The sequence below is a fragment of the Anaerovibrio sp. JC8 genome, assembly GCF_002100115.1.
GTDB lineage: Bacteria > Bacillota > Negativicutes > Selenomonadales > Selenomonadaceae > Anaerovibrio.
The window spans coordinates 115,343-169,838 of the sequence record NZ_ANBM01000008.1 but is presented as its reverse complement, the minus strand read 5'-3'; the positions used below and the strand labels follow the sequence as shown (position 1 = coordinate 169,838).

The window sequence follows — 54,496 nt, the reverse complement described above, 5'->3', positions numbered from 1 at the left end:
AGCTGTTTTTGAGATAGTTCTTTTTTTGTGTGTTTTTAGGTAATAAAAATAAACTGGACGTAAAAATATGACTTCTGTATAATATTGATTATGATAGTAATTATTAAAATCAACAAACAAGAGAGAAAGTCATGGTTAAGGAAAGATTTACAAAGGAAGTTGGCCGTAGCGGCTTTAGTATAGACAAGACAATGACACAGGAGGTGCGTTTTCTTCGTGAGGAGAAAAACGGTTCCAGAAGCTCCCTGTGTTATTATGAAATTTTGCCGGGTATAGATATTGTGTATAACAGCATTCGTTCTGGTTCTGGATCTGAGACACAGTATAAAAATGACGGGAAAAAGGTTATTGAGCTGAATTTCTGTCTTGAGGGCTGTTTTCAGTGTCAGGTGAATGGTAAAGCTTTTTCTTTGTCGGAAGGGGAAATTGAGGCTCATTTGTGGGGGATTCCCAAAAAGGATGCCCAATTTATTAATAATGAGTACAGAGGAGTATCTTTACTGATTGATCCGGAAGGAATTGGAAGGAAGCTTCATGAAATGTTTCCAAAGTTCAATAGCCATTTGAATACCCTGATGGAGGGCATTAAGCGGAATGATGGCATCATACGGATAAAGTCCAGCTCGGCAATTATAAGGGCTTTTCAGGAAATCTACAAGATTGACCCGGTAACGCAACAGTATTTTTTGCAGCTTAAAGTATTGGAGGTTTTGGGCTTGATACAGACTATGCCTATATCCTCCACGATTGAAAAGGTTTACTACAGCTATAAGGATATTGATAAGGTTAAGGCCATTCATCAAAGAGTGGCGGCAGAGCCTGAAAAGCATTATTCCCTGTCGGAATTGGCGACAGAATATAGTATTGGCAAAACCACGTTGCAGAAATGCTTTAAGGAAATCTACGGCAAGTCATATTATTCTTATTTTAAGCACCTTAGAATGAGACAGGCCCTAAATTATCTGGAGGAGGGAAAGCTAAGTATTGTGGAAATTGCCGGAAAGCTTGGCTACGGTAATCCCAGCAAGTTTGCGGCGGCCTTTCGCTCCGTTTATGGTGTGGCTCCCCGAGATTTTAAGATAATTAATCTTTAATGAACAAACGGGTCGTTAATGTTTTTTTGGAGCGGAAACAGACAATAAAAATGGGTACAATTATTTACAGCAGTATAAAGAGTATTGCATTAAAACCAATGAAAGTAAGGGGGACAAGTTAATGTTTCAGAAAACAGATTTTTGGATTGGTTTGGCAGTAGGTGCAGTTGCAGGTATTTTTGGCTATCGCTTCATGCAGGAGCGTGAGCAGCAGATGGCGGCTATGCAGCAGTCCATGGTTCCAGCTGGTCAGATACCTTTGGCTGAGCTTCAGCGTCAGAAGGAAGAGCTTGAGGACATGATTGCAGCTCAGGAAGCAGCTCAGGCTGAGTAATTCTGTGTTTAGGTGGAGGTTGCTTTGGAATATCTGGAGCAGCCTCCTTCTTGTTATTGGACAAAAACTCGTTTTGCTGTAGGAGATGAGCAGGATGGAGATACATAATATTAAGGATTATATAAAGAATACGCCGCTATCAATGCCGTTGGGCATTACAGCCCTTGGTACGGCTGCTTCGCTGTGGCTGGGCAACAAGCGTATACATGCCATGTGCGGTATGCTGTGGCTGGGAGTATCCGCTGTGCACACCTGGCAGCATTGCAGCAAGGTAAGACAAGATGCGGCGAAGGTGGTAGAAAAAATGGGTATAATGGATGTTTTAAATCTTCCGAAGAGTAAATTGGATTTGTTTGTGCGCACTGTGGAGGTATCCTCCTATATTCCGGGACGGGTACGCCTCTACAGCAAGGCACTAATCAACAACAAGGCAAAGTGTCAGCAGGTGCTGGATTATCTGCAGGGAATTAATGAATTGGATGATGTGAAGGTAAATGAGGTTACCGGTTCTATCCTGATTTTGTACACCCCTCAGATATTGCGCAGCAACAAGGAATTGATACGTGCGGAAGAATATATAAAAACCCACGTGAGGAGGTAATCAGATGTCATTTATGTCTGGGATTATGATGGGAGCTGCCATTGGGCGTAATATTCACGAAATAATTGGCGGCAAAAAGCGTTGGAAGGGGGGCGCAGATGGCAGAAGACTCAATGCTGGCAGATGTAAAAGCAATCAGGCCAGTGTGGAGAATTTTGCTTTGGTAAGTAAATTGCCCGGTCGGCGTCGCTATCGTATAGCATCTTTGATAAACAATTCAGCCTTGTCTGCAATGCTGGAAAAAAAGTTAAAGGAAGAAAAGCACATTTCCAGGGTGGAGGTCAATTCCCTCACTGGCAGTGTTTTGCTGATACACTCAATGGATGAGGGTGCTTTGGATTTATTGATGGAAAGGGTAAAAAATAGAATTATGCCTCAAAGCAGTTATTGTGGTTGCGGACAGGGCAATTGGGGGAGGAATCCTGTTTTGTATGCTGCCAACTGGCATAATACGGCAAATTCCATCAACAATCAGGTGCGAAGTCTGACTTACGGCTGGTTTGATTTACCTACACTTCTGTCGGTGTTCTTTTTAATTCGCGGTCTGCGGAAGATGCTGTTATATGGCCAGCGTCCTTCCGGGCCTACCATGGTCTGGTGGGCACTGCATATGATGAAAGGAAGGAAGCACTGATGGCTTTTTACTGTTATAGTACAAAATTAGGGGCCAGACTGTCCCAGCCGGACAGCAGAATGTTATGTGTGCGCCTAAGAGCCATGCGGGGAATAGTTTCTGCTGTCGTGGAGGGAACAGAACTAAAAATCTGGTACAGGGGCGTATTTCCGTCATTTCAGGTCAAGGCTCTTATAGACAATGTAATGGCATCCTACAAAAAGCAGGACGATGTGCAGGACATGGCGGATTATCGCAGGGAGGCTATTTTGTCTGTCAGCAGCTTTATTGCCATGCAGCTTTTAAAAAAGGCTTCTCCGGCGGCTTTTGCCAGTGTTAAGCTGCTGCGCAGCGCACTGATCCTCTACATTGCCCGCAATTTTATCAAGAATGGTGTCACCGGCCTGGTTCGGGATAACCGTCCCAATGCAGATACTTTGACAGCAACTGCTGTGGTGGCATCTGTACTGGCCGGCAAGCCGGAATCCAGTCTCAGCCTGCTGGCACTGTCCAATGGTGCCGAGATGCTGACCAGCTATGCGGCGGAAAAGGCCCGGGGGCATATTTCCGGTCTGTTAAATCTCAATCAACCTTATGTCTGGCTGGTGGATGATGGTGTGGAAAGAAAGGTCCCTGTAAAGGAAATCAAGGCGGGGGATATTATTGCTGCCCATACAGGAGAAAAGATCTGTATTGACGGCCAGGTGCTGTCGGGAACGGCCGCCATAAATCAGGCTTCCATTACCGGTGAGTCTGCTCCTGCCATGAAGAAAAAAGGCCTGCCGGTATATGCGGGCAGTGTGGTAGAGGCTGGCGAAGTCATTATAAAGGTAGAAAAGGTAGGAGATGATACCTCCCTTGCCCACGTTGTGCATTTGGTGGAAGAAGCCCAGACCCGCCGGGCCCCAGTGCAGAATTTTGCCGATACCATGGCAAATCTGCTGGTGCCGATTTCTTTCCTTGGTGCGGCCATAGTATACGGTGCCACCAGAGATTGGCAGAGGGTATTGAATCTTCTGTTTATTGATTTCTCCTGTGGTCTTAAGCTGTCCACAGCCACAGCCATTTCTGCAGCCATTGGTGCGGCTGCCAGAAAGGGTATACTTGTAAAGGGCGGTAACTACATTGAGGCTCTTGCAGAGACCGACACTGTGGTGCTGGACAAAACAGGTACCATTACTGTAGGTGTGCCTCAGGTTTCATCTATCCTTACAGCGGATAAGGTGGACGAAAAGGAATTGCTGCTGTTGGCTGCCTCGGCAGAGCACCATTCAGTGCATCCTTTGGCAGTGGCTATTCAAAAATACGTGAAGGACAAGGAATGGACCGTGCCACAGCACAAGTCATCCAAAACCATTGTGGCCCGTGGCATGACAGCCGTTGTTCCGGACTTTGAGGAATATACCGGCGGTGAGGTACTGGTAGGCAGTGCCAAGCTGATGCAGGAGCGAAAAGTGTCCGGCATGGAGCAGATAACCGTGGAGGATATTACCATGGGCTATATCTATGTGGCCCGTGATGGTGAGCTTTTGGGAGCCATTGGCATAAAAGATCCTATCCGTCCACTAATGAAAAAGACCTTGAATCAGATGCGCCGTTATGGTGTGGATGAGGTGGTAATGCTGACCGGTGATTCCAAGACTGTGGCCAGCGAGGTGGCAAGGGATATGGATATTGATGCCTATCACGCGGAAGTCTTGCCGGAGGATAAGGCCAACCATGTAATGAAGCTGAAGAAACGTGGAACCGTAATGATGGTGGGAGATGGCATAAATGATGCGCCTGCCTTGGCCTTTGCCCATGTAGGTGTTACCTTGGGGGGACGCCAGACAGATTTGGCTGCGGAATCCTCTGCGGTGACCATCCGTTCTGAGGACCCGACCAGATTGATTGAAGCACTGCAGCTGGGCAGAAAGACCATGGATTTGATTCACCAGAATTTTACCGCAACCATTATGGTAAATTCTGCGGCCATGCTTCTGGGTGCCCTGGGCGTTATAAACCCTTTGTGGTCGGCAGTCATTCATAATACAGCCACTCTGGCAGTGGTGTTAAACAGTGCCCGTATACTGGCACCGGAGAAAAAACGAATAGTTGCGTAATTAATCTTTGCTTCTTTACTATGTGTAAAAGATGGTGTATTCTATAAATAAGTATTAGCGGTAGATAGCAATCATTTTTTACTATAAAGGAGAGAGGCTTATGTCAACTTTAACAGATAGCTTGAAATCCATGGGATGCGGTATTGATGAGGCTATGGCCAGATTTTTGAATAATGAGGCATTCTATGAGAAGTGCTTTAAGAAATTTTTGGATGATACCGTATTTGAGGGCTTGGGGGCGGCTCTGTCCACTCAAAGCGTGGAAGATGGCTTCAGCATGGCTCACAATCTGAAGGGTGTAAGTGCCAATCTGGGTATTACTCCTATGTATGAAATTGTGGCAGCCCTGACCGAGGAACTGAGAGCCGGCAGTATGCCTGCCGATGCCATGGACAGATACCAGGAGATTTTAAAGATGCGTGATGATTTAAAGCGTCTGGTTTAATCGTAAAAAATATAAAAAGTTGTTGACATGAATGGTTATTTAGTGTAGTATATTCAGTGTTGACGCGTTAAGCGCCAACACGATCGGGGCATGGCTCAGTTTGGTAGAGCACCTGGCTTGGGACCAGGGGGTCGCAGGTTCGAATCCTGCTGCTCCGACCATTTTTATTTGCGACAGTAGCTCAGTTGGATAGAGCAACGGCCTTCTAAGCCGTGGGTCGGGGGTTCGAATCCCTCCTGTCGCACCATAGAGAAATAAAGGGCTAGAGAGATTTTAGAAAATCTTCTTTAGCCCTTATTTTTATGTCAGTTTGCATTTTTTGCCGCGAGGTTTTAACCACGGAAAAAGGCCTTTTCTCTATCCCACTGAGCAACCATCGCATCTGCTCCTGAATAATTATCCAAAAAAGAGGACAAAAAAGGGGCTGATTAGTTTGCATATTTTGACTTTGACTACAGGAACAATCAATCAGAGGAAAGACCGCCGATATGTGGGACAGTTTGTTATTACTTACGCCGACGGGTGCAAAGAGCGTAAGACCGTTACAGACATGAGCCGTAAAAAGTGCCTTGCCAAAATGAAGAAGTTAAAAGAGGAAATACTTTTACAGGCCACTGAACACAGCGAAGACAAGCCCGTTAAGGATATGAGGAAAAGCGGGGCTTATAAGGCTAGTTATATTTATTATTTATTGAATGATTGGATGGAAGAAAAGAAGCATATAGAGGGGCTTGAAGAACATACCCTATGGAGTCATGAGCAACGCATTAAACACGACCTTAAACCGTGGTTTGGGAATTTGAAAGCCAAAGAAATAACCACTCAGAACATAATACAGTTGTATGAGTATTTGAGCAAAGAGCGGAATTTATCCGCAGAAACTATTCATAAGATAGGAGCAGTTATCAATAACAGTTTCAAGAAATTATGTAGAGATGGTATAGTTGCAGTTAATCCTACTGAGCATATAAAACTACCTAAGATTGTTGTAGAGGAAAAGAAACCACTTACACAGGAAGAAATTAAGCTGTTACTAGACACCGCCAAGGAATATAACGAACGGCCAACAACACAGACCAAGAACATTTATATGTTCTTACGCCTTGCCATTGTAAGCGGGTGCAGACGTGGGGAGCTTTGCGGGCTACATTGGCAAGAGGTAGATTTTAAGAATAATACTATAAATATCAAGTATTCATTGGAGGAATCGGGAAGCGGTAAATGCAGGCTGAAAGCCCCAAAGACCGACAAACCACGGGTTATTGCTATTCCTGCTGACGTTATGCAGGAATTGAAAGAGTTTAAAAAGTATTCTTCAGGCAGTGTTGTTTTCCGTTCTAAGCTTGACCCTGACAAGCCACAAGCACCAAGCAATATTAGCAGAGCTTTTGAAAAAGTAAGACAGTTGGCCGATTTATCACACATTACAATACATTTATTGCGTCATACCCATCTGTCAATATTGGCACAGAATAACGTTGATATACGCACTATAGCTCAGAGAGCAGGCCACCACAACATACAGACTACCATGAGATATATTCACTCCAATTCTGAATTAGACCAACAGGCAGCCGCGTTATTTTCCAATCTCTAACCAACATATCTTTTTTTACCATTTTGGGGGCTTTTAGCCCCTTTTTCTTTGCCATCTTTTCCCCCCTTTGCTTATTTCCCAATGATTTAGTACCACCCCCAAACCCTCAAAAATAGCAAAAATCGACAAATACCCCTGTCAGCTCACTAGGCCCCGCTGGCGGGGTTTTTTGATGCTCTAATACAAATACCTTACTAACCACCATAGAACCTAACACGAAACAACTGGCGGGGCCGTCAATAGTGGTTTGAACGTTTTAAAATGGGGGAGAATGAGGAAATAATTTTGAATTTTCGCGGTATTTAGTTTACAGAACCGACAGGAAATCAATATACCAATACAGAGATTATTTTAAGGGGGTGCATATATGCACATTTTAGAAGTGCTCAAAAAAATGGATGAAATAACCACGGCAATTATCGACACGGAAAGCGAAGAAAAAAACATATTGTACAGCGACCAATTACAGGACATTTATCAGGATTTACAGGCCTTTTATCCGCAAATGGTGGCCAATGCTGCTGAATATAAGCTGATAAGCGATTTTTTGGCCTATGACCTGATAGACGTTGACGAAATCGACATAGATATATATATGTTTGGTGGCAGATTGTTAGAGCTCATCCTTGCTTTTGAGGGGGTGCAGTAGTGCAGGAATTGACAGAGCAGTTTTTTTCTTTGCTTGGAAAAGACATAACAACAGAACAATATTATTATATGGCCAAGCATAAAGACGGCGAAAAATTTGAACAACACAAGAGCAAGAGAATAAAGGATATATTACAGGCGAAAAGACGTCCAAAGAATGTATGGTTTGCCGTGAATGATTTCTATTACATTTACAAGACCATTCACACGCCATATAACACCGAATTTTCATATAGATGGTATGACCGCAAGGCCGATAATACAAGACGTTTTAACAGCTTCTATTGTGATATAGACTTTCACGACAACAACGGCCAACACCTACAGGCTAATGAATTGCAGACCAAGAAACAAGCTATATATACCAAGCTTATGAGTTTACCCCTTGCCCCGTCTGCCCTTGTTGAATCAAGGAATGGTTGGCATGTATATTATGTTATCTCTATCAATGACCGCGAGGGATTAAGCCTTGACGCTTGGAACAAGCAAGAGCAAGGCATACAGGCCTTTATGTTGGCCAACGTATCAGAGGATGTTGACACCAAAGCCAAGGATGCATCCCGCGTTCTGAGAGTGCCCGAAACAGTGCACAAGAAGGACGACTCAGAGCCGTTTTTGATTCAGGTTCGTTATGTTTCCAAGGCCTACACCATGCTAGAGCTGCAGGAAGCTTTTCCACCTGTTACACAGCCACAGGCCAAAGAAAAGAAGGAAAAGAAAAAGCCTGTTAAGGCTGAAAAGGTGGCTAATAGTAACGAGGTAATACGCAACATATACAGGCTGAATGATTCATACTTCTCATATATTACCCCCTTGAATATTTCCCTTGATTGGCCTGAAGCTATAGAAGCGTTGTGCAGTGTTGACCTTTTGGACTTCTTGCAGATTCAGGCCAATGTGGGAGAGGCTTTTTCTAGTATTCTCAGACAAGACAAGCATCCATCATGTAATATTGGTATCAAGGATAATACATATCTTTACCATGATTACGGCACGGGGCAAACGTTCAATATTCTACAGCTTGTTTCCTACGTTTCAGGCGTGCAATTTACTAAGGCCGTCAAGTGGCTTGCGAAGGTTTACGGCCTGCACATCAAGGACACTTTCCAAAGCTCCAAGACACCGATACAACCATTAATAGAGGCCAATATATCAGTTATCAAGCAAGTAGCAAGACAACAAGGGCTAGGCTATGTGGGTAAGCTTTTACCGCTCTATCAGGTTATTATGGAGATATGGAAGAAGCAGACACAGGAAAAGGGGTTTAATAATCCCTCAGATTGCAACATACAACTTAGTAGCAGATATTTGGCAGAGGTGACAGGCAAGCAACGCAAGGCCATCAAAAGACACCTGTACAGCTTGGAAGCCCTTGGAATTATTAAGGCCATAGAGAGCAAGTCTAATATGGAATTGTACGGCCATAAGGCCAATACATACGTTATACAGCCGTTACAAGTTGACCAATTAGCCAAGACAGCCAACGAATTATTAGAATTTGAACCACGGCCATTAACAGACATGACCGCGGAAAAATGTTTAATTTTCTTGTGTTCTCGTATAGGTTGGAATGTAGAAGAATTCAAGGCGGGTTGATTTTCCCGCCTTTTCTCTTTTCTTACAATCCTTTAGTTGGCTAAAGAAATGACCCCTATATCATATATTAATATATATTATTATTTTTTTCTTTTTCTTTGTTATCTATATCTATTTCTATAACTATAACTATAGATATATCAAGAAATAAAGAGATATAAAGGATAAGAGAAGAAAAGAGCCCCCGCCGGGCCGACAGGCAGAGGCGAAGGGGCACACAGAAAACAAGAGAAAAAGCTAGTATTTACAAGGGGTTGGGTGCAAAAAGTAAAAAGTAACTCAGAAAGTAATATTTTTACCGTTTGTTTTTATATATTGGGTAGAAAGTAAATATAATACTAGAAAGTAAATTTTCAAAAAGTAAAAAGTAAAAAGTAAGAGGTGCAAAAAAATAATGAAAAAAATCTGTAGTCTGTATAACCAATGGTATAACATACGAATCCGCCAAGGAAGCAGGCCAAGCCCTACATATTGACGCGGGAAACATAACAAAAGTCTGCAAGGGCAAACTTAAACAGGCAGGGGGCTTTATTTTCAAGTATGCAGAAAGTAACGGCCAAAAAGTAAAAAGTAACAATGTAGAAAGTAATTCAAAAAGTAACAACATTGAAAAAGTAAAAAGTAACAGCTTGGAAAATAATTTCCAACAAGTAAAAAGTAACAGTAATTCAGAAAGTAACACAAGACCCGCCACGATCCAGGCCCACCACCTTGAACAATTTCGCAACGTCCTGACCGCTCAGACCCTAGAAGCCCTGCAACATACCAACCTTACTGTTATTGACTTATTGGCTACAGACATACAGGCCTACCGCCAACGCGTTAAAGCAGAGTTGAAAAAATGGAAATATGGCAAGCAGGCAGAGGAAAACACCAAGCCTGCTGTTATTCAGGAAGAACCAACCAAGCAGGAAGCCCCGAATTGTTGGGCATCGTTGGAGATTGAAGAAGAACCAACACCAACCAAGCAGGAATCTCCGATTATTGCAGAGGCCAAACAACAAGACCCTGACGACGATTGGGAAAGGGCGTGGGATAATATGAAGCCTGAGGAATACTTGACCCCGCAACAGCTTGTGGAATGGCAGAAACAAGAAGCCAAGCGGGCAGAGGAAGCCACCAAGCCTGCTGTTATTGCAGAACCACAGGAACAAGGCCAAAAATACAACTTCCCTAAGATTGACCCCGCTACCTTATCAGAAGAAGAACGGGAATCAAGACGGCGGGCAGGCGTGCCATTAGACCACGATTTGCAGGATTATAACGACGGTTGGGATGATTAACAGCAAGAATACAAAAGTTATTTAAAAACATTAAAAATCAAACCCGCGACAACTGCGAAGCCACAAAAACAGCTAGAAGCCTTGATATATAAAGGCTTTTGGCGTGTTATAGGCCGTTTTTAAAATCCTGTAAACGCAGTAAAATGTCAACACCATTTTAAAAGTTTAAGTTTAAGTTTATGTATTCTTAATTAATATTAAAAAATATGGCCAAAAACCTAAAAAATATTTGACATGACAGGCCAAAAATGTTAATATATGTACAACAAATCAATCTATATTATATTAGCGAGGTGTAAAACAAATGGACGCAGGATGTATTAATATTACGAATTTATCAACTTATTGTGATATTCCTTTGCCAAAAATGAAGGAAATTCTCATAGCGGGTGGAGTGTATGAGAATGAGTGCTTTGGCCATTGGACACGAGAGAGAATCACAAAATGGAAAAAGGGGAAAAATTATCCAACTGTATATTGGATAAATTCTTTCCAATACGATTGGGAAAAATTGGAAAAAGATTTTAAAGCCGATTATATGCGGTATAAACAGGGCGTTGGCAGAAGCAGAAAAGCCAAGCGATTTTTCGAGCTTGCAGGCCATGAGATTATCCGAGAACAAGGAATTTAAAGGGGGTGAAAAATTGTATCTAACTATCACACAGATGGCAGAGGAATTGGACATACCACACAACAAACTGAAAGAAATCCTCATAGCGGGCGACATATATAAGAATGACGCGGGCTTTGGGGTGTTCAACCCTCAGAGATTCTACTATAATCTCGAACGCGTCAAGCAAGACTTGGCCGAAAACTATGAGGTATATACCAAGGCCGTGGGCAAGAGCCGAAAAACCAAACTGTTTTATATACGCAATTTTGGCCTGTAATTAAGGGGGCGACAACATGAACCTAGAACAAGCATTAGAAAGTATTCTCCAAGAGGAATTGGAAGAATCATACCAACGTATTCTAGCTAGACAGCAACAGCAAGAGAAGCAAGAAGAAACCAACCAAGGGCAAGACTAACACAGCTCTACAGCACGGCGGGATAAGAAAAACCAACACATTACAACTATTCACAACGTCACAATGTATCTAGCCACCAAGCCACCAAGCGTACTGCACGCAACACGGCACAAGGCAACAAAGCACGATACACCCGACACCAAGAACCACAATAACAGCAGGGAACATCCCGCCATGCTTAGATAGATTGACAATAGAATATAGAGAAAAAGAAAAAAGGATAGGCACAAAAATGTCTATCCTTATTTTTTTTGCCCTTTTTTTAGCCATTCACACCAAACGGCCAAAAAAGCAAATAGCAGCCATGTTTGCCCACGCTCAGAGGGGCCAGAATGGCCACCAGCGGCACAAAGCGGCTCCACGATAGTTTGTACGTTTATTTTGCTTGCGTCGAAAACATCATTTACCCAGCAAAAAGCATATTTTATTTATATTTATTAATTCGAATCAAACACGGCTTATAAAATGATGGTTAATCGAAAATTATACAAAATAATTTATTAGCTAATTTCCTATACCTTCTCAACCCTTGAAAATAAAGGCTTTCAGAGGGGGGTTATATTTCTTTGTCCAAACTCTATTTATTTTTTAGAAACGGCCAAGAGGCCAATAAAAAATAAATGGAGTTGAAACGAAATGACACTAGATATTAATGGAAAGCAGATATTAATTAGCGACTCGGATGCAGAAAGAGTATCACAGCATAGATGGCGCGAACATGGCAAGGGTTATCTCTATACCTACATGCGGATAGGCGGAAAAACCAAAAAAGTCTACTTGCATAGGTTCATTCTAGGAGTCCATGACAAGAGCGACGGCCTACAAGTAGACCATAAAAACCGAAACCCTAGAGATAACAGGCGCGAGAACCTCAGACTTGTATCACAGGCCGTCAATCTCAGAAACCTGTCCATAACAGCCCCAACGTCTACAGGGTTCAGAAATATATACAGAGCGGGGAAAAAGTATGTTGTGCAGGCACGGTGGAATGGAAAGACCAAGACTTTTGGACGGTTCGCGACAATCGCAGAGGCACTAGAAAAAAAGATAGAAATATGGGCTGAATTGTTCGGCCTAGATATTCGCGAGGACGTATACCGCGCCACAATGGAACAACACGGCCTAGACAAAGAGCTTCAAAGCTATGTGTTACAAGCCTTGCAGGGGGTGGCGTAAATGACAACAACACTTTTAATATTTTCTGCAATTCTTGTAATTATCTCCATATATCGGGGAGTACAGGCCAAAAAGGAAATACAGAGATTGAAGCAACAGAACAAGGCCATAGAACAACGCCTGAAATACTGCAAGCAAGTCATTAAAGCCCTTCATAATCGGGGGTGTAAGTAATGGCGAAACATAGCGGAATAAATAGTACAGGAAATTATTCAGCAGCCGGCTGCGTAAAAAAAGAAATACGAAGCACCTGTAATTATGACTATGAATATTCGCCCGATTCAATCATACGAGCAATAGAGCACAAGGCAGAAATAATAAGCAATCGCAACAACGGAAGCTTTCAGGCCTGCGAATTATTGCTTGATATAGAAATGTATGAGGCCATGTACCTGGATCGAGAGCAACGCGAACTAATCCGCCTGCGATATGTTGACGGCCTAGAGCTAGGGGAGATAGCAAAAAAGAAGCATTGTAATAGGTGCACAATAGCCCGACAGTTGGCAGGGATAAGAAAAGATATAACAGACGGCTTGGAGAGTGAAGAACTGTGACTTATAATCCATTCCAAAAAATCAAGAGTGCAGAGAATTATTCAGAGAAAGAAATATTGGAACTGTTGGAAAGTGCTAGTAATTCATATCTCTATGATTATCTGATAGACAGGCTGTATTTTTACAGGCCAAATAAAAAGAACAATACTGTAAAAGACTATTCCATACTTACAGCCCGCCAATATATGGACAGGCTAAAAAGAGAGAAAAAAATATCCGAAAAATGCACATGAGGCCTGATTCTAACGTATTAATATATGAGAGATAAAATAAAAAACAAAGGATAGACACAAGAGCGTCTATCCTTATTTCTTTTGGAGATATAAAACGATGTTGAAAGCGTGCAGTTATTGTGGGCGAATTCACAGAGCAGGCGAAGCGTGCCCAAACAAACCACAAAGAACATATAAGAAGAACAACAGCCAAGAATCACAATTCAGGAACACAGGCCGATGGAAACGGGCAAGGGAAGAAATAAAGAAAAGGGATAAATACTTGTGTAGATTATGCCTTGCCAACGGCCATATAACAACAAATAACTTGGAAGTACATCACATAATCAAGATACGACAAGACAGCACACAAGCACTAGAACCTAGTAATCTAATAACCTTGTGCACTGCTTGTCATAACCTTGTAGAGAACGAGCCAAAATACATTGAAACGTTGCAAGAGCTAACACAACAGCCTGTAAACATCCCCCCCACGGGTTAAAATAATGCGTTGGGCAAAAAAAGGAACACCGACAGCAACTAGTCAAAATCTTATTTATTCCCTTAATAAAACTTAAACATTGAGAGGTGAGAGCATGGCAAGACCCGCCAAACCAACCAAGACCACAAGGAAACACCTGACCAAGGCCGAAAAAGCCACAAGAGAAGCTATAGAAAATCTAATAACTGACGGCTTGCCTGACACTCCACCTGAAGAATTCTCACAGCAAAGACAGACCATATATAGCTTTATTGTGGAGATATTAAGGCCTACAGGCTTATTAAAATCAATAGACTATCAGACAATCAAACAGGCCTGTATCATAATAGACCGCCTGAATCAAGTCAACACACTCATAGACCAAGCAGGCCTAGACACCAAACTTCTAAGAACACAAGAACAACTAATAAAACAATATTGGAAGGTAACAGACCTCTTGTGCATGTCCCCACAAGCCCGCGCCAAGGTGGGCGCGATGGTGGCGAACCAAGAGGAACAAAAAGACCCATTGGCCGAAATACTAGAAGGGCTAGAAAATGAGGAATAACAAGGCCTATAAATACGCCTGTGACGTAGTGGCGGGTAAAATCCCCGCGCCTCGATATGTGAAAAAGCAGTGTAAAGAATTCATACATATAGCCAACGGCCAAGACCCAAAATACATGATAGACGGCCATAAGGTGGCAGTAATAGAAAAGCTATTAAAACTCTTGATAATGCCTAAAGGCCTGAAAGCAGGCCAAACGGTGTATAACTGCCTATTGGGTTTTCAGTGGCTTATGATTGTGGCCGTATTATGCACCGTCCACAGGGAGAACAAAAAGAAAAGACGCTATGAAACGGCGGTGCTAGAAATTGCTAGAAAAAATGGTAAAACGTTCTTGGTCGCTGTATTATTCTTGGTTCTATTCTTCATTGAACCGCGATTATCAAAGTTTTACAGCGTCGCACCTGACGGCCAATTATCGCGAGAGGTAAAGACCGCCATACAAGACATAATCTCAATGAGTCCCGCACTAAATGGCCTGTATCAAGGCAAACAGAAATTCAAGCTTCTCAGAGATAGTATAACCTGCAACCTGACTAACAATTCTTATTATCCCTTGAACTTTTCAACCTCGCGACTAGATGGAAAATTGCCCGCGGTATGGGTAGCGGATGAGGTGGGCGCACTAACAAGCCCGTACCCCTTGGACGCTATGCGAAGTGGCCAATTAACAATCCTCAACAAACTTGGATTCATAATCTCTACGAAATACCCGACGGCCTCAAACCCATTCGAAACGGAGCTAGATTACGCAAAAAAAATCTTGGACGGAACAATCAAAAATGACACGGTATTCGGGCTGTTATATGAACCTGACCGCACAAGATCCTGGGCCGATAATGACGACATACTCAGACATTCCAACCCATTAGCCCTAGAAATCCAAGAGGTTTGGGATGACCTAATAAAAAAGCGCAAAGAAGCGGTGGAAGTCCCTGCCCGCCGTGAAAATTTCTTATGTAAACACTGCAATATAATCGCACAAAACACAGCAGAGTCATATATAAACGTATCAAAGCTCCAAGCCTGTAGGACAGACACGCCAATAAACTGGGCAGGCCGTCAGGTATATGTGGGGCTAGACTTATCAATGAGTAACGATAACACGGCCGTGACCTTCCTGACCTATGACGAATATGGGAAACTGCTTATAAAACCTATGTGTTTTATCCCTGCTGACCGTATAGCGGAAAAGAACGCCTTGGAAAAGATAAATTATAACCAATTCATACAGGCGGGAAACTGCATCCCTTGTGGTGGCTCTGTAATAGACTATTCAACTGTTGAAGAATACATACTAGGCCTTGAAAAACAATACAATGTCAAAATAGCAGGCGTGGGCTATGACCGCTATAACGCCCTTTCCTCAGTTGTAAAGCTAGAAAAAGCAGGCCTTCAATGTGTGGAAATTCGCCAACATAGCAGTATATTACACGCTCCGACCAAGTTACTTAAAGAGTTAGTGGAGCAAGGAAAAATCATATATGAAACCAACCCATTGTATGAGATTAATTTCCAAAATTGCCGATGCCAATATGATTCAAATATGAATAGATATATAAACAAAAAGAAGTCAAACGGGAAAATAGATATGGTAATAGCGACACTAAACGCCCTATATCTCGCACAACAAAACGAAATAAACCAAGCCAGTCAAGATTGGGCAGTACAAACCTAAAAGGGGGTGAAAAATAATTGTTAAACCGATTAAAAAACCTATGGACAAAAGAACAACGCAACGAAGAAGCTCAGGCCTTGTCTGACGTATTATTAGGCCGTGCAAGCTCTGAAGCCATGACAAAGGAAAAGGCGTTAAATATTCCCGCTGTTTCTGCTTCTATTGAATTTATCGCGGGAACTGTTTCAGGCCTGCCCGTGAAACTCTATGAGAACCAAGGCGGGAACGTCCAAGAAGTAACAGACGATTACCGCCTGAAATTACTGAACCAAGAAACGGGCGACACTTTGGATTCTAGACAAATGAAAAAAGCCTTAATCACTGATATGTTGTTACTGGGGGAAAGTTACACCTATATCAAGCACGACAGAAACAACATAACAGGCCTATTCTACATAGAGCCTAGCTATGTAAGTATCTTGAAGGGTGTAGACCCGATAAAAAAGGCCGTCAAGATATACATAAACGGCCAAGAGTACCCTGATTATGAAATACTCAGAATAACCCGCAACACCGCGGATGGGGTAACAGGTCAAGGGATTATAGACACAAATCCATTGTTACTCATGGCCTGCTATAACGCCTTGAATTATGAAAACAAAAGCATAAGCACCGGGACAAAGCGGGGCTTCCTCAAATCCGCCTACAAGCTAGACAAGGCCAAGATGGACGCTCTAAAATCTGCATGGCGTAAGCTATATTCTAATGACGCAAATTCCTCAAATGTCATGGTCTTAAATGATGGGATTTCTTTCCAAGAGGCCTCTGTTAGCTCTGCCGAAAATCAGCTAAACGAAAACAAAAAAAGTAATAGTGAGCTGATATATCAACTCTTTGGCTTGTCTAGCTCATTATTCGATGGGAGCAAAGGAAGCAGAGATACCTATATAAACAGCATAAAGACGGGGGTTCTGCCTGTCGTGTCTGCCTTAGAAAATGCGCTGAATAAATTCCTGCTTCTTGAAAAAGAAAAAGGCCTGCTATTCTTCAAAGTGGACAGCTCAGAGATATTAAAAACTACACAGCAGGAACGCTATACAGCCTATAACCTAGCCTTGCAAGGCGGGTGGATGACACCTGACGAAGTGAGAAAAGCGGAAAACTTGCCTGCTATGGGCTTGGAATTCCTCAAAATGTCATTAGGTAATACCTTGTATTATCCGCAGACAAAGCAACTATACACCCCAAACACCAATACATTACAACACATTGAAGGGGGTGAAAAGTAAATGAAAGTAGAAATCAGAAACAATTCTGCCCGTATATGCGGGTATGTAAATGTAGTAGGCCGTGAATCCCGTGTACTGCATGACGCAACAGGCGAATTCGTGGAGATAGTAAAGCCTCACACATTCCAACACGCCTTGGAGAAAAATGAAATTGGCCTAATGTTCAACCACAAAAGACAGCTAGAACCAATAACAATGGAGCTACATGAAGACGCTATAGGCCTGTATGCAGATATTGTCTTAAATGATTCTGAGATTATCGAAAAGGCCAAGAACCAAGAACTACAGGGATGGTCGTTTGGGTTCTATAACCCCCGCGACGAATGGACAACCCGCCAAGAAGACGGGATGCGAATACGAAAAATCTCAGACTTAACCCTTGAAGAAATCTCTATCTTAGATTGTACACCCGCGTATATAGCTACCTCTATAGAGGTTCGCGACGGCCAAGAATCATTAAAAGAATACCGCCAAAGCCAAGAACCTGTAACAGTACAGGAACAAACAGAAAAGCCAACATTGGCAGATATAGCCGACAGCGTGGCGGATGCACCGCCTGACATGTCGGGCTTTCAAACCTTAAAAAAGAAATATGAATACTACAAAACCAAGACTGCTATTAACTAGCGGTCTTTTATTATGCAAAAAAATAACAAAAAAATATGGAGTGATAAGCAAATGAATATGAAACAGTTAATTGAACGTCGTAATGAATTGGTAGAGAACATGGACGGCCTTTTTTCCAAGGTAGAAACAGAAAAGCGTGCCATGAACGACGAAGAAAACAACACCTACAACGAGATTATGAAGGAAATTCAGGCCATTGACGAAACCTTGGCAAAGATTAAGGAAGCTATGTCCGTAAAGGAAAATAGCGAACCACAGGCAGTTGAAGCAGACGACGAAGCAGACAAAGAGGAAAGAGCCTTTGTTTCCTTTATTCGCACCAAGGAAGCACGCGACGCAATGAGCGCGGGCGACAACGGCGCAGTAATCCCTCAGAGCGTGGCTAACAGAATTATCGAAACAGTAAAGAACATTGCGCCTGTATATGAACTTGCAAGCAAGTTTTCCGCAAAGGGTAAGTTGGTTTTCCCTGTATATGACGAATCCGCGGACAAGGTAACAACTGCTTATGCAACTGAATTCACCGCGCTCAATAGCTCTAGTGGTAAATTCGTTTCCATTTCCCTTGGTGGCCACTTGGCAGGAAGCCTGACCAAGATTTCCAAGAGCTTGATTAATAACAGCGAATTCGACTTACTCAGTTATGTTGTGAACAAGATGTCCGAATCTATCGCCCGTTTCTTGGAGCATGAATTGCTTCTTGGCGAAGGCGGCGACGACAAAATGACAGGCGTACTCACTGACGAAAACACCCCTGTAGTAACAGCTGCTGCCGCAGCCGCTATTTCTGCGGATGACCTTGTAAAGGTACAGGTAGAAGTACCTCAGGTATATCAGAATGATGCAGTATGGGTAATGAACAAAAGCACCCTCTTGGCAGTAAGAACCTTGAAGGACGGGGAAAATAGATACCTCTTGAATGAAGACCTTACAGCTCCATTCGGATATTCTCTGCTTGGCCATCCTGTATACATTAGCGACAATATGCCATCTATTGAAGCAAAGGCAAAGCCTGTAATTTATGGCGACTTTTCAGGCCTCTATGTAAATGTAAGACCAAATGTAGAAGTACAAGTAATGCATGAAAAGTACGCGGATGAGCACGCCATCGGTGTAATCGGTTGGATTGAAGCAGATTCCCGTGTAGTAGAAAAGCAGAAACTTGCTGTTCTCAAGATGGCCTAAGAGGTGTTAAACCATGACTTATAGAGTATTAGTAAGTTATGGCGGTAAAGTCAACGCGACAGCGGGGCAGACAGTAGAATATACAAACAAAGCTATTGTAAATGACTTGTTGAACGCGGGCTATATTGAAGAAATCAAGGGGGCAGAAAAAAACACTGCCCCTAAATCCTCTACAGAAAAGCCAAGCACCGCCACAACTAAAGCACCAACCAAGAAAAGAGCAACCAAAAAAGAGGGCTGATGCATCATGAAGGTATCAGACATTGACATAACAACACTAAAGAATTATCTCAGAGTAGATAGCGACCAAGACGACACACTACTACAACATATCCTGCAAGCCTCTGTGGAATTCTGCCAAAGCTACACAGGCCTAGACCTTGCAGACCTAGACAACTACTCAGATATTCCCTTGGCTGTATTGGCCTTATGTGCAGATATGTATGAGAATAGAGAGTACATCACGGATAGAGCAACCACCACAAACCCTACAGTTATACAAATCTTACATTCTCATTGTAATAATTTTCTCTAGGGGGTGGCCACTAATGAAAATAGGAAAAATGCGCTACCGCGTAATAATCCAATATCCTAGCGACACCGTGGACGACTACGGAAACGCCTGCGACGGGTGGGAAAATCTCTGTACAGTATGGGCAGACATAACGCCATTAAATGGCCGTGAATACTTTCAGGCTATGCAAGCAACCTCAGAAACCACCTATAAAATCTATATTCGCTACATAGACGGTATATCCCCAAAAATGCGAGCCGTTCACAATAACCAAGTATATGAGATTCAGGCCGTGTTGGCAGACCAACGCAAGGGCTACACAACGCTCATGTGTAAAGGGGTGGAGTAATGGCGAAAAGTAAGAATATATCCTCAAAAGCCTTGGAAGCATTGGGAGAGAATATACAAAGCTCTGTTAAATCCACCCTGAAGGATTGTGGCGAAATGCTTGTAAATGAAGCCAAAAGCAGATGCCCAGTAGATACAGGTAGGCTCAGAGATAGTATTCACATGGAAGCCAAGGCAAAGGGAACAAAGATACAAGTAGTAGCAGATGCGACGGACAACGAGGGCAGGGCGTATGGCAAGATTGTTGAATTTTCGCCATTAATCAACAGGCCTTTTTTATACCCCGCGTTAGACGCGTTGCGCTCAGAGATAAAAGATAAATTGATTCAGGCCGTTCGTGATGGCCTTAAAGGGGGGTAACTCATGGAAACGATTGTAAAAGAAGTAGTAAAAAAACTAAAGAATGAAATAAATATTCCTGTGTTCCATCAGTTTAGCCCCAACAATAAAGTATATCCAAACATAATATACACAGTTGTTTCTGACGTTCCCGCCCTTCATGGCGACAACAAAGAACTATCAAGCAACATAACAATAAGAATTCATATCATAACTAAAGATGGCAATTATTACGCCATCAAAAAACAGATAAATAAAATCATGCTAGACCTTGGCTTTTCCCGCGGGCAGGCGGTAGAAGTAACAGACCAAGGATATAAGATAGCAACACTAGACTATAAAATCGGAGTGATAAATAATGACAACAACTAAGAGTGGCATCACAAATAGCCCATTCATAGGCCTCAGTAATTTTCACATCGCAAAGCTTGTCAGCGATCCAGGGGAAGGAAACGCAACCTATGAAGAAGTAATTTCTATTCCACATATTCGCGAAGTTGATATTAAACCAACCACCGCCAACGCTACATTATATGCTGATGACATGGCCATCGATACCGCAACAGCAACTAGTGAGTATGAACTTACATTCAACGTCGCAAGCTTACCATTGGAATATAAAGCCTTATTGCTTGGCCATAGCTTGGAAAATGGCGTAATGACCGCAAATAAAGAAGATTCCGCCCCTTATTTCTGTGTTATGTTCGAGTGCACCAAAAGAAATGGCAAGAAACGTTTCTGCAAATTTCTCAAGGTTCAATTCCAAGAGCCAGAGGAAAAACCACAGACCAAGGCAGAAAATATCTCCTATAATACGCCAACCCTGTCAGCAAAAGCTATCTACAGAACCGCCGACGGCGTAAGCTACAGACAGGCCGATGAGGAAGCGGGCTATGTGGAAGAAACAGCCAACGAATGGTATACAACAGTATGAGGATAAAAGAAAATGGAAAAACCGTCATTGATAATTGATGGTGCAAAGATAGAGCCTGCCAAGCCAAAAATGAAGGTTTGGCGGGCTTTTCTTGCAAGCACCGAAACAAATCTAGAAGAAACAAGCTTGGAAACATTCTTGGAGAAGCAAATAGAACTAATCATTATTGGCTTTGGCCGTCCTGACGTGGTGAATAAAGAATCTATAGACGAAAATATAGAAATAGCCGATATAGTCCCAACTGTAAAGGCCTTGTTTCAATGGATACAGGCCGAAACATTCTCCAAACTTGCAGACCTACCAAAAAACGACTGAGCGGGGAAGGGGACAACCTGACCCCGTATGAAAATCTACTAAGTTACTATGAAAGACTACAAGAGGCATACGGATGGACAATCGCGGAAATCGACGCGACGGAAATAGAACCACTACTTGTACAACTTATCATACAGAGCAAAAAACAAAGCAAAAACAATCAAAAAAGTATAGAAGACATAATGGGGTGATTAGATGGCCAAAGGGCAAGAGATAGATAAACTATATTTATCATTAGGCCTGAATATTGATGACTTAAAACTTGGATTCAATACGGCCAACAAGACCGTACAACAGGCCATAACACGCCTAAACAGTGACGCAAAAAAAATAAAACTACAGACAGATATAGACCTGAGCAAGCTTCAGGGCGTTGGCTCTGAATTGGACAAAATCAGGGTAAAATATGAGGCAATAAACAAGCAGTTAGACATACAACGCCAAAAGGAAAGTATTCTAAACGCTCAGTATAAACATTCATTGAATACACATGGTGCAGACTCAGCAGTAACACAACGCGCTCAAATGGCCTTGTTAAATCAACAAAAAACTGTGGCGGGCATGGAAGCAGAGATGCGAAAGCTTGGTAACGCCCTAAACACACTGCCAAGCAAGAGCAACAAGGCCTTTTCTGCAATTACCAAAGGTGCAAGCCAAGCACGCCAAGGCATCGGAAAACTAACTGAGGGCTATACACTGTTAAACGCCAAGTTAGCGGCATTTTTGGCCGTAGCGGGCAGTGGTGCAGGCCTGTTGAACATAACCAAAGATTCGATGATGGCAGGCAATAACCTGTATAAATTACAGCAGAGATTAAACGTCAGCACACAAGAAGCAAGCCAATTAAACAGGGTTTTTTCATTGGCGGGAACTTCCATTAATTCATTAACACCATTTATCACGAGGATAGATAAACAATTAGAAACAGCAGGCCAAAATGGAAACAACACCACAAAAGCCTTGGAACGCTTTGGAATTTCATTAACAAACCAACATGGCCAACTACTGCCTATAAATCAGCAACTAGAGCAACTAGCCAAGGGCTACAAATCAGCAAGCGAAGCGGGCGAAGTAGAGGCCTTTACTGCTGAAATCCTTGGGGCTAGAGGTTCCGCTCTTATCCCTGTATTAGAGGAATATAACGAGCTGATGGCCGTTTCAGGCAGTATAAAAACTACAGGCCTATTAAATCCGCAAGAAGCCCATGAAACATATTTAGAATGGCAACGGATGCAGGCCGAATTATCACAACTAGAAATGGCCTTTGGTGCGGCCTTGCTACCCGTGGCCAAAGAAATGATGCCCGAACTAACTGAGGGCTTTACGAACTTGGTGGAGCTCATAGCAGAAAACAAAGACAATATAAAGACCCTTGGCGAAATAATGATACAAGCCATGAAGGGAGCGGGCGAAGCCGTTTCAATGGTAGCTGATGGCCTAGACATGATTGGCATAAATGCACGCACCGCGGGCGATTATCTCAAAGACGTAAAGGCCGAATTCGACGCGGGTTATGGCGCGTTACTCATGGGCCCCGGCATGTCTTCCCCTGCAACAGGCTTTTTATTATCTCAAAGGCTCAGGCTGCTTGATGACGTCAAAGACCAACGCAAACTAAACGACGAAACCCAAAGAGCAAAGCAAGCGGAAAAGGAATATTATGCAGAAATAGACAGACGCACGCAAGAGCGAAAGAAGCAAATAGACCAAGAAAGCAGAGCACAAAGGGCACAAGCAGAGCAAACCAAACAGCAGGCAGAGGCCTTGGAAGCACTGCATGAAAGCCTTTATTCTCTTAATCATACTGACCTAGAAACACAGCTCCACAACGTGGATAAAAGCATGAAGCAGTGGAAAGAAAAGGGCGTTTCTGAAGCAGAGATAACCAAGGCAACAGAACAGCAAAAAGCGGAAATTATAAAGAAATTCAACCAAGAAGTGGCTCAAAACATTGATTCTGTATGGAAATCTGCATACCAAAACCGATTGGAACAAATAGAACGGGAAAAGGAAGCTTGGAAGCAGAAAGGCCTAGAAGAAGTAAAAGCCACCAAGTGGGCAGAGGAACAAAAAAGACAGCTCCAACAAGAAACAGCCCTGAGTATGTTCAAAGAAAATTATAAATATTTGAAACTATACAGGACTGCGATGGCAGGCGGTGGAAGTCAAGAGCAAAAGCAGGCTAACGCCATGAATGCGGTATTAACACAGCTAAGAAAAGACGCTGACCTACCAAGCGACGCTTGGACTACACCGCAAGAGATTGCGGGCTTTCAACAGCTAATGAAAAGTGCACGGGAAAACATAATACCTATATACAACGGGGAGCCACAAGGCTATATATACAAGGGGACTCAGGCTGTACCGATGTTCCCACCTGATTATAACGAATCGGTGAGCAAGCTTGGAAACAACAGCCCTGCACCTGTAATGAACAAAACACAAGAGGATATAAATTATAATTTATACGTCCATGTGGACGGCTTGCAGGATGTCAGCAACGAAGTAGCACAAAGCGCTGCCAAGAAAATTCTTGACGTTCTGCCTAACGATTCAAATATAAATATGAGTTATGGGGGTTGATAGATTATGAAAATAAAAATTGGAAATGCACAAAGCCTAACCACCCCCGACAGCTTCAAGCTACAAACCGACGACAGACAACAAATCATAGCAACAGACGGCGGGAATATTATCCAAGATTATGGCCATATAGCTTCAGGGGACAGGATAACAATAAATGCAACATTCCATAAAAGCGAATTCCTGAAAGTGTGGGACTATTTCCAAACCCGTCAACTTGTGGAATTCCAAGACCCCGCGGGCATTACATGGCCTGATATGCGAGTCCGTGTGTTGTCTTATGGCTATAAATCGAGGTTCGAAAATTACATAAATTGTGAATTAGAGTTATGGAGGATATGACAAAATGATAAATCTATATACAAATAACCCAACAATCGGAAAGTCTGACGGTACTTTGGTTTCACAAGACCACACCCAAACAAGCCCTTTATCTGTAACCCTGAAAACAGGACAGCAAAAAGCCGTGAAAATCGCGGTACGTTGTGACCAAGGATTCACCGCCGTAGAGGGTGCAGAGATTTCACTAGCCTATTGGGACGGCCAAGAATATCAGGCAACAGGCGGTAATATCGCTAAATGGTATCTAGCCTTAGATGACAACTACACCGACAGCGACGACGCATTAAATAAAGGTACATGGGAACATACAGCCAACATAACCAACGCAATAACAGACAAGAATACAATTCTTTGGGCTAAGTACGATGGCCAAGACGACACCACACCGATGAACGACGACAAAACGGCTATATGTATCAAGGCAACTGTTGAAGCTGTGTAATGGGGTGTAGAGTATGAAATATATGAATACAAGTTACATGCTTTTCGACATGGCATCAAATATGAAATCATTGACAAAAACTTTAAACAGTATCAAATATCCTTGTTTTGGTGGTGGGGACGCAAAAATAAATCTAAACGCCGAAAATACAAAATTGTATGTTGCTTTCGAGGTGCAGTATGACTATAACACTTTATATTTAGACGGCTATCCAATGCAAATATTTATGGACGACGGCGGTTACGGAATAGTGAAACCGTCAACAGTACAATTCTACTTAAAACCTAGCGGAAATTATATGACATTAAACATAAATGGAAAAGAAATATATAAAACTCCTCGAACAACAGAAAATACATGGTATAGAGTATACCTAGTTGTAGACTCAGTAGCGGGCATAGTAGACTTATACTTAAACGGTGACAAAATATATTCTTACACAAGCTATGTAAAAACAGGCGTTAAGGCTACAGGCGTTAGGCTCGTGTTACAAAAATATAATAGTTATTATGTCACTATGAAAAATCTTATCATATCAGATGAATATTTCCCGCCGAACGAGGAAATAGTTGAGCTGCCCGCAACAGTAACAGCCGATGGGTGGACTTATGATTCTAGCAGTAATAAGTATTCAACAGAGCAAGAAAACAGCACACTAACAGTAACGCCTGACATGACCGTACTTGATGGCTATAAGGTAACTGCTTGTAACGTGGGAGCGGGTTCAACGGTATTAGGTGACACCATAAAAAATATAAAATGTGACGTGGGTACATATAGCAATACAAAGGAAATCCCCTCAACAGGCATAGGTATGTATTTTGATAATTTACCAACAAATATTAGCAATATAACAATAACGGCTAAAAAATAAGGGGGTGTAATAAATGGCTGAAAGCTCAATAAGCACCCCCCGAATACTAACAACGACCATTCCTAAAAATTCTGCTGTAAGTACACCCCGAATATTAACCACTGCGATTATTAAAAAATCAAGTATTAGCACGCCTAGAATATTATGTACTGTTGTACCGTCAACAAATAAGGCCTATTACTATGACACCTCTGTAAAGACCACTAAAGATATAACACAAAATCATGACACCGCCGTAAGGGTTCGACAGGATATATCACAAAATCATGATACAAACTTAAAGGCCACAGCAGACCTAGTAAAATATCTCGATACCTATACAATAACTAAGACCGACATATCAATATATTGTGACGTCGCCTTAGAGCTACAGGCCAAGGATTTACAGGCCTATTTTTATGACACGGCCTTAAAAATCAATGAGATTGTACAACATAGCTATGATACGGCAATAAATACCAAGGCAGACATATCAAGATATTATGATACCGCAATAGCTACAAAAGCAGACATATCAAGGTATTATGATACGGTATTAAACATCGTTGAACGCCAAGAAATAACCTATTACTGTGACACACGCATAAAGACCGATAAGCTAATAACCACCCATAGCGACACGGCCGTAAGCATCCCACATAATACAACCATACAACCTGACAACACGCCAACAAACCCATTTGAACCTTCACCACAGGCGGAAAAATCGGGCGTTGTGTCTATATCTATAAACCTAAATGAATTGTCATTATCTGACTCTTTCTCTATGGAAACGACACAGAATATCAATGTATTAGACACTATAAGCGGTAAAATTCTTGATTTCCCGTACATGTACAAAGTATCGGAAACACAGCAACAAGAAGCAGTAACAACTGCCAAGGGTATGTATGATGTGGACGAAATTCTTTATAAGTCAATAAATTATGCAGCCGGAAATCAAACCCACACACTACAAGAACACGCACAATATATAGCAGGGGCGTTGGGAAAAAGCCTTGTTTTCTGCTGTGACAATTTCACACACTCAGGCAAGTGGACAGGCGACGGACAGACATATAATTCTATTATTTCTTCATTGTTTGGGTGGTCTGCTTCCATTCCTCATAGAGCAATAAATGTATTCTTACGAGCAAAAGATAACAGCCTTAATGTGATACAAAGAGGCCAAGAAAACAAGGTAACAGACATTTCCAAAACAGCATATACAAGGCCTGTAATAAATCGCACTCTTGAAAGAACAATGATAAATTATTCTAGCTCCACAAGTAATGGCCATGACCAAGGATGGGGGCTATATATTGAACCGCTTCCATTTTGGGGAAGTCTTACTTTTGGAGATTCTGTATGTAGTTATGAATCAGGCTACTTACGAAGTGAACAAAACCAAGACGGGACAACAAGTTATGATTATGTCGGGGATGGGTTCGGAGAAGCAAAGTATTTATCCCGCAAAACTATCCAACATTCTGACGGCTCTGTAACAGTGACAACTTACAATTACGAGCACGCCAAGAGCGGAGTCCTTGTACTTGGCTCAGAAACAGAAACAACGACGGACAAGGACGGCAACGAAACAGTTAGAAAAACTATACACGCTCCACTTGGCGCGGGCTTCTATGGAACATCAGTATATATTGACGGGGAATTCCAAGGTAGTAGCATTAGCACGGGTAGCCCAGCTTGCACCGCTTCACGGTATCTAACAAGCCAAGAGTCCTTAACCCTTGGCGGGGCTAACTATGGGGATTCAGATGGAAACCCTCTTGGAAAAGGTAACGTACTAAAAGAAACTTTGGACTTGCCAACAACAGACGAAGACACCATAAAAGCGTACCTGAATCAAATCAAATGGCTGAACCGTAGAATAAAAGAAACTGTTTCCCTAGACATATACAACTTTAATCATATTCTTGATTTTTCTGAGCGTATCAAATTCAAAAACAACACATATTATCTGCAAAGCAATCAAATAACACAAACCACAAAAGAGCTAAAGCAAAGTATAACAATCGTGAGGTGGCTGTAATGTATCAGACAACAATACAAAGTATAAACGGAAATACCGCCACAGACTCACAGGGGAAAGTGTTATATATTGCGGGAAATAGCCATATAACAACAGGCCAACAGGTATGGACAGATGGAACAATCATATACGGGAACACATACGGCGGGGGTAATTCGTTTATCCCCGTTCCTTTATGTGGTGAGATTCTTTGGTTGATTCCTAATGATTCAATATGGTATACAGACACCCGACTAAACAAGCCTTTCAAAAAGCTGTGTGATACCAACGCACAATATATTACTTGTGGCAATAAGTCACAATTCTATATTAATCAAGGGAACTGGATTAGCGGACAAAATAAAGATATAATACAAACCCCGCAGAATTGGCATATTAAGGACGCTTGTTTTATTGACGATACAAGTCTTTTCGAGGTTGGGCATACATGCAAAAATCTCTATTATCCGCAAGGATTAAGGAAAAAAAGCGAGTCATATAGAATGGGCTATTATGCAGTGTGTACGGCTGTATTAGATGACTTTTCCGAAACCGTAAAAAAATATTATTCTAACGGCGTTAATCATGAAATGTACCGTTTTTACTATGAAGGGTTTGAAAAGGCACAAAATCAAGGCGGTATATATGTAAAAAAAGACGGCGACAATATAGACAATATAAACCTTGATAGCTATATAGACAAAGTAAACCAAAAAGCCTTAACGGCTGTAAACTCATTAAATGGGTTCGACCATGAACACATTCAGGACATAGCTAAAATAAATAACATGAGCTGTCATCCCGACGGCTCATATCAGATTGATTTTTGGGTTGGCTCATTCCATACCGTTTTTATTAATTCTTGGAATTCTTTTAATTATAAATTCTGCAACATGGTTAGCGTAATATCAGAAGCCCGTTATATTGTCACCAACGAAAAAGAAAAAATCATATACAGTAACACAAGAGCAAAAGTAATTAAAACGCCTATGCCTAACTGTAACCATACACCAACCGAGGAAGAAAAGCCCGCTAACCAAGAGGATGGCTATGTAACATTTTCGTATGGGAACGGACTTTTTAAGGGCGTTGATTGTTATATGAATAGTCCTGCAATAAGGGACAGTAAAACGCCGATTTGGGTAACGATTGCAGACCCCGAATTAAAATTAATGACCTATACATACGGAAACCCAACAAGTACAAAAGTACGAAATTTTACATATAAGTCAAAACATGATTATAAGTCTAATTGGTGGGCATGTGTAAATTCTCAAAAGATAATGGATAAACTACTAACTGAGGAACATTGGATATATAACGTCATTCTTGTTCCTTGGCCTGTACCCCCCGAAAACCAAGACGACGGGCAAGACACCCGACCACTACAAAATATAAAAGGGGCTTTTTGGCAACAATTAGAGGATTACTACGGGAAAGAGCAAGCAGAGGCAATACTAGACAACATCATAGTTGATGCCGTTCTTGAAGAAACGTGCTGTAGTAGTTACGAATGGAAATTAGATGACACAACGGCCACTTATTCTGCTGAAAATCAATATTATTTCAAAACGGCAATCGAAGGGTGTACGTTTACTGACAGCAGATATATTACAGACGCCTATAAAATCAAAAAAGGGTGTTGGCTTTTTTCCACGTTGCAGACTCTTGGAAATATTGAAAATGAGTTTTATAGAATTGAATTAATCTACTGGGACGGGAAAAATAAAAAAACACTGCAGTCAATGCTTGTTGACGAATATCAAGGAAGGAATACAAGAATAAAAAACATGAAGGACTTGAAAAAAATAAAACAGTTGGCAGGTGTTGAAGAATGAATAACCTTTTAAAATTACAATCAAAAGTAAATGAAATCATAAAAGAAGCCAACAAGAAGCCTGTAAACGTTGGGGCGTTGCGGGGTGTAATGGTTGGCCGTGATTCAGTAATGGTAAATGGAAATATATATACCGCCATAGCAGGCACACAAGCAAATACAATTATTGGGGCTTGCGTGTGGGTACAGCTTGCAAGCAATTCAACAGCCGTCATTATTGGAGCGTGATATGGAAATGGAGATAATACAGTATTTTTTGAGCCCTCTTATCCTTCTATTAATGGGGAAGTGGCTAGAAACAAAGATAGACAGCTACCGACAAAAGCAAGAAGCAGAAAAAGCAATACAAGAGCAAGCAGAAAAAGAGCTACAGCAAACCATAGAGCTATTAAAAACAGGAACTACCTGTATATTAAGGGACAGAATTCTTCAATCATGTAACTATTTCAACCAACAAGGCCATATAACCCCATTAGCGTTGGAGAATATTACACGGATGCATGAGGCCTATAAATCATTAGGCGGTAATGGTTTATGTGACAGGGTTTTCTCAGACTTAGAGCAACTGGAAGTGGATTGAATGAAATACATAAAGGAATACTTGAAAATTGATTTAGTTATAGCTATAGGCCTAGTTATAGCATTATGGGGGTGTATCTATTTAGGCCTACAGCAAGAAATAATAATAGCTATAGTGAGCGGATTAATTGGCTATATGAGTAACAGCAACAAAGGGGATTTTACAAAATGAGTAAATACTTTTCAGATTATGAGATAGAATGTCACGGCGTTGGATGCTGTGATGGCGGGGCTTATAAGGTAAACCCATTACTACTAGAGAAGCTTGACCAACTGCGAGAAATGATAGGCGGGCCGGTCTATATAAGTTGTGCCTATAGATGCCCTGAACATAACGCAGAGGTAGGGGGTGTTCCAAACAGCCAACATGTGCTTGGCAACGCGGCGGATGTGCAGACCCCTGATTACCAATTCTGCCACACACCTGAACAACTCAAATGGTACTGTGAGCAAATTGGCTTTGATGGGGTAGGCCTCTATGAGTGGGGCTGTCATGTGGATGTAAGGGACAACGGCAACAGCCCGAACTATTATCAGTGGTAAATAGAAATTTTGGTATGTATCTTAGCGGGTACATACCTTTTTTTCTTTGCCCTCAAAAATTCGACGCTCTGAAATGCGTTCTAAGCGTTTTTAAATGGCCTATGAAGGTATTTGTATTCGGGATAGCATAAAACCTCATACACGCCAACTGGAGAGCAACCAGCGGTAATTGCCAGAAATGGGGGCTAAAACATTAAAAAAATACCTTTAAAACTGTTGACAGTTTATCACGTTTGGAGAGGGTGGATTTTAACGAGTGTTGACAAGTTACTGAGAATAGGGGGATTTAAAGGCTTTTTGGGGGGATGTTATCCTGTATTGTATACTCATACAACGCGCATAAAGAAAAGCATCATTTAGTCAAATTTTGACATTATGGGTAAAAAAATATGCCGTGAGTTTGCATTTTTCGCCGCAAAAAGTTTGCATTTTGTGCCGCGAGTGTGCTATATTGAGTATAGATTGAACAGATGCTTTTTAGCCCGTGATGATAGATGCCACAAGGCTTTGGCGATGGCAAACAACTATTCGATTATAGTTGAAAATCTCGCCTTCTAAGCCGTGGGTCGGGGGTTCGAATCCCTCCTGTCGCACCATTTGAAATTAACCTCAAAATCTCGTAAATGGGATTTTGAGGTTTTTTTATGTCTTTTTTTGAAAAAAAATAAAAAATTAAAGGATTTTAGCTACAAAGGTAGAATTCCTCAGTAAACACATAAAGTAAGAAAGAGGGGGTTTTTATGAGCTTTTTCTACAATTTAAAAATGATGTACAAGATATTAACCCTTGTGGTAATTGCGGCCATTGGAATGGCCCTCATTGGTTACCGTGGTTATTCTACTATCTCCGAATCCAAGGAGTCATTGGAGATTATTTATCAGAAAAACATGCAGCAGCTGTATTGTATCGGTGAGATAAAATACATGCTGCGCGATATGCAGTCAAGAGGTGCTCTTTCCCTGTCCGCCAAGGATCAGAAGCGTATTGATGACCTTAGAAATGACCAGAAGGAAATAAGGGAAAACTTCGAGTCCAATTGGAAGCTGTATGAGCAGGCTACTGCTGGCACCGAGGCCGAGAAGGCCAATGCAGCTATTCTGGAAAAGTGGAATGTTTTTGGCACAGCCATTGATAGGGTAGTTGCTTTGGCAGAGGCCAACAATAAGGACGAGGGTGCAACATACCTCAGCAAAAATGCCGGTGATGCCACCAAGGCATTGAGACTCCTGCTGGAGGATCAACAGAAGCAGGCTCAGGAAAATTCCCATGCCCTGTTTGAGAAGATGGAAAGCGATGCGGCTTCAGCCAGCAGAATGATGATACTGTTTTCTGTTATGGCTTTAATTGCATTGTTTGGTGTTTCAGCTCTCATTATTCGGGCTATTACCGGTCCATTGGACAAAATGGTGGAAACCTGTCGTCGCATGGGCGATGGCGATTTTAGAATTACTCCTCGCAGCATAACCACCACAGATGAAATTGGTGAGCTGGCAGATACCGTCAGTGTTATGAGAGAAAATCTTAACAACCTTATGCGTCAGGCCAATGGCAGTGCCCAGCAGATTGCGGCAGCCGGTGAGGAATTGACCGCCAGTGCCCAGCAGTCAGCCCAGGCCTCCACTCAGGTGGCTCAGTCCGTTACTGATGCAGCCGGTGCCGTACAGATACAGCAGGGTGCTATTGAATCCAGTACCCAGGCCGTAGGACATATTAATGAATCGGTTTCTGCTATTGATGCCCAGTCCAATAACGTGGCTACCCGTGCTGAAGCGGCAGCAAAATCCGCTTCTCAGGGTCTTAAATCCATTGATGAAACCATCCAGCAGATTCGTAACGGTGCTGTTGGTGTTCAGGATTCCGCAGAAATTGTGGACAGACTTGGCGAAAGCTCACAGGAAATTGGTACTATCGTGGAAACCATCTCCGGCATAGCAGAGCAGACCAACCTGCTGGCGCTCAATGCAGCTATTGAGGCTGCCCGTGCCGGTGAGCATGGCCGTGGCTTTGCCGTAGTAGCAGAAGAGGTTCGTAAGCTGGCAGAGCAGTCCGGTGAGGCAGCTCAGAAGATTACTCAGCTTATTACTGGTATTCAGCAGGAAACCCAGCAGGCGGTTTCTGCTATGCAGAAGGGCCGGGCTACTGTAGATGCCGGTGCTGAGTCCGTGGCCAATCTGAGACAGAACTTTATCGAGATCGAGTCCCTGGTAAATGAAGTAACTCAGGAAGTAACCAACATGAGTCAGGCAGTTCATTCTGCTACTTCCGATACAGAGAATATTACTACCCAGGTGGCCAATATCGACACCCAGGGCCGTGCAGTTTCCGATGAAATGCAGACCGTTTCGGCAGCAACTGAGGAACAGTCCGCTTCCGCCAGTGAAATTGCTTCCGCCAGTGAGTCCCTGTCCAAGCTGGCAGAGGAATTGCAGAACTCCCTGCGTAAGTTTAAGTTTTAATTCATAAAGGATTCACAATAACGTGATATAGCAAAGGATGATGCCAGAGTGGTGTTTTTGCACCGCCCTGGCATTTATCCATCATTATCAAAGGGGAAAAAGATTTAGGAGGATAGCTATGGATTTGGATTATCATTATGCCACAATTTATGTGTTGTCCCGCTGGGCGAAGTTTGGTAGCGGCAATTCCAATATTATTGCTACCAGTTCCCAGTTTGTGGACGACAATTTTGACCAGAATCCTTTTTCCGATGCCGAGGAAAAGGAAAACATTGCCAATGGGGTACGGGTGCGTTATTCCTGTCAGAATGTCTGGGGGAATATGACCGGCAAGGGAAACTGCGAGGTGTGGATACCATTCCATTTTTTGCCGGGTCTGCAGGGAGAGAACAATGATGAAAAGCTGGTTTGCAAGAAAAACAGTGAACTGGCCAATAAGCTGGCGGACCGCCTGCTGGCTACCACCCTGGACAATTCGGATTTTGGCTTCCGGCTGGGGATAGGATTGCATGTTTATGCCGATACTTGGGCCCATCAGGAATTTGCCGGTCTGAATGCAGCTCTTAACAAGGTACAGAGTCTGCTGTTTGCCAACCAGGGCTCGCTTATTGAAAAGGCTGTGGGTGAGCTGATAGGTGCCAATACGGCATTAAACAAGCTGGTGGAAATGGTGAACCCGTTGGGACATGTGGCGGCGGTTCATTGTCCTGATATGCCGTTTTTGTGGTGGCGCAGCAGCGATCATTTCAAGGAGGGGCGGAAGAATTGGGATGAGTTCCTTGACGCCTCGGAAAAGATTTTCCGCATTTTGCAGTCTGTCAGCTGTGAGCCGGTTACAGGCTTATCGGAGCGGCAGCAGGAGTTATTATTGGAATGCTTCAAGGGGATTCAGTCTGACGATATTGATGTGCGGTATCAGGAGTGGATGAAGCGGATTCACAGCAATTTCTTCGAGATAGAGGACTTCAATGACGAGGATGCTGAAGTGGAATACAGTGCCGGAACGATTATCAATGATTTGAATTTCCGAACCCAGTTCTATGAAGAGCTCAATGACCATTTTGATTGGGTACGTCAGGAGCTGCTGGCAGCCGGTATCAATGTATTGCAGGAAGATGCCATTTATTAAGGTGGATTATCGGTTACATTAAGGAGTATATGGAATGAGAGTATCAATAGGCAGCTCAATATGTAAGCTACTGGTGGGTGTGCTGCTGGTGACCCTGGTCAGCATGTCCTGTGGGGAAATTTCTTCGGCCGGTGCCAAGGGTGGAAAATATGAGCCATCTCCAGATTGGGTGCAGCAGCTTCCTGAGGCCTACACCAGTCAGCAACTGTTTGTGGTAGCCGGTGTTGAGGGGACCACGGCCTGGATTTCTATGCATGAAAAGAACAAGCAGGGCCAATGGCATCAGATTATGACCACCCCGGGCTTTATCGGGAAACAAGGACTGGGAAAGACAAGGGAGGGGGACGGCATGACCCCTGTGGGGACCTTTTATTTTAATGCGGCCTTTGGAATTGCACCGGATCCGGGCTGCGCCATTCCTTATCAACAGGTGGACGAAAATTGCTATTGGTCCGGGGATGAGCGTCCGGGCATGAAATATAATCAGATGGTGGACATCCGGCAAATGCCCGGCTTAAATACGGAAGCCAGTGAGCATATTGTGGACTATAAAACCCACTATGTTTATTGCCTGAACATAAGCTATAACGAGAAGGCAGTTCCGGGTGAGGGCTCGGCCATATTCCTGCATTGCTTCGGCCCCAACAAGCCATATACTGGTGGCTGCGTAGCCATTCCAGCGGAAAAAATGAAGTTTGTCATGACACACGTCCGTCCAGACTGCGTGGTTATTATCAACAGCCTGGAAAAACTGGGCGGCAGTTTATAAAAAAAGAGGATTTGCTGATGGTTAAGGATATAAATAAGGATATAGAAATACTGAAGAAAAAGGCTAAGCCGGCCACCAAGGATGACATAGCCGGGGTGGCACAGGATTTGGCTGATACCCTGCAGGCCTATAGAATGACCTGTATCGGCATGGCGGCCAATATGATAGGGGTGCCAAAGGCGGTAATTGCCATAAGCCTGGATGCGGAGGACGGAGCGGGCAGCCTGCCGGGGGCTGGTCCTGCTGATGTGCTGGTAATGCTGAATCCAAAGTACGAAAAGCTTTCCGGCAAGACCTACACAGTGGAAGAGGGCTGCTTATCTTTGGAAGATAAGCATGAAGTAAAACGCAGTGAGTGGGTAGAGGTCAGCTACCGTGATATGCGTTGGCAGAAAAAGCGTCAGAAATTCACGGGACTGCTGGCAGAAATCGTCCAGCATGAAATGGACCATCTGGAAGGGAAAATAGTATAATATGTTTCAGTAGTATATTAAAAAGCAAGTAGAGGGTTTTATGCAAGGAGGATACTATGGAATTTAAGCAAGTTATCAAGGACCGGTATTCATGCAAAAAGTATTCTGACCGTCAGGTGGAAAAGGAGAAAATCACAGCTATTCTTGAGGCGGGGAGATTGGCACCAACTGCCAAAAATCTTCAGGAGCAGCACATTTATGTAGTGCAGTCTGCGGAGCTGCTGGCCAAGATTGATGAGGCAACACCATGCCGCTATGGTGCACCTACAGTGCTAGTGGTGGCCTTTGACAAAAATAATGTATTTACCTATCCTGGAGATAAGAGGAATTCAGGGGTTGAGGATGCAACCATTGTGGCAACCCACATGATTTTGGCTGCTGCCGATGAGGGCGTGGACAGCTGCTGGCTCAATTATTTTGATCCTGAGGTTGTGGCGAAAAAAATTAGGCTTGCCGGAAAATGAAGAAGTATTGATGCTGATGGATCTGGGCTATGCCGCAGAAGGGGCCGGTCCTTTGCCGAACCATGCAAGCCGCAAGGATTTGTCGGAAACCGTAAGTTATCTGTAATGATATAGTTTTTTGTGTGCCAGAGTGGTGTATCAACCGCTCTGGCCTTTTTAATATGGGTATGGCAGGAATAAAAAAGGATATTCTCCCCATAATAAAGAAATAAACAATTAAAAGATAGAATACCAATGGGTCAGAGGGAGTGATATTATGACCGGAAAAGAGAAAAAGAAGCTGGCGGAGCTGTCCAAGAACACGAAGCTCCTTTATCAGACTCTGAGCGCTAATATAAAGGGTCAGGATGAGGCCATTCATTATTTTGTGCAGGGGGTGTTCAAGGGGGAGTTTATTCCGGAAACCTCCAGCCAGGCCCTGAACAATATCTTTCTCCTGTCGGGACCACCGGGCAGCGGCAAGTCACGGCTGGCCTATATTACGGCAGATGTTTTGAAGCGGGAGATTTTGGAGGTCAATCTGGATGTAAATGCGGCAGAAACCTTTGCGGAGGATTTGGTGAATACGGTCAGCGGCAACAAGGAGGCTGGCCGGATTTCCCGTTTTGTGGAGGAAAATCCAAGGGGCATTCTGCTGTTAAAAAATATTGAAAAGGCCAGCCCAAAGGTGGTTTCAGCCATCAGCCAGATTATTGAAACCGGCCGGGTGGTGGACAAGACCAGAAACAAGGAAATATCCTATGGGGATAATCTGATTATTTTTACTACCCATGTGGGGGCGGAACTGTATTTAAATGACGCCCTTGGTTCCATGCTGCCAAAATCGGTTATTTTGGGTTCCTTTGCCAAAGAGCTGGAGGAGTCAGATTTTCCATTATTGTTCTTTTATGAATATTTTAATAATGAAAGCATTATTTTCTTTAAGGATTTAGCGGTAAATCATTTGCTGGAGCTCATGGAGCAGGGCTTCTGGGACTTTGCTGGGGAAGTGAAGAAGGAATACGGCTACGATATGGATCTTGACCCGGATATGCTGAATTTGTGCCTATTTAATCAGTGCGACATGATAGATGCCAATTCGGTGCTGCCCTTAAGCCGGGCCTTTTTAAAAAATGAGTTTTATGAGCTGAGCCGTCATCTGGATCCGAAGGCCCTGACCAAAATCCAGAAGATTAATTTTTCCGTGGAACGGCCGGAGCCGGACAGTCCAATGGCTACTCTTTTTAGCTACAAGGAAAAGCCTCAGGTGCTGCTGGTGGCGGACCAGAAGAAATATCAGTGCTTAACAGAAAATGACTACATAGATTATATTTTTGTTCAGAATCTTGATGAGGCAGTGAAGGTATTGTCCGAGGCCTATCTGTCCTTTGTGGTGGTGGACCTCATGGAAGGCGTGGAGGACCGGGGCTTCAACGTGCTGAGTCTTGATGATGAGGTGTCTGTGGGCCTTGGGGTCTTTGAAATTATTCGGGAAAATTTGCCAACCTTGCCGGTTTATCTCATTAAACACGACAATATCACCCTGGCGGACTACTTTACCTTTAGGCAAAAGGGGGCTCGGGGAACCGTCGATTTGTCCATTGACAGTGAGGGTGCTCAGGCGGAAATGCTGCTCATTGCCCGGGATATTCTTATTCAGAAGACCTATGATGCCCTGCAAAAAGAGGATTTGATTGTAAAATACAATACGGCCCAGCGGTTGTCGGAGGATGGCAAGACCGCCGAGGTTATTTTCTACGATTTTGAGTTTGAAAACTTGAAGGGGCCGGACCCGGTGGACGAGTATCTGGAGGAATACAAGGAACCGCGGTACTTTGATGATATTGTGGGCGGCACCAGTGCCAAGGAGGATTTGAAATACTTAAAGGAATATCTGGTCAATCCGGAGGCCTTTGTCATGAAGTATCACAGTGTGCCGGGGGGCGTGCTGCTTTTTGGTTCTGCTGATGCGGGAAAGGTATCCTTGACCCGGGCCTTGGCTACGGAATCCGAGGCCAATCTTTTGATGATAACCCCATCCCGCCTGGCGGATTTGACTCCTGAGGGGGCCTGCGAGCTTATAAAGGATTTGTTTGAAAAGGCTGTTCGGGAAGCTCCGTCCATTATTCTTATTGAGAAGTTTGACCTGCTCATAAAGGCCTGTGGCCTTGGGGCGGTCAGAACTATTATTAACGGAATAAAGGATATCAAGAGCTGCGGTTCTCCGGTGCTGTTTGTGGGCACCATGAACTGGACTCATTCCACGGTATCTGACGAAAATTCGGATCTTGACCCGGAGCTGCTGCATCTGCTGGAGCACAAGATTTATGTGAAGCTGCCGGACCGGGATGAGCGTATTGCGGGCATCAAGAAGGCCTTGGAAAATAAGGGGATAACCACCATTCCGGATTCTATCATTAATAATATAGCGGATCGGGTATTTGGCCACAGTATTGCGGATATTAATGATTTTATTGCCCTGGCCACCCGTATGGCCCTGAAGCAGCAAAAAGAGGTGGACAGCGATATTCTGTCGGATGCTCTGGATGAGCTGACCTTTGGTCAAAAGCACGAGTGGGAGGAAATCAATTATTTTGCCACAGCAGTCCATGAGGCGGGCCATGCGTATTTATTGTGGCTAACCGGAGAGCAGTCATCCTTTGTAACTATCGTTGGCCGTGAGGAATACGGTGGCTATACCAAGCCAAAGGTTAATGAAAAAATCAGCAAAAACTATAATCGTCAATGGTATATAGACAAAATTCGGGTAAGCCTGGCAGGCCGGGCGGCGGAGGTGGTTTTCTTCGGCGAGAAGGAGGGCATCAATGCCGGTATCAGCGGGGATTTGGAAAATGCCACGGTTCATGCTGTGCTTATGGTCAACAATCTGGGCATGGGCAGAAAGCTTCGGGCCTATATTCCGCTGGAAACCCTGTCAGTAAGTCCGGCGGCGGTGGCGGTTTATGAGGAAGCCAACGAGATTATTCAACAGGAGTACGAAAATACCCTAAAAATCATCAAGGGGGGCAAGAAGGCCATCAAGGCTTTGGCGGACAAGCTGGTGGAGAAGTATCAGCTGACAGGGCCGGAAATCGATGAAATTTTTGCCAGATTCAAGAAAAGCAAGATAGCAGAATAAGGGCCGATTTACACTATACAGTAAGGTTATGGCTAATATATTGATAATGTCCACTCCAGATAGTATAATCTTATATGTTGAGGACACCGGCTGACCCATGGGCGGTTAGATATTGGAGCCGGGTTCTACAGAAAGGTGTTGAATATGTCAGAAAAAGAAAAATACTTCCAGATAAGACGGGAAGCAATGTGGACTGGTATTACCTTATTGGTATTAATCGTCTTTTGGCTGTTTGCCGGCTTTGGCCTGGCCGGGGTGGATGTGAAGCTCTTTGGCCTGCCATTGTGGGCGGTGACCGGAACCTTCGGGGTGTGGATTTTTGCCATGGTATTGGTGAAGCTCCTGACCTCACTGGTATTTAAGGACATTGACCTGGAAACGGATGCTAACCCTTCCGGAGAGGAGGGACAGCCATGAATGGTGATTTTAGTCAGCTGCTGCCACTTTTGGGCTATATGGTGTTCATGATTGGCATCAGTGTGTTTATCCGATATCAGCAGCAAAATGCCGGTTTGATGAACAATTTCGTCAAGACCTATTTCATTGGCAACCGTGATTTGGGCGGCTTTGTATTGGCCATGACTACGGTGGCAACCTATAGCTCCGTAAGCTCCTTTGTTGGTGGCCCCGGTGTGGCCTGGAATGTGGGCTTTGGCTGGGTATATATGGCCGTAGTTCAGGTTACGGCAGTATTTCTTGTGCTGGGTATTTTTGGCAAGCGGGTGGCCCTGCTGGCCAGCAAGTTTAATGCGGTGACAGTGGTGGATATTATCCGTCATCGTTACAAGTCGGATTTATTGGCAGAGATTTCTGCCTTTATCATAGTTTTATTTTTCTGTGCCACTATGGTGGCACAGTTTGTGGGTGGTGCCAAGCTCTTTGAGGCAGTTACGGGCTACAGCTATGTAACGGGGCTGGTGCTCTTTGGTGCCATGGTTGTTGTATATACCACCATCGGCGGCTTTCGGGCGGTAGCCATCACGGATACCTGCTGTGCCGTGATGATGATGATCGGCATCGTTATGCTGGTATATTATGTATTGCAGGTTGGCGGGGGCTATGACAGCATTGTGGCCCATCTGGAAACCAACCGTCCTGATATGCTGGAGCCGCTGTCCGGCGGCAAGATGCCTTATGGTCTGTATTTGACCCAGTGGATTTTGGTAGGTATCTGTACCATTGCATTGCCTCAGTCTGTGGTTCGTGGCTTGGCCTTTAAGAACAACAAGAGTCTGGTTCGGGCCATGCTTATCGGTACCTTTGTGGTAGGCTTTATGAATATCGGCATCAATTTTACCGGTATTTTGGGGCAGGGGGTAATGACCGGCTCACCGGCTGATTATGGTGGAACGGACAGCATTATTCCACGGTTGGTGGAGACAGCTATGCCGGCTTCTTTGGCCAGCATCGCCATTATTGGCCCGTTGTCCGCCAGCATTTCTACCATCAGCAGTCTGCTGCTGGTAGGTTCATCAGCTATTATCAAGGATATTTATCTTCATCGGCAGGAGAGAAAGGGCAATACTCCGGGCAATGGCAAGCTGCGTATGCTGTCCATGCTGGCTACTGCGGTTATTGGTGCCATTGTATTTTTCATTGCCATGACACCACCGAGCCTTATCTGGCTTATCAATATGTTTGCTTTTGGTGGTTTGGAAACGGCATTCTTCTGGACTCTGCTGCTGGGGCTGTATTGGCGTAAGGCCAACAAAACCGGTGCCATGCTGTCCATGGTAGGGGGTACGGTGCTGTACTGTCTGGCGCAGGGTATGGGATACAAGATTATGGGCCTGCACCAGATTACCATTGGCATAACGGTTTCCCTTGTGCTGTTCCTCATTGGCTCCTATTTTGGCAAACCGGAGGACAAGGAAACACTGGCAGATTTTTTCCCTGAATAAGGAGAGGGAATTTGATATTTTTATTTTTTATTAAGAAAAGGGGTAGATAAGAAAATGTTAGATGCTTTAATTGGAGAAATCTCCAACTTTATGTATGGCAAGCTGCTGATTGTCATGATTTTGGGTGTAGGCCTTTATTACACCCTGCGGACCCGGTTCATCCAGATCCGTCTTTTCGGTGAAACCTTGAAGGTTATCATGGAAAAGAAAGAGGGCCAGAAGGTTTCTTCCTTCCAGGCTCTGATGGTATCCACTGCCTCCCGTGTAGGTACTGGTAACATTATCGGTGTATCCACTGCACTTTGCCTTGGTGGCTTTGGCTCCATGTTCTGGATGTGGCTGGCTGCCTTCCTGGGCGGCGGTGCTGCTTTCGTTGAGAGTACTTTGGCCCAGGTGTACAAGAAGCGTGGTGAGCATGCCAGCTATGGTGGCCCTGCATACTATATCGAGAGTGCATTGCACAACCGTTTCGTGGCAATCATCTTTGCCTTGGCGCTGATTTGTACTTATGGTATTGGTTTTAATATGCTGTGTGCATATAATCTCCAGTCCACCTTCTCCGGTTTTGCATTCTACAACCCAGATAGCACACCATGGGTTATTGGTGGTATCCTGGCCGTTCTTGTAGGATGGTGCATTTTTGGCGGTGGCCGTCGTATCATCAAGGCCAACTCCGCACTGGTTCCTTTCATGGGCCTGATCTATGTATTGGTTGCCCTTATTGTGGTTGTTATGAATATTGGCCTGCTGCCAAGTGTATTCAATACCATTTTTACCCAGGCCTTTGATTTCCAGGCCATCTTTGGTGGCTTCACCGGTTCCTGCGTAATGTTCGGTATCAAGCGTGGTCTGTTCTCCAACGAGGCCGGTGTAGGTTCTGCACCAAATGCTGCTGCCGCTGCTGATGTTTCCCATCCAGTAAAACAGGGTCTGGTTCAGATGTTCTCCGTATTTATTGATACCATGATTTTGTGTACCGCAACTGCCTTCCTGTGCATGAGCTCCGGCGTAACTCCTACCAAGGAGCTGGCAGGTGCACCATTTGTGCAGGCTGCTCTGGATGCTACTCTTGGCTCCGGTGCCGGTATCTTCCTCACAGTTTCCATGCTGCTCTTTGCCTTCACAACTCTGCTGGGTAATCTTTATTATGTAGACAACTGCCTGGCTTATGTAAACGGCAAGGTGCCTGGCAAGCTGTTCATGACCATCTATCGTGTATTTGCTGCACTGGTAATCTTTGTTGGTTCCGGTCTCAGCATGGATCTGCTTTGGAATCTGGCCGATGTGCTCATGGGCTGCATGGCCATCATCAACCTGCCTGTAATCGTTATTTTGGGCAAGCAGGCTATGGCTTGCCTCAACAACTACGAGGAGCAGAGGGATGCAGGCAAGGATCCTGTATTCTATGCCCAGGATATTGGCCTTACTGACAATCTGGATTATTGGCAGAAATAAGGTTTTTAAAATAGTTTAGAAAAAATTGTTGACAAGCAATGGCGATTATAGTATCATTATCGATGTTGACGCGACAAAAGGTCGACAACGGGGCATGGCTCAGTTTGGTAGAGCACCTGGCTTGGGACCAGGGGGTCGCAGGTTCGAATCCTGCTGCTCCGACCATTGCATTCAAAAGCTGGATTTTCGGATCCAGCTTTTTTTATTGCCATTTTGCAGGTGGTGAATACTGTTATTAATGTACAAATCCAACACATTTGTCTGATGATTATTGTTCAAAAAATGAAATTATGTTCAAGAAAAGGTTGCTTTCTTTTCATTTGTGCAAAAATAAAAAGAAAAAGCGAAATATTTTACAAAACAAATGGTTAGATGTATAATGAATTTGTAAAACATTTATATGTGAATTGTTATAGATGTTATCGGCACTTGATTTGTTTGCTGAATTTTGTGTAACGAGAGGAGAGTTAATCAAGTATGGGCAAAAAAATGAAGACTATGGATGGTAATACAGCTGCGGCATACGTGTCCTATGCATTTACCGATGTGGCTGCTATCTATCCTATCACCCCATCTTCACCAATGGCAGAGCATGTTGATGAGATGGCTGCAAAGGGCCAGAAAAACCTTTTTGGTCAGAAGGTACGCATTGTTGAGCTGCAGTCCGAGGCTGGTGCTGCAGGTGCAGTTCATGGTTCCCTGCAGGCTGGTGCCCTGACCACCACATACACTGCTTCTCAGGGTATGCTGTTGATGATTCCGAATATGTACAAGATTTCCGGCGAGATGCTGCCAGGCGTATTCCATGTATCGGCACGTGCTCTGGCTACTTCTTCCCTGAATATTTTTGGCGATCATCAGGATGTTATGGCTGCACGCCAGACTGGTGTGGCTATGCTGGCAGAGTCCTCTGTACAGGAGGTTATGGATTTGGCAGCTGTGGCACATCTGGTTGCCATTAAGGGCAAGATTCCTTTCCTGAATTTCTTTGATGGTTTCCGTACCTCCCATGAGATTCAGAAGATTGAACTGGTTGACTATGATGATCTGGCCAAGATTCTTGACTGGGATGCAGTAAATGCTTTCCGCCGTAACGCCTTGAATCCTGACCATCCAGTTATTCGTGGTACTGCCCAGAATGATGATATTTATTTCCAGGGCCGTGAGGCTGTAAACAAGGCTTATGATGCTTTGCCTGAGCTCGTGGAAGAGGCTATGGGTCAGATGGCCAAGATTACCGGCCGTGAGCATCATATTTTCGATTACTACGGTGCCAAGGATGCTGAGCGCGTAGTTATCGCTATTGGTTCCATTAACCAGACTCTCCAGGAATGTGTTGATTATCTCAACGCCAAGGGGGAGAAGGTTGGTGCAGTTGCAGTTCATCTCTTCCGTCCATTCTCCGTAGAGCATTTCCTGAAGGCTATTCCTTCCACTGCCACCAAGATTGCCACCTTGGATCGTACCAAGGAGCCAGGTGCTCTTGGTGAGCCATTGTATCAGGATGTACGCACTGCATTCTATGCAAGTGACCGTCATCCACTGATTGTTGGCGGCCGCTATGGTCTGGGTGGTAAGGATGTATCTCCTACTCAGGTTCTGGGAGTATTTGAGGAACTGAAGAAGGATGCACCAAAGAACGGCTTCACCATTGGTATTGTTGATGATCTTTCCAATACTTCTTTGGCTCCATATCCAGAGCATGTTAACCTCACTCCGGAGGGAACCACTGCCTGCAAGTTCTGGGGTCTGGGCTCCGATGGTACTGTAGGTGCCAACAAGTCCGCTATCAAGATTATCGGTGACAAGACTGATCTGTATGCTCAGGCATATTTTGCGTATGACTCCAAGAAGTCCGGTGGTATTACCATGTCTCACCTGCGCTTTGGTAAGTCTCCTATCGCATCACCATATCTTATTGATAATGCCAACTTTATTTCCTGCTCACAGCAGTCTTATGTAAATAAGTATGACCTTTTGGCAGGACTGCAGCCAGGCGGTACCTTCCTGCTGAATACCCTGTGGTCTGATGAGGAGCTGTCCGAGAAGTTGCCGGCTTCCATGAAGCGCTTTATCGCCAAGAACAACATTAAGTTCTACACTGTAAATGCAGTTAAGATCGCTCAGGATCTGGGTCTGGGCGGACGTTTCAATATGGTAATGCAATCCGCATTCTTCAAGCTGGCTGACATTATTCCACTTCAGAAGGCTGTTGGCTATCTGAAGGATGCCATCGTAACTTCCTACGGCAAGAAGGGCCAGAATATCGTTGATATGAACAATGGCGCTGTTGATGCCGGTATTGATGCCCTGCATCTGGTAAATGTTCCTGCTGATTGGGCTGATGCCAAGGATGCCGAGGCTGACGGCAAGGCTGATGTTCCAGCTTATGTTAAGGAGATTCTTGAGCCTGTTAACCGTCAGGAGGGCAACAAGATTACTGTTAAGCAGATGGCTGCCCATGCTGATGGTACCTTCCCATCCGGCACTGCTGCTTATGAGAAGCGCGGTATCGCCATCAATGTTCCTGAGTGGGATGTCAGCAAGTGTATCGAGTGTAACCAGTGCGCCTTTGTTTGCCCACATGCTGCTATCCGTCCGGTTCTCACCACTGATGAGGAAAAGGATGCTGCACCAGAGGGCTTTACCTCCAAGCCAGCACTTGGTACCAAGGGCCTGAACTTCACCATGGCTGTATCTGCTCTGGACTGCTCCGGCTGCGGCAACTGTGCTCAGGTTTGTCCTGCCAAGGAGAAGGCCCTGGTTATGAAGCCTATCGCTACCCAGCTTGACAAGCAGGCTGTATTTGACTATGGCGTAAAGGTTAGCCCTAAGACTAACCCTATGAAGAAGACTACTGTTAAGGGCTCCCAGTTCGAGACTCCATGTCTGGAATTCTCCGGTGCGTGCGCAGGCTGCGGTGAGACTCCTTATGCCAAGCTCATCACTCAGCTCTTTGGCGGCCGCATGATGGTAGCCAACGCTACTGGCTGCTCCTCCATCTGGGGTGCTTCTGCTCCTGCAATGCCATACACCAAGAATGCTTGGGGTCATGGTCCTGCCTGGGCTAACTCCCTCTTTGAGGATAACGCTGAATATGGTCTTGGTATGTTCCTGGGTGTTAAGGCAGTTCGTGAGGCTCTGGCAGCTGACGTGACTGCGGCTCTTGAATCCGGCAAGATTTCCGATGCATTGAAGAATGCAATGGTTGACTGGAAGGATAACATGAATCTCGGCGAAGGCACCCGCGAGCGTTCATTGAACCTCATTGGTGCTCTGGAAGCAGAGAAGGGCGACGACCCACTGCTGAACAAGATTTACGAGAACCGCGACTTCATGGTTAAGCGTTCCCAGTGGATCTTCGGCGGCGACGGCTGGGCTTATGATATCGGCTACGGCGGTCTGGATCATGTACTTGCTTCCGGTGAGGATGTAAATGTATTCGTATTCGATACTGAGGTATATTCCAACACTGGTGGTCAGGCTTCCAAGGCTACTCCTACTGCAGCAATTGCTCAGTTCGCAGCAACCGGTAAGAAGACCAAGAAGAAGGATTTGGGCATGATGGCCATGTCCTATGGTTATGTATATGTAGCACAGGTTAACATGGGTGCTGACAAGAACCAGGTACTGAAGGCTATCACTGAGGCTGAGGCTTATCCAGGACCATCCCTCATTATTGGTTATGCACCATGTATCAACCACGGTATCAAGATTGGTATGGGCAAGTCCCAGATGGAAGCTGCCCGTGCTGTTGAGTGCGGTTATTGGGCTAACTATCGCTACAATCCAGAGCTGGTTGGCACCGACAAGAATCCATTCAGCCTTGATTCCAAGGAGCCAGATTTCGGCAAGTTCCAGGAGTACCTCATGGGCGAGGTTCGCTACAACAGCTTGAAGCGTGCATTCCCAGAGGCTGCTGATGCTCTCTTTGAGAAGACTCAGAAGGATGCCGAAACCAGATTGGCAAATTACAAGCGTTTGGCTGGCAAAGAGTGATACACACCTTTGCTTACTATAGCTAACCCCTAGAAATATTTTTGGAGCACTGTGCAGCTTATTTGTTCAGTGCTCCCTTTTTATTGCTTTCGTGGGGCTTATTTTGGACTTTCCTTGCATAATGTGATAAAATTAGACGGATATAGAAAAATAGGAGGGTGTTATATTGGCACTGTTAGATATAGTAAAAGCTGGCGACCCTGTATTAAAGCAGGTGGCCGCTCCCATAGAGAAGGTTGACAGCAAGCTCAGAAAGCTTATGGAGAATATGGCTGAGACCATGTACAAGGCTGATGGCGTGGGCCTGGCTGCACCTCAGATTGGCCAGTCCATCCGTCTGGTGGTAATTGATGTAGGTGACGACAACGGCCTGCTGGAAATGGTGAATCCTGTGATTACCCGCCGCGAAGGCACCGAGATAGGCCAGGAGGGCTGCCTCAGTGTACCAAATGTATTTGGTGATGTGGAGCGGGCAGAGAAGGTCAGCGTGGATTATCTTAACCGTTGGGGCAAGAAGAAGCATTTGACTGCCAAGGGGCTGTTGGCCCGTTGCATCCAGCATGAGCTGGACCATCTTGAAGGTACTTTGTTTATTGATGTGGCCAAGACCATTAAACAGGGAGAAAAGGCATGAGCAGATTAAGAACAGTTTTCATGGGAACTCCGGATTTTGCCGTGGGCTGTCTGGAAGTGATGCAGGAAAAGACTGAAGTATTAACGGTTATTACTCAGCCGGACAGACCAAAGGGAAGAGGCCAGAAGCTGACTCCTTCCCCGGTGAAGGTGAAGGCACTGGAATATGATCTGCCAGTTTGGCAGCCGGAGAAAATCAAGACACCTGACTGTGTGGCAAGACTGAAGGAATTGCAGCCGGATTTGATAGTGGTGGTGGCCTTTGGCCAGATTCTCTCCCAGGAAATTCTGGATATTCCCCGTCTGGGCTGCGTGAATGTCCATGCATCACTGCTGCCCCGCTATCGTGGGGCGGCACCGATTCACTGGTCCATTATCAACGGCGAAAAGGAAACCGGCGTTACTACCATGATGATGGATGCCGGCCTGGATACCGGCGATATGCTCTTAAAGAGCAAGGTGGAGATTACCCCTGATATGACCACTGAGGAGCTCCATGATAAGTTGGCAGTTATGGGCAAGGAATTGCTGGCAGATACCGTTGATGGCGTGACAGCAGGAACCATTACCCCGGAGAAGCAGGATGACAGCCTGTCCAACTATGCCTCCATGCTGACCAAGGAAACTGGTCATATTGACTGGAGCAAAACTGCCCAGGAGGTTCACAATCTGGTGCGGGGTCTCAATTCCTGGCCGGTGGCCTGGACCATGTTGGATGGAAAGAACTACAAGGTATGGGGGACCAAGGTGCGCGATGATATGTCGGGCAAGCCGGGAGAGGTATTGGAGCTTACCAAAAAGAGCTTTGTTGTAGCTGCCGGACAGGGGGCTGTGGAGATTACTGAAATTCAGCCACCAAGCAAGAAGCGTATGGCAGCAGGTGATTTTGTTCGGGGAAATGGCGTAAGCCTGGGTGCAGTTTTTAACTGACGTAGTAATACCCCAGAGGAAAGAGTATGAAATTTACGGCAGAAAAGGCCAAGAAGCGGCTGTTTATCAGTCTTTTGTGCATTACCTATGTGATAATGCTCATAGTATGTGCCGGAGTCTGGTTTATTACCCTTCCGGGTCTTAATAATATAAATTCCCATTTGGCCCCGGCCTTTGCGGCGGCCATGATTGGCATTCTGTTTCTGGTGGGCTTTGGCATCCTGGGTATGCTGTTTGGTGTCAAGGGCTGGCCATTGCCGACTATTTTCAAGAAACAGACCTACAAATTACTGAATGTTTTGTATTATATCGTTTTGTCCGCTGGTAAAATCATTGGTATTGACCGGCGGCGTATTGAGGCGTCCTATGTGGCTGTCAGCAATACCATTGTGAGAAACCGCAACTTAAAGGTGCCGGCAGACAGGCTGCTGGTGGTGACTCCTCACTGTCTGCAGCTGCACACCTGCCCACATCGTATTACCACGGACCCAAGTAACTGTAAACGGTGCGGGGGCTGTAATATTGGCGATCTGGTGACTCTGGCTGAAAAGATAGGCTTTCACTTTTTTGTAGTTACGGGCGGTACCCTGGCCCGTCAGAAGGTCATGGAAATAAGACCACAGGCTGTGGTAGCTGTAGCCTGTGAGCGGGATTTGGCCAGCGGTATTCAGGATGTTTACCCGATACCGTCTGTCGGGGTTATGAATATTCGCCCTAATGGGCCTTGCTTCAACACCAAGGTGGATATTGAAGAATTTAAAAGAGCCATTATGGAAATCATAGATTTGCCTGAGTCTGATTTAATCCCTCAGGAAAAGGAGAATTGAATGGATAAAGCACGTGAAAGGGCTTTAAAAATTATAAATGCGGTCCATGAACAGGAGGCTTATGCCAATGTAGCTCTGGCCAAGGAGCTGCGGAAGGGCGGTCTGTCTGATATGGACCGTCGTTTTGTTACTGAACTTGTTTATGGCACTATCAAGGCCGGGGAAACCCTGGACTGGATAATCCGAAAGTATATTAATCGGCCTCTCAGCAAGGTAAGCCCGATTATCAGGGATATTCTGCGCATGGGCGTGTATCAGCTGAAATATATGGACAAGGTGCCGGCATCAGCCGCCTGCAATGAGTCCGTGGAGCTGGCCAAGCGCTTTGGCCATGCGGGAGTAGCCAAGTTTGTCAACGGTGTTATGCGGACCATGGTCAGAGAGCCGGAAAAGGGAGCCTTCCCCGAAGGAAAGGGCAATGCCACTGTGCAGCTGGCTCTTACGGAGCAGCACCCGGAGTGGCTGGTTCGCCGCTGGATAAAGGAATTTGGTTATGATGAGGCGGCAAAGCTCTGTGCCTTTGATAATGAGCAGGCCCCACTTTCCCTGCGGGCCAACACTTTAAGGACTAACCGCTCTGAGCTCATGCTGCAGCTGGTTTCCTTGGGAATTGACTGTCAGCAGTCAGAGCTTGCTCCTGAGGGGGTTATTGTGAAGTCCCATGGTTCCCTTGATGATTTGCAGGTGCTGCAGGATGGCTATTGCCAGGTGCAGGATGAAAGCTCCATGCTGGTGGCCCATGTGGTGGACCCACAGCCGGGGGAGCTGGTGCTGGATGTGTGCAGTGCCCCGGGGGGCAAGACAACCCACATGGCGGCCATGATGGAAAACCGGGGCCGCATAGTGGCCTGTGATGTGTACGACCATAAGCTGGAGCGGGTGAGAAGCAACGCTGAGCGTCTCGGGATTACCATTATTGACCCGTTATTGATGGATGCCAGAGAAATCTGGCAGGAATTCCCGCAGCAGGCGGACAGGGTGCTGGTGGATGCGCCATGCTCCGGCCTTGGGGTTCTAAGAAGAAAGCCGGATTCCCGTTGGCGCAAGTCCCCGGAGCTGTTAAAGGAATTGCCCAAGCTGCAGCTGGAAATCCTCAGAAGTGCGGCGGCAGCAGTAAAGCCGGGGGGACTTCTGGTATACAGCACCTGTACCATTGCTCCTGAGGAAAATCAGGATGTGGTCAAGGCCTTTTTGGAAAAGGCCAAAGAGTTTACCCTGGAGCATGCCGGGGAAAGACTGCCGGTGCCACGGGAGGATGAAATGGTGCAGCTGTATCCGCAGCGGGATGGTACAGACGGCTTCTTCATTGCCTGTATGAGGAGAAAATAACCATTATGATAAATATTTTCGGCAAAACATTGGAAGAACTCACTGAGCTTTTGGTGGAGTGGGGAATGCCCAAGTTCCGGGGCAAACAGCTGGCGGACTGGATGTACAAAAAGAGTGTAACAGACTTTAATGAGATGCAGAATCTGCCAAAGGCCATGCGGGAAAAGCTGGCAGCAGAATGTGTCATTGACAGGGCGGCCAGGGTGGATCAGCTGGATTCAGCCGACGGCAGGACCTCCAAGTTTCTGCTTAACTTTTCCGATGGTGTAGGTGTGGAAACAGTGCTGATGCGCCAGCCCTATGGCAACAGCATCTGTGTATCCTCCCAGGCCGGCTGCAACATGGGCTGTGCCTTTTGCGCCTCCACCCTTCATGGCATGGTGCGTAATCTGACAGCAGGGGAAATGCTGGCCCAGACCTACTACATAAATGATTTGCTCAGCAAGTCCGGGGAAAAGGTGGATACCATTGTCATTATGGGCTCGGGGGAACCCCTGACCAACTATGATAATGTATTAAAATATATCCGGCTTCTCCATGAGGATTACTGTCTGGGTATGAGCTATCGCAGCATAACCCTTTCCACCTCCGGCATTGTGCCTAATATTTATAGGCTGGCGGCGGAGGAGATACCGGTTAATCTGTCAATTTCCCTTCACGCACCGGAAAATGAGCTGCGCTCCGAGCTGATGCCAATTAACCGCAAGTATCCTATGGCGGATGTGGTAAAGGCCGGAGGGGACTATGGAGACAAGACCCATCGCCGGGTAACCTATGAATATATCCTTATTGACGGGGTTAACGATAATGCCAAGCAGGCCCAGGAGCTGGTAAATCTCCTGAAAGGGCAGCTGGCCAGTGTTAACCTCATTCCTATAAATCCTGTGGTGGAGCGGAATTGGAACCGGCCATCACTGGAGCGGATTGATTTCTTTGAGAAATATCTGGCCAAGCACCATATAACGGTGACGGTACGCCGGGAAATGGGCAATGATATTCAGGCGGCCTGTGGGCAGCTGAGAAATAGGCATCTTGACAAGGGCTGATTGCCGTTTTTTGAGCCTATTAACGTATTTACTTGTAGTGCTTTAAGAGGTAAAATTAAGGCATGGCAAGGGATAGCAAGGTATAGGAGGACTTTTCACATGTCTATTGGCAATTTGGAGTCTTTTCTGGAAAAAAAGATAGAGGGTTTTTTCAACCGCAAGCTGAGCAGTGTCCTGGAACCAACTGAGGTCATAAAGCAGCTGGAGCGTGAAATAACCAGAAAAAGGCGCAAGAGTCAGGGTGGTCTGGTTGTGCCTAATTTTTATTATATAGAGATGGCTCCCGAGGATTATCAGCGGCTGTGTGCCCGCCGGTTCCTGGATGAGCTTTATGTCATGGTGGAAAAAATGGTCATTTCCAACGACAGCTTTATGGATGGTCAGCTGGAAATAACCTTGAATGCCAATGAGGAATTCAAAAAGGGCACCTGTGAGGTGAAGGGCACCTTTGTGGATGACAGCTATGGGGAAATGGAGCATCCGGTGGAGGTGCCGGAGTGCCATACCATCGTGCTGAATAAATCAGAATTCAAGCCACCCCTTAATCTGCCGGTGGAATACAAGACGGTAAGCCTTTTGGCCATTGAGGGGCCGGATATAGATTCCTATCTGGAGTTTGGAGAAAAGCAGATATATATCGGCCGACGGGTCAACAATGACTTTATTCTGACTGATACCAATGCCTCCAGAGTCCATGCGTATATAACCTATGAAAGACATCGCCATATCCTTTACGATGCGGAAAGCCTGAACGGTACCTTTGTCGGCGGACAAAGGGTAGTATCACCACAGCTGCTTCACACCGGGGATGAAATACGAATTGGTGAGACGGTGCTGGTGTATGAGGTGATTTGATATGCAGGGAACTGCAATTGCAATTAAGATATTGGGCATTGTCCTTCAATATGGGCTGCTGCTCCTGTTATTGTATTTCGTCTACAAGCTGATGAAATTCATGAAAAAGGACAGCCAGCCTGTGGTAGAAGATATATATGCTGTAACGGAAATTTCCAATGAGGAAGCGGTACTGACCGTGCTGGAATCCTCAGATGACAATATGGTGGGCCAGCGGTTTGCCTTTTCCCACCATATCAGTATTGGGCGGGGCAATGATAACGACATCGTGCTTAACGACAGCTTTGCTTCCCACCATCATGCGGAAATAGCCCTTTTAAATAATTTATATGTTATAGAGGATATGGGCAGTGTCAACAAAACCTATGTCAATAATGAAGCCATTACGGGGCGTCATTATTTACAGTCCGGAGACTTGATAAGCATAGGCTCTGCCACATTTGAGTTCGGGAGGTGATGGATTTGCTAAGGGTTAGTCAGGCTACTGATATTGGCTTAGTGAGAGAGCTTAATGAAGACAGCATATTAGTGGGCCCAAAGGATGTATTTGTGGTGGCCGACGGTATGGGTGGTCATGTGGCCGGTGAAATCGCCAGCCATATTTTTACGGCCACGGTGGAAAACAGACTGTCCTCCGGGGATGCGGTCCTTGACCAGGATGGCTTGCGCTATCTGGTGGTGGACGGCAATGAGGCCATATATGACTGTACCAAGGAAAATCCTGAAAAGAGTGGCATGGGAACCACAGCCACAATTCTCCATATTGGGGAAAGGTCCGCGTTTTGGGCTCATGTGGGAGACAGCAGGCTTTATCGCCTGAGAAAAGGTGAGCTGCGGCAGATAACCAACGACCATACATACGTGGCTGAGCTGCTGGCCAACGGCAGTATCTCCGCTGATGAGGCTGCAGATCATCCAAATAAGAATATGCTGTTGCGGGCCGTGGGTGTCGATCCGGTGGTAAAGGTGGATACCGGCGAGCTGGCACTTAGGAATGGGGATACTTTTCTCCTTTGCTCCGACGGACTTACCAATATGGTAACCCTGCCTGCCATTCAGACAATCCTTGAGGCAGTGGATTGCCAGGATAAGGCTGAAGCACTGGTGGAGCTGGCCAAGGCCGGTGGCGGTTTTGATAATATTTCGGCAATAGTGGTGGAATATAATGAAGAGTAAGAGCCTGCTTTTGGTGGCAGTGGATTTTTTGATTATGTTTGCTGGTCTGGGTATCATTGCACTGAACCAGTATCCTGAAATAGATTATTCACCTGTTCCCTGGGCATTGGGGGCGGCTGTCATGGGTATTGCCATTCAGCTTTTTCTCATGAAGGGTAAATACAGCAACGATATATGGGTTTTCCCCATGGTGCTGTTTTTTTCAAGTATCGGCATAATAATGCTGGCAAGACTGAAGCCCATACTTTGTATACCACAGCTGCGATGGCTGATGATTGGTATGCTGGTTATGGTGGGTGTATTGTACTTTTCCCGCCAGCTTAAAAATATGATGCAATATCAGTACATTCTGGGTATCTGCACCCTGGTGGTGCTGTGCCTGTCACTGCTGTTCGGCGTGGAAATCGGCGGCAGCAAGAACTGGCTGGTTCTGGGACCTGTTTCTGTCCAGCCTTCCGAGTTTGGCAAGATTTTACTGGTGCTGTTTTTGGCAGCATTTTTATCAGATCACAGGGAAATGCTGGCAGGAGCCAGAAGGAAATTTCTGTTTTTGGACTTGCCACCCCTCAGATTTATCGCCCCACTTTTGGTAATTTGGGGCATTGCAATTCTCATGTTTGTGGTCCAGCGTGATCTGGGCTCGGCCCTTCTGTTTTTCTGCATGGCGGTGTTTATGACCTACATGGGCACCGGCAATAAATCCTATGTATTTATTGCCCTGCTGTTCTTTGGACTGGGAGCATTGGTGAGTTATGCGTTTTTCTCCCATGTGCAGGTGCGCTTCAATATTTGGCTGGACCCATGGGCTGACCCGGCGGGACAGGCCTATCAGGTGGTTCAGTCACTGTTTGCCTTTGCAGCCGGGGGAGTCTGGGGAACAGGCTTTACTCACGGACATCCGGGGCTTATTCCCGAGGTTCACACTGACTTTATTTTTTCCGCTGTGGCTGAGGAGCTGGGACTTCTTGGCTGTACAGCCATTATGATGGTGTATGTGATGTTTTTCTATCGTGGCATTATGATTGCCATGAATTGTAAAAAGGAGCTGCATACCCTGGTGGCGGCTGGATTTTCCATCGCCCTGTTTACACAGGCCTTTATCATTATTGCCGGCGTTACCAAGTTTCTGCCCCTTACGGGCATTACCCTTCCATTCATAAGCTATGGCGGCAGTTCCATGGTATCAGGCTTTATTATGATTGGTCTCTTGTTATCATTATCAAAGA

At 44.8% G+C, this 54,496-nt stretch carries 59 protein-coding genes and 3 tRNA genes (1 of these 62 only partly in view); all 62 read left to right on the top strand.

The window, feature by feature from the left end:
• Positions 1 to 131 precede the first annotated feature (131 nt).
• Positions 132 to 1,094, top strand: coding sequence for an AraC family transcriptional regulator (locus D081_RS09355; protein WP_085023922.1), 963 nt, complete (start codon positions 132 to 134; stop codon positions 1,092 to 1,094).
• Positions 1,095 to 1,215: 121 nt separating this feature from the next.
• Positions 1,216 to 1,428, top strand: a complete 213-nt coding sequence (locus D081_RS09350; protein WP_085023921.1) for a 50S ribosomal protein L9 — start codon at positions 1,216 to 1,218, stop codon at positions 1,426 to 1,428.
• A 94-nt stretch (positions 1,429 to 1,522) separates the two neighbouring features.
• Positions 1,523 to 2,029, top strand: a complete 507-nt coding sequence (locus tag D081_RS12950; RefSeq protein WP_233127470.1) for an HMA2 domain-containing protein — start codon at positions 1,523 to 1,525, stop codon at positions 2,027 to 2,029.
• Between the two features lie 4 nt (positions 2,030 to 2,033).
• Positions 2,034 to 2,663 (top strand): HMA2 domain-containing protein, encoded by a 630-nt coding sequence (locus tag D081_RS09340; protein WP_085023920.1) that lies wholly within the window; start codon positions 2,034 to 2,036, stop codon positions 2,661 to 2,663.
• Entirely contained in the window at positions 2,663 to 4,744 is a 2,082-nt protein-coding gene (locus D081_RS09335) for a cation-translocating P-type ATPase (RefSeq protein ID WP_085023919.1), read from the top strand. Before D081_RS09340 ends, D081_RS09335 begins: the two co-directional genes overlap by 1 nt.
• 100 nt (positions 4,745 to 4,844) lie before the next feature.
• Entirely contained in the window at positions 4,845 to 5,189 is a 345-nt protein-coding gene (locus tag D081_RS09330) for an Hpt domain-containing protein (protein WP_085023918.1), read from the top strand.
• A gap of 84 nt (positions 5,190 to 5,273) precedes the next feature.
• Positions 5,274 to 5,350, top strand: a tRNA-Pro gene (locus D081_RS09325).
• Positions 5,351 to 5,359: 9 nt separating this feature from the next.
• A tRNA-Arg gene (locus D081_RS09320) sits at positions 5,360 to 5,436 on the top strand.
• Between the two features lie 186 nt (positions 5,437 to 5,622).
• The gene (locus D081_RS09315) at positions 5,623 to 6,786 is read left to right on the top strand and encodes a tyrosine-type recombinase/integrase (protein ID WP_085023917.1); all 1,164 of its coding nucleotides are present in this window, start codon (positions 5,623 to 5,625) and stop codon (positions 6,784 to 6,786) included.
• 367 nt (positions 6,787 to 7,153) lie between these two features.
• Positions 7,154 to 7,435 carry a hypothetical protein gene (locus D081_RS09310; protein WP_085023916.1) on the top strand — a complete coding sequence of 94 codons (282 nt, stop codon included), beginning with the start codon at positions 7,154 to 7,156 and terminating at the stop codon, positions 7,433 to 7,435.
• Positions 7,435 to 9,030 (top strand): hypothetical protein, encoded by a 1,596-nt coding sequence (locus tag D081_RS09305; RefSeq protein WP_085023915.1) that lies wholly within the window; start codon positions 7,435 to 7,437, stop codon positions 9,028 to 9,030. Before D081_RS09310 ends, D081_RS09305 begins: the two co-directional genes overlap by 1 nt.
• Before the next feature lie 833 nt (positions 9,031 to 9,863).
• Positions 9,864 to 10,313 (top strand): hypothetical protein, encoded by a 450-nt coding sequence (locus D081_RS09300; RefSeq protein ID WP_143272183.1) that lies wholly within the window; start codon positions 9,864 to 9,866, stop codon positions 10,311 to 10,313.
• A gap of 304 nt (positions 10,314 to 10,617) precedes the next feature.
• Positions 10,618 to 10,944, top strand: coding sequence for a hypothetical protein (locus D081_RS09295; RefSeq protein ID WP_085023913.1), 327 nt, complete (start codon positions 10,618 to 10,620; stop codon positions 10,942 to 10,944).
• A 13-nt stretch (positions 10,945 to 10,957) separates the two neighbouring features.
• Positions 10,958 to 11,203: a hypothetical protein gene (locus tag D081_RS09290; protein ID WP_085023912.1), complete on the top strand. Its 246-nt coding sequence runs from the start codon at positions 10,958 to 10,960 to the stop codon at positions 11,201 to 11,203.
• Positions 11,204 to 11,219: 16 nt separating this feature from the next.
• Positions 11,220 to 11,342 carry a hypothetical protein gene (locus D081_RS13025; protein ID WP_255375010.1) on the top strand — a complete coding sequence of 41 codons (123 nt, stop codon included), beginning with the start codon at positions 11,220 to 11,222 and terminating at the stop codon, positions 11,340 to 11,342.
• A gap of 636 nt (positions 11,343 to 11,978) precedes the next feature.
• A complete protein-coding gene (locus tag D081_RS09285; protein WP_085023911.1) occupies positions 11,979 to 12,518 on the top strand; it encodes an HNH endonuclease signature motif containing protein in 540 nt (179 codons plus the stop codon).
• Positions 12,519 to 12,692, top strand: a complete 174-nt coding sequence (locus D081_RS12670) for a hypothetical protein (protein WP_158087623.1) — start codon at positions 12,519 to 12,521, stop codon at positions 12,690 to 12,692.
• Complete coding sequence (locus D081_RS09280) at positions 12,692 to 13,072, top strand: ECF-type sigma factor (RefSeq protein ID WP_085023910.1); 381 nt, start codon at positions 12,692 to 12,694, stop codon at positions 13,070 to 13,072. Before D081_RS12670 ends, D081_RS09280 begins: the two co-directional genes overlap by 1 nt.
• Positions 13,069 to 13,305 carry a hypothetical protein gene (locus D081_RS09275; RefSeq protein WP_085023909.1) on the top strand — a complete coding sequence of 79 codons (237 nt, stop codon included), beginning with the start codon at positions 13,069 to 13,071 and terminating at the stop codon, positions 13,303 to 13,305. Before D081_RS09280 ends, D081_RS09275 begins: the two co-directional genes overlap by 4 nt.
• Positions 13,306 to 13,402: 97 nt before the next feature.
• The gene (locus tag D081_RS13105) at positions 13,403 to 13,786 is read left to right on the top strand and encodes an HNH endonuclease (protein ID WP_085023908.1); all 384 of its coding nucleotides are present in this window, start codon (positions 13,403 to 13,405) and stop codon (positions 13,784 to 13,786) included.
• Positions 13,787 to 13,880: 94 nt separating this feature from the next.
• Positions 13,881 to 14,333: a P27 family phage terminase small subunit gene (locus D081_RS09265; protein ID WP_085023907.1), complete on the top strand. Its 453-nt coding sequence runs from the start codon at positions 13,881 to 13,883 to the stop codon at positions 14,331 to 14,333.
• Positions 14,323 to 16,011 carry a terminase large subunit gene (locus D081_RS09260; RefSeq protein WP_085023906.1) on the top strand — a complete coding sequence of 563 codons (1,689 nt, stop codon included), beginning with the start codon at positions 14,323 to 14,325 and terminating at the stop codon, positions 16,009 to 16,011. The genes D081_RS09265 and D081_RS09260 overlap by 11 nt, the downstream gene beginning before the upstream one ends.
• A 17-nt stretch (positions 16,012 to 16,028) precedes the next feature.
• Complete coding sequence (locus tag D081_RS09255; protein ID WP_085023905.1) at positions 16,029 to 17,240, top strand: phage portal protein; 1,212 nt, start codon at positions 16,029 to 16,031, stop codon at positions 17,238 to 17,240.
• Positions 17,241 to 17,867 (top strand): HK97 family phage prohead protease, encoded by a 627-nt coding sequence (locus D081_RS09250; RefSeq protein WP_085023904.1) that lies wholly within the window; start codon positions 17,241 to 17,243, stop codon positions 17,865 to 17,867.
• Positions 17,868 to 17,918: 51 nt separating this feature from the next.
• Positions 17,919 to 19,052 (top strand): phage major capsid protein, encoded by a 1,134-nt coding sequence (locus tag D081_RS09245; protein WP_158087622.1) that lies wholly within the window; start codon positions 17,919 to 17,921, stop codon positions 19,050 to 19,052.
• 13 nt (positions 19,053 to 19,065) lie between these two features.
• Positions 19,066 to 19,293, top strand: a complete 228-nt coding sequence (locus tag D081_RS09240) for a hypothetical protein (RefSeq protein WP_085023902.1) — start codon at positions 19,066 to 19,068, stop codon at positions 19,291 to 19,293.
• Between the two features lie 6 nt (positions 19,294 to 19,299).
• On the top strand, positions 19,300 to 19,587 hold the full coding sequence (locus D081_RS13100) for a head-tail connector protein (protein ID WP_085023901.1): 288 nt from the start codon (positions 19,300 to 19,302) through the stop codon (positions 19,585 to 19,587).
• 13 nt (positions 19,588 to 19,600) lie between these two features.
• A complete protein-coding gene (locus D081_RS09230; protein WP_158087621.1) occupies positions 19,601 to 19,915 on the top strand; it encodes a phage head closure protein in 315 nt (104 codons plus the stop codon).
• On the top strand, positions 19,915 to 20,274 hold the full coding sequence (locus tag D081_RS09225; RefSeq protein ID WP_143272182.1) for an HK97-gp10 family putative phage morphogenesis protein: 360 nt from the start codon (positions 19,915 to 19,917) through the stop codon (positions 20,272 to 20,274). Before D081_RS09230 ends, D081_RS09225 begins: the two co-directional genes overlap by 1 nt.
• A gap of 3 nt (positions 20,275 to 20,277) precedes the next feature.
• Positions 20,278 to 20,625 (top strand): hypothetical protein, encoded by a 348-nt coding sequence (locus tag D081_RS09220; RefSeq protein ID WP_085023899.1) that lies wholly within the window; start codon positions 20,278 to 20,280, stop codon positions 20,623 to 20,625.
• Positions 20,612 to 21,187, top strand: a complete 576-nt coding sequence (locus tag D081_RS09215; protein ID WP_085023898.1) for a major tail protein — start codon at positions 20,612 to 20,614, stop codon at positions 21,185 to 21,187. The genes D081_RS09220 and D081_RS09215 overlap by 14 nt, the downstream gene beginning before the upstream one ends.
• A 12-nt stretch (positions 21,188 to 21,199) precedes the next feature.
• Positions 21,200 to 21,502, top strand: a complete 303-nt coding sequence (locus tag D081_RS09210) for a hypothetical protein (RefSeq protein WP_085023897.1) — start codon at positions 21,200 to 21,202, stop codon at positions 21,500 to 21,502.
• A 195-nt stretch (positions 21,503 to 21,697) separates the two neighbouring features.
• On the top strand, positions 21,698 to 24,085 hold the full coding sequence (locus D081_RS09205; RefSeq protein WP_085023896.1) for a hypothetical protein: 2,388 nt from the start codon (positions 21,698 to 21,700) through the stop codon (positions 24,083 to 24,085).
• Between the two features lie 6 nt (positions 24,086 to 24,091).
• Complete coding sequence (locus tag D081_RS09200; protein ID WP_085023895.1) at positions 24,092 to 24,427, top strand: hypothetical protein; 336 nt, start codon at positions 24,092 to 24,094, stop codon at positions 24,425 to 24,427.
• A 4-nt stretch (positions 24,428 to 24,431) separates the two neighbouring features.
• The gene (locus tag D081_RS09195) at positions 24,432 to 24,869 is read left to right on the top strand and encodes a hypothetical protein (RefSeq protein WP_085023894.1); all 438 of its coding nucleotides are present in this window, start codon (positions 24,432 to 24,434) and stop codon (positions 24,867 to 24,869) included.
• A 13-nt stretch (positions 24,870 to 24,882) separates the two neighbouring features.
• Positions 24,883 to 25,743 (top strand): hypothetical protein, encoded by an 861-nt coding sequence (locus D081_RS09190; protein ID WP_085023893.1) that lies wholly within the window; start codon positions 24,883 to 24,885, stop codon positions 25,741 to 25,743.
• A 13-nt stretch (positions 25,744 to 25,756) separates the two neighbouring features.
• Positions 25,757 to 27,772, top strand: coding sequence for a hypothetical protein (locus D081_RS09185; RefSeq protein ID WP_085023892.1), 2,016 nt, complete (start codon positions 25,757 to 25,759; stop codon positions 27,770 to 27,772).
• Positions 27,772 to 29,589, top strand: a complete 1,818-nt coding sequence (locus D081_RS09180) for a hypothetical protein (RefSeq protein ID WP_085023891.1) — start codon at positions 27,772 to 27,774, stop codon at positions 29,587 to 29,589. The genes D081_RS09185 and D081_RS09180 overlap by 1 nt, the downstream gene beginning before the upstream one ends.
• Positions 29,586 to 29,816: a hypothetical protein gene (locus D081_RS09175; protein ID WP_085023890.1), complete on the top strand. Its 231-nt coding sequence runs from the start codon at positions 29,586 to 29,588 to the stop codon at positions 29,814 to 29,816. The genes D081_RS09180 and D081_RS09175 overlap by 4 nt, the downstream gene beginning before the upstream one ends.
• A 1-nt stretch (position 29,817) precedes the next feature.
• The gene (locus D081_RS09170; protein WP_085023889.1) at positions 29,818 to 30,168 is read left to right on the top strand and encodes a hypothetical protein; all 351 of its coding nucleotides are present in this window, start codon (positions 29,818 to 29,820) and stop codon (positions 30,166 to 30,168) included.
• On the top strand, positions 30,169 to 30,339 hold the full coding sequence (locus D081_RS12665; protein ID WP_158087620.1) for a hypothetical protein: 171 nt from the start codon (positions 30,169 to 30,171) through the stop codon (positions 30,337 to 30,339). It begins immediately after the preceding gene.
• Complete coding sequence (locus tag D081_RS09165) at positions 30,336 to 30,710, top strand: D-Ala-D-Ala carboxypeptidase family metallohydrolase (protein WP_085023888.1); 375 nt, start codon at positions 30,336 to 30,338, stop codon at positions 30,708 to 30,710. Before D081_RS12665 ends, D081_RS09165 begins: the two co-directional genes overlap by 4 nt.
• Before the next feature lie 740 nt (positions 30,711 to 31,450).
• On the top strand, positions 31,451 to 33,166 hold the full coding sequence (locus D081_RS09160) for a methyl-accepting chemotaxis protein (protein ID WP_085023887.1): 1,716 nt from the start codon (positions 31,451 to 31,453) through the stop codon (positions 33,164 to 33,166).
• Positions 33,167 to 33,284: 118 nt separating this feature from the next.
• Complete coding sequence (locus D081_RS09155; protein ID WP_085023886.1) at positions 33,285 to 34,295, top strand: DUF6765 family protein; 1,011 nt, start codon at positions 33,285 to 33,287, stop codon at positions 34,293 to 34,295.
• Positions 34,296 to 34,329: 34 nt separating this feature from the next.
• The gene (locus D081_RS09150; protein ID WP_085023885.1) at positions 34,330 to 35,064 is read left to right on the top strand and encodes a L,D-transpeptidase; all 735 of its coding nucleotides are present in this window, start codon (positions 34,330 to 34,332) and stop codon (positions 35,062 to 35,064) included.
• Positions 35,065 to 35,081: 17 nt separating this feature from the next.
• The gene (locus D081_RS09145; RefSeq protein ID WP_085023884.1) at positions 35,082 to 35,537 is read left to right on the top strand and encodes a peptide deformylase; all 456 of its coding nucleotides are present in this window, start codon (positions 35,082 to 35,084) and stop codon (positions 35,535 to 35,537) included.
• Positions 35,538 to 35,593: 56 nt separating this feature from the next.
• Positions 35,594 to 36,001: a nitroreductase family protein gene (locus tag D081_RS09140; RefSeq protein WP_198941984.1), complete on the top strand. Its 408-nt coding sequence runs from the start codon at positions 35,594 to 35,596 to the stop codon at positions 35,999 to 36,001.
• A gap of 256 nt (positions 36,002 to 36,257) precedes the next feature.
• Entirely contained in the window at positions 36,258 to 39,119 is a 2,862-nt protein-coding gene (locus D081_RS09135; RefSeq protein WP_085023883.1) for an AAA family ATPase, read from the top strand.
• A gap of 144 nt (positions 39,120 to 39,263) precedes the next feature.
• A complete protein-coding gene (locus D081_RS09130) occupies positions 39,264 to 39,536 on the top strand; it encodes a YhdT family protein (RefSeq protein ID WP_085023882.1) in 273 nt (90 codons plus the stop codon).
• A complete protein-coding gene (gene panF / locus D081_RS09125) occupies positions 39,533 to 41,020 on the top strand; it encodes a sodium/pantothenate symporter (protein WP_085023881.1) in 1,488 nt (495 codons plus the stop codon). Before D081_RS09130 ends, panF begins: the two co-directional genes overlap by 4 nt.
• A 54-nt stretch (positions 41,021 to 41,074) precedes the next feature.
• Entirely contained in the window at positions 41,075 to 42,475 is a 1,401-nt protein-coding gene (locus D081_RS09120) for a sodium:alanine symporter family protein (RefSeq protein ID WP_085023880.1), read from the top strand.
• 88 nt (positions 42,476 to 42,563) lie between these two features.
• Positions 42,564 to 42,640, top strand: a tRNA-Pro gene (locus D081_RS09115).
• 312 nt (positions 42,641 to 42,952) lie between these two features.
• On the top strand, positions 42,953 to 46,474 hold the full coding sequence (gene nifJ, locus D081_RS09110) for a pyruvate:ferredoxin (flavodoxin) oxidoreductase (protein WP_085023879.1): 3,522 nt from the start codon (positions 42,953 to 42,955) through the stop codon (positions 46,472 to 46,474).
• A gap of 166 nt (positions 46,475 to 46,640) precedes the next feature.
• Complete coding sequence (gene def / locus D081_RS09105) at positions 46,641 to 47,108, top strand: peptide deformylase (protein WP_085023878.1); 468 nt, start codon at positions 46,641 to 46,643, stop codon at positions 47,106 to 47,108.
• Positions 47,105 to 48,037: a methionyl-tRNA formyltransferase gene (gene fmt, locus D081_RS09100; protein WP_085023877.1), complete on the top strand. Its 933-nt coding sequence runs from the start codon at positions 47,105 to 47,107 to the stop codon at positions 48,035 to 48,037. The genes def and fmt overlap by 4 nt, the downstream gene beginning before the upstream one ends.
• A 26-nt stretch (positions 48,038 to 48,063) precedes the next feature.
• A complete protein-coding gene (locus D081_RS09095) occupies positions 48,064 to 48,864 on the top strand; it encodes a DUF116 domain-containing protein (RefSeq protein WP_085023876.1) in 801 nt (266 codons plus the stop codon).
• Complete coding sequence (gene rsmB, locus D081_RS09090; protein WP_085023875.1) at positions 48,865 to 50,193, top strand: 16S rRNA (cytosine(967)-C(5))-methyltransferase RsmB; 1,329 nt, start codon at positions 48,865 to 48,867, stop codon at positions 50,191 to 50,193.
• Positions 50,194 to 50,198: 5 nt separating this feature from the next.
• Complete coding sequence (gene rlmN, locus D081_RS09085) at positions 50,199 to 51,239, top strand: 23S rRNA (adenine(2503)-C(2))-methyltransferase RlmN (RefSeq protein ID WP_085023874.1); 1,041 nt, start codon at positions 50,199 to 50,201, stop codon at positions 51,237 to 51,239.
• Between the two features lie 99 nt (positions 51,240 to 51,338).
• Positions 51,339 to 52,094 (top strand): FhaA domain-containing protein, encoded by a 756-nt coding sequence (locus D081_RS09080; RefSeq protein WP_085023873.1) that lies wholly within the window; start codon positions 51,339 to 51,341, stop codon positions 52,092 to 52,094.
• Between the two features lies 1 nt (position 52,095).
• Entirely contained in the window at positions 52,096 to 52,551 is a 456-nt protein-coding gene (locus D081_RS09075) for an FHA domain-containing protein (RefSeq protein WP_085023872.1), read from the top strand.
• Complete coding sequence (locus D081_RS09070; protein WP_233127469.1) at positions 52,551 to 53,270, top strand: Stp1/IreP family PP2C-type Ser/Thr phosphatase; 720 nt, start codon at positions 52,551 to 52,553, stop codon at positions 53,268 to 53,270. The genes D081_RS09075 and D081_RS09070 overlap by 1 nt, the downstream gene beginning before the upstream one ends.
• Positions 53,260 to 54,496, top strand: partial view of an FtsW/RodA/SpoVE family cell cycle protein gene (locus D081_RS09065; RefSeq protein ID WP_085023871.1) — the 5' portion only. Its footprint extends 23 nt past the window's final position; 1,237 of the gene's 1,260 nt are visible here — the first part of the coding sequence; its start codon is at positions 53,260 to 53,262; the stop codon falls past the right edge of the window. The genes D081_RS09070 and D081_RS09065 overlap by 11 nt, the downstream gene beginning before the upstream one ends.

Coding starts and splice junctions, on each gene's coding strand:
- D081_RS09355 (WP_085023922.1), top strand. CDS start 132: ATGGTTAAGGAAAGATTTACAAAGGAAGTTGGCCGTAGCGGCTTTAGT.
- D081_RS09350 (WP_085023921.1), top strand. CDS start 1,216: ATGTTTCAGAAAACAGATTTTTGGATTGGTTTGGCAGTAGGTGCAGTT.
- D081_RS12950 (WP_233127470.1), top strand. CDS start 1,523: ATGGAGATACATAATATTAAGGATTATATAAAGAATACGCCGCTATCA.
- D081_RS09340 (WP_085023920.1), top strand. CDS start 2,034: ATGTCATTTATGTCTGGGATTATGATGGGAGCTGCCATTGGGCGTAAT.
- D081_RS09335 (WP_085023919.1), top strand. CDS start 2,663: ATGGCTTTTTACTGTTATAGTACAAAATTAGGGGCCAGACTGTCCCAG.
- D081_RS09330 (WP_085023918.1), top strand. CDS start 4,845: ATGTCAACTTTAACAGATAGCTTGAAATCCATGGGATGCGGTATTGAT.
- D081_RS09310 (WP_085023916.1), top strand. CDS start 7,154: ATGCACATTTTAGAAGTGCTCAAAAAAATGGATGAAATAACCACGGCA.
- D081_RS09295 (WP_085023913.1), top strand. CDS start 10,618: ATGGACGCAGGATGTATTAATATTACGAATTTATCAACTTATTGTGAT.
- D081_RS13025 (WP_255375010.1), top strand. CDS start 11,220: ATGAACCTAGAACAAGCATTAGAAAGTATTCTCCAAGAGGAATTGGAA.
- D081_RS09285 (WP_085023911.1), top strand. CDS start 11,979: ATGACACTAGATATTAATGGAAAGCAGATATTAATTAGCGACTCGGAT.
- D081_RS12670 (WP_158087623.1), top strand. CDS start 12,519: ATGACAACAACACTTTTAATATTTTCTGCAATTCTTGTAATTATCTCC.
- D081_RS09280 (WP_085023910.1), top strand. CDS start 12,692: ATGGCGAAACATAGCGGAATAAATAGTACAGGAAATTATTCAGCAGCC.
- D081_RS13105 (WP_085023908.1), top strand. CDS start 13,403: ATGTTGAAAGCGTGCAGTTATTGTGGGCGAATTCACAGAGCAGGCGAA.
- D081_RS09265 (WP_085023907.1), top strand. CDS start 13,881: ATGGCAAGACCCGCCAAACCAACCAAGACCACAAGGAAACACCTGACC.
- D081_RS09260 (WP_085023906.1), top strand. CDS start 14,323: ATGAGGAATAACAAGGCCTATAAATACGCCTGTGACGTAGTGGCGGGT.
- D081_RS09250 (WP_085023904.1), top strand. CDS start 17,241: ATGAAAGTAGAAATCAGAAACAATTCTGCCCGTATATGCGGGTATGTA.
- D081_RS09245 (WP_158087622.1), top strand. CDS start 17,919: ATGAATATGAAACAGTTAATTGAACGTCGTAATGAATTGGTAGAGAAC.
- D081_RS09240 (WP_085023902.1), top strand. CDS start 19,066: ATGACTTATAGAGTATTAGTAAGTTATGGCGGTAAAGTCAACGCGACA.
- D081_RS13100 (WP_085023901.1), top strand. CDS start 19,300: ATGAAGGTATCAGACATTGACATAACAACACTAAAGAATTATCTCAGA.
- D081_RS09230 (WP_158087621.1), top strand. CDS start 19,601: ATGAAAATAGGAAAAATGCGCTACCGCGTAATAATCCAATATCCTAGC.
- D081_RS09225 (WP_143272182.1), top strand. CDS start 19,915: ATGGCGAAAAGTAAGAATATATCCTCAAAAGCCTTGGAAGCATTGGGA.
- D081_RS09220 (WP_085023899.1), top strand. CDS start 20,278: ATGGAAACGATTGTAAAAGAAGTAGTAAAAAAACTAAAGAATGAAATA.
- D081_RS09215 (WP_085023898.1), top strand. CDS start 20,612: ATGACAACAACTAAGAGTGGCATCACAAATAGCCCATTCATAGGCCTC.
- D081_RS09210 (WP_085023897.1), top strand. CDS start 21,200: ATGGAAAAACCGTCATTGATAATTGATGGTGCAAAGATAGAGCCTGCC.
- D081_RS09205 (WP_085023896.1), top strand. CDS start 21,698: ATGGCCAAAGGGCAAGAGATAGATAAACTATATTTATCATTAGGCCTG.
- D081_RS09200 (WP_085023895.1), top strand. CDS start 24,092: ATGAAAATAAAAATTGGAAATGCACAAAGCCTAACCACCCCCGACAGC.
- D081_RS09195 (WP_085023894.1), top strand. CDS start 24,432: ATGATAAATCTATATACAAATAACCCAACAATCGGAAAGTCTGACGGT.
- D081_RS09190 (WP_085023893.1), top strand. CDS start 24,883: ATGAAATATATGAATACAAGTTACATGCTTTTCGACATGGCATCAAAT.
- D081_RS09185 (WP_085023892.1), top strand. CDS start 25,757: ATGGCTGAAAGCTCAATAAGCACCCCCCGAATACTAACAACGACCATT.
- D081_RS09180 (WP_085023891.1), top strand. CDS start 27,772: ATGTATCAGACAACAATACAAAGTATAAACGGAAATACCGCCACAGAC.
- D081_RS09175 (WP_085023890.1), top strand. CDS start 29,586: ATGAATAACCTTTTAAAATTACAATCAAAAGTAAATGAAATCATAAAA.
- D081_RS09170 (WP_085023889.1), top strand. CDS start 29,818: ATGGAAATGGAGATAATACAGTATTTTTTGAGCCCTCTTATCCTTCTA.
- D081_RS12665 (WP_158087620.1), top strand. CDS start 30,169: ATGAAATACATAAAGGAATACTTGAAAATTGATTTAGTTATAGCTATA.
- D081_RS09165 (WP_085023888.1), top strand. CDS start 30,336: ATGAGTAAATACTTTTCAGATTATGAGATAGAATGTCACGGCGTTGGA.
- D081_RS09160 (WP_085023887.1), top strand. CDS start 31,451: ATGAGCTTTTTCTACAATTTAAAAATGATGTACAAGATATTAACCCTT.
- D081_RS09155 (WP_085023886.1), top strand. CDS start 33,285: ATGGATTTGGATTATCATTATGCCACAATTTATGTGTTGTCCCGCTGG.
- D081_RS09150 (WP_085023885.1), top strand. CDS start 34,330: ATGAGAGTATCAATAGGCAGCTCAATATGTAAGCTACTGGTGGGTGTG.
- D081_RS09145 (WP_085023884.1), top strand. CDS start 35,082: ATGGTTAAGGATATAAATAAGGATATAGAAATACTGAAGAAAAAGGCT.
- D081_RS09140 (WP_198941984.1), top strand. CDS start 35,594: ATGGAATTTAAGCAAGTTATCAAGGACCGGTATTCATGCAAAAAGTAT.
- D081_RS09135 (WP_085023883.1), top strand. CDS start 36,258: ATGACCGGAAAAGAGAAAAAGAAGCTGGCGGAGCTGTCCAAGAACACG.
- D081_RS09130 (WP_085023882.1), top strand. CDS start 39,264: ATGTCAGAAAAAGAAAAATACTTCCAGATAAGACGGGAAGCAATGTGG.
- panF (WP_085023881.1), top strand. CDS start 39,533: ATGAATGGTGATTTTAGTCAGCTGCTGCCACTTTTGGGCTATATGGTG.
- D081_RS09120 (WP_085023880.1), top strand. CDS start 41,075: ATGTTAGATGCTTTAATTGGAGAAATCTCCAACTTTATGTATGGCAAG.
- nifJ (WP_085023879.1), top strand. CDS start 42,953: ATGGGCAAAAAAATGAAGACTATGGATGGTAATACAGCTGCGGCATAC.
- fmt (WP_085023877.1), top strand. CDS start 47,105: ATGAGCAGATTAAGAACAGTTTTCATGGGAACTCCGGATTTTGCCGTG.
- D081_RS09095 (WP_085023876.1), top strand. CDS start 48,064: ATGAAATTTACGGCAGAAAAGGCCAAGAAGCGGCTGTTTATCAGTCTT.
- rsmB (WP_085023875.1), top strand. CDS start 48,865: ATGGATAAAGCACGTGAAAGGGCTTTAAAAATTATAAATGCGGTCCAT.
- rlmN (WP_085023874.1), top strand. CDS start 50,199: ATGATAAATATTTTCGGCAAAACATTGGAAGAACTCACTGAGCTTTTG.
- D081_RS09080 (WP_085023873.1), top strand. CDS start 51,339: ATGTCTATTGGCAATTTGGAGTCTTTTCTGGAAAAAAAGATAGAGGGT.
- D081_RS09075 (WP_085023872.1), top strand. CDS start 52,096: ATGCAGGGAACTGCAATTGCAATTAAGATATTGGGCATTGTCCTTCAA.
- D081_RS09070 (WP_233127469.1), top strand. CDS start 52,551: ATGGATTTGCTAAGGGTTAGTCAGGCTACTGATATTGGCTTAGTGAGA.